At 37.4% G+C, this 47424-nt stretch carries 49 protein-coding genes (1 of these 49 running past the window's edge); 27 read left to right on the top strand and 22 right to left on the bottom strand.

Going from position 1 to position 47424, the window contains the following annotated elements:
• Positions 1-63: 63 nt before the first annotated feature.
• Genes C406_RS0103880 through C406_RS0103870 form a run of 3 tightly spaced genes read right to left on the bottom strand, consistent with a single transcriptional unit; the run spans position 64 to position 1860 of the window.
• Positions 64-909, bottom strand: a complete 846-nt coding sequence (locus C406_RS0103880; protein WP_017379280.1) for an RluA family pseudouridine synthase — start codon at positions 907-909, stop codon at positions 64-66.
• A 53-nt stretch (positions 910-962) separates the two neighbouring features.
• Complete coding sequence (locus C406_RS0103875; RefSeq protein ID WP_017379279.1) at positions 963-1433, bottom strand: thioredoxin family protein; 471 nt, start codon at positions 1431-1433, stop codon at positions 963-965.
• Position 1434: 1 nt separating this feature from the next.
• Positions 1435-1860 carry a disulfide oxidoreductase gene (locus C406_RS0103870; protein ID WP_017379278.1) on the bottom strand — a complete coding sequence of 142 codons (426 nt, stop codon included), beginning with the start codon at positions 1858-1860 and terminating at the stop codon, positions 1435-1437.
• Between the two features lie 133 nt (positions 1861-1993).
• On the opposite strand from C406_RS0103870, the gene C406_RS0103865 reads away from it, so the two are divergent.
• The 8 genes from C406_RS0103865 (at position 1994) to C406_RS0103830 (ending at position 11938) form a co-directional block, all read left to right on the top strand.
• Positions 1994-3538 (top strand): carbon-nitrogen hydrolase family protein, encoded by a 1545-nt coding sequence (locus tag C406_RS0103865; RefSeq protein ID WP_017379277.1) that lies wholly within the window; start codon positions 1994-1996, stop codon positions 3536-3538.
• Positions 3539-3642: 104 nt separating this feature from the next.
• A complete protein-coding gene (locus tag C406_RS0103860) occupies positions 3643-5376 on the top strand; it encodes a phospho-sugar mutase (protein ID WP_017379276.1) in 1734 nt (577 codons plus the stop codon).
• 298 nt (positions 5377-5674) lie between these two features.
• Entirely contained in the window at positions 5675-7738 is a 2064-nt protein-coding gene (locus C406_RS0103855) for a BglG family transcription antiterminator (protein ID WP_017379275.1), read from the top strand.
• The gene (locus C406_RS0103850) at positions 7735-8001 is read left to right on the top strand and encodes a PTS sugar transporter subunit IIB (protein ID WP_017379274.1); all 267 of its coding nucleotides are present in this window, start codon (positions 7735-7737) and stop codon (positions 7999-8001) included. The genes C406_RS0103855 and C406_RS0103850 overlap by 4 nt, the downstream gene beginning before the upstream one ends.
• A gap of 25 nt (positions 8002-8026) precedes the next feature.
• Positions 8027-9295, top strand: coding sequence for a PTS ascorbate transporter subunit IIC (locus C406_RS0103845; RefSeq protein ID WP_017379273.1), 1269 nt, complete (start codon positions 8027-8029; stop codon positions 9293-9295).
• A 307-nt stretch (positions 9296-9602) separates the two neighbouring features.
• Positions 9603-10718 (top strand): GAF domain-containing sensor histidine kinase, encoded by a 1116-nt coding sequence (locus tag C406_RS0103840; protein ID WP_017379272.1) that lies wholly within the window; start codon positions 9603-9605, stop codon positions 10716-10718.
• 12 nt (positions 10719-10730) lie between these two features.
• Positions 10731-11378 (top strand): response regulator, encoded by a 648-nt coding sequence (locus C406_RS0103835; protein ID WP_017379271.1) that lies wholly within the window; start codon positions 10731-10733, stop codon positions 11376-11378.
• 14 nt (positions 11379-11392) lie between these two features.
• On the top strand, positions 11393-11938 hold the full coding sequence (locus C406_RS0103830; RefSeq protein WP_017379270.1) for an NADPH-dependent FMN reductase: 546 nt from the start codon (positions 11393-11395) through the stop codon (positions 11936-11938).
• Positions 11939-12213: 275 nt separating this feature from the next.
• Here the strand turns inward: C406_RS0103830 and rsgA are convergent, their stop codons facing one another.
• From rsgA to C406_RS0103815, 3 genes are all read right to left on the bottom strand, one after another.
• Positions 12214-13296 carry a ribosome small subunit-dependent GTPase A gene (gene rsgA / locus C406_RS0103825; RefSeq protein WP_017379269.1) on the bottom strand — a complete coding sequence of 361 codons (1083 nt, stop codon included), beginning with the start codon at positions 13294-13296 and terminating at the stop codon, positions 12214-12216.
• Between the two features lie 291 nt (positions 13297-13587).
• Positions 13588-14472: a cation diffusion facilitator family transporter gene (locus C406_RS0103820; protein ID WP_017379268.1), complete on the bottom strand. Its 885-nt coding sequence runs from the start codon at positions 14470-14472 to the stop codon at positions 13588-13590.
• A 66-nt stretch (positions 14473-14538) separates the two neighbouring features.
• Positions 14539-15864, bottom strand: coding sequence for a hemolysin family protein (locus tag C406_RS0103815; protein WP_026045596.1), 1326 nt, complete (start codon positions 15862-15864; stop codon positions 14539-14541).
• 220 nt (positions 15865-16084) lie between these two features.
• Between C406_RS0103815 and chrA the strand changes: the two genes are divergently transcribed.
• The 3 genes from chrA to kynB are packed head-to-tail and all read left to right on the top strand — an operon-like array spanning position 16085 to position 19189.
• Positions 16085-17272 carry a chromate efflux transporter gene (gene chrA, locus C406_RS0103810; protein WP_017379266.1) on the top strand — a complete coding sequence of 396 codons (1188 nt, stop codon included), beginning with the start codon at positions 16085-16087 and terminating at the stop codon, positions 17270-17272.
• A 15-nt stretch (positions 17273-17287) separates the two neighbouring features.
• Complete coding sequence (gene kynU / locus C406_RS0103805) at positions 17288-18559, top strand: kynureninase (protein ID WP_017379265.1); 1272 nt, start codon at positions 17288-17290, stop codon at positions 18557-18559.
• Positions 18560-19189, top strand: coding sequence for an arylformamidase (gene kynB / locus C406_RS0103800; RefSeq protein ID WP_017379264.1), 630 nt, complete (start codon positions 18560-18562; stop codon positions 19187-19189). It begins immediately after the preceding gene.
• Positions 19190-19291: 102 nt separating this feature from the next.
• Here the strand turns inward: kynB and C406_RS0103795 are convergent, their stop codons facing one another.
• The 4 genes from C406_RS0103795 to C406_RS20645 form a co-directional block, all read right to left on the bottom strand.
• Entirely contained in the window at positions 19292-20698 is a 1407-nt protein-coding gene (locus C406_RS0103795) for a cryptochrome/photolyase family protein (protein ID WP_017379263.1), read from the bottom strand.
• Between the two features lie 2 nt (positions 20699-20700).
• Complete coding sequence (locus C406_RS0103790; protein WP_017379262.1) at positions 20701-21282, bottom strand: TetR/AcrR family transcriptional regulator; 582 nt, start codon at positions 21280-21282, stop codon at positions 20701-20703.
• A gap of 110 nt (positions 21283-21392) precedes the next feature.
• Positions 21393-21884 (bottom strand): universal stress protein, encoded by a 492-nt coding sequence (locus C406_RS0103785; RefSeq protein ID WP_017379261.1) that lies wholly within the window; start codon positions 21882-21884, stop codon positions 21393-21395.
• A gap of 17 nt (positions 21885-21901) precedes the next feature.
• The gene (locus C406_RS20645) at positions 21902-22054 is read right to left on the bottom strand and encodes a hypothetical protein (protein ID WP_017379260.1); all 153 of its coding nucleotides are present in this window, start codon (positions 22052-22054) and stop codon (positions 21902-21904) included.
• Positions 22055-22551: 497 nt separating this feature from the next.
• Here C406_RS20645 and C406_RS0103775 point away from each other — a divergent pair, with 497 nt between their 5' ends.
• From C406_RS0103775 to C406_RS0103765, 3 genes are all read left to right on the top strand, one after another.
• Entirely contained in the window at positions 22552-24294 is a 1743-nt protein-coding gene (locus C406_RS0103775) for an ABC transporter ATP-binding protein (protein WP_017379259.1), read from the top strand.
• Complete coding sequence (locus C406_RS0103770; protein ID WP_017379258.1) at positions 24291-26051, top strand: ABC transporter ATP-binding protein; 1761 nt, start codon at positions 24291-24293, stop codon at positions 26049-26051. Before C406_RS0103775 ends, C406_RS0103770 begins: the two co-directional genes overlap by 4 nt.
• Positions 26052-26231: 180 nt before the next feature.
• Positions 26232-26471: a metal-sensitive transcriptional regulator gene (locus C406_RS0103765; RefSeq protein ID WP_407670294.1), complete on the top strand. Its 240-nt coding sequence runs from the start codon at positions 26232-26234 to the stop codon at positions 26469-26471.
• Between the two features lie 118 nt (positions 26472-26589).
• On the opposite strand, the gene C406_RS0103760 is transcribed toward C406_RS0103765, so the two are convergent.
• Positions 26590-26796, bottom strand: coding sequence for a YheE family protein (locus tag C406_RS0103760; protein ID WP_017379256.1), 207 nt, complete (start codon positions 26794-26796; stop codon positions 26590-26592).
• On the opposite strand from C406_RS0103760, the gene C406_RS0103755 reads away from it, so the two are divergent.
• The 3 genes from C406_RS0103755 (at position 26795) to C406_RS0103745 (ending at position 28840) form a co-directional block, all read left to right on the top strand.
• The gene (locus tag C406_RS0103755) at positions 26795-27256 is read left to right on the top strand and encodes a ferritin-like domain-containing protein (protein ID WP_237740501.1); all 462 of its coding nucleotides are present in this window, start codon (positions 26795-26797) and stop codon (positions 27254-27256) included. The genes C406_RS0103760 and C406_RS0103755 overlap by 2 nt on opposite strands.
• A gap of 76 nt (positions 27257-27332) precedes the next feature.
• Positions 27333-28481: a DUF445 domain-containing protein gene (locus C406_RS0103750; protein WP_026045595.1), complete on the top strand. Its 1149-nt coding sequence runs from the start codon at positions 27333-27335 to the stop codon at positions 28479-28481.
• Positions 28482-28492: 11 nt separating this feature from the next.
• Positions 28493-28840: a YlbF family regulator gene (locus C406_RS0103745; protein ID WP_017379253.1), complete on the top strand. Its 348-nt coding sequence runs from the start codon at positions 28493-28495 to the stop codon at positions 28838-28840.
• A gap of 251 nt (positions 28841-29091) precedes the next feature.
• On the opposite strand, the gene cspC is transcribed toward C406_RS0103745, so the two are convergent.
• Positions 29092-29292 (bottom strand): cold shock protein CspC, encoded by a 201-nt coding sequence (gene cspC / locus C406_RS0103740; RefSeq protein WP_016429181.1) that lies wholly within the window; start codon positions 29290-29292, stop codon positions 29092-29094.
• 301 nt (positions 29293-29593) lie between these two features.
• Entirely contained in the window at positions 29594-30256 is a 663-nt protein-coding gene (locus C406_RS0103735; protein WP_017379252.1) for a CPBP family intramembrane glutamic endopeptidase, read from the bottom strand.
• Positions 30257-30540: 284 nt separating this feature from the next.
• Between C406_RS0103735 and C406_RS0103730 the strand changes: the two genes are divergently transcribed.
• The gene (locus C406_RS0103730) at positions 30541-31323 is read left to right on the top strand and encodes an enoyl-CoA hydratase (RefSeq protein ID WP_017379251.1); all 783 of its coding nucleotides are present in this window, start codon (positions 30541-30543) and stop codon (positions 31321-31323) included.
• A 41-nt stretch (positions 31324-31364) separates the two neighbouring features.
• On the opposite strand, the gene C406_RS0103725 is transcribed toward C406_RS0103730, so the two are convergent.
• Entirely contained in the window at positions 31365-31550 is a 186-nt protein-coding gene (locus C406_RS0103725) for a YhzD family protein (RefSeq protein ID WP_017379250.1), read from the bottom strand.
• Between the two features lie 147 nt (positions 31551-31697).
• On the opposite strand from C406_RS0103725, the gene C406_RS0103720 reads away from it, so the two are divergent.
• The 6 genes from C406_RS0103720 (at position 31698) to yhaM (ending at position 39748) form a co-directional block, all read left to right on the top strand.
• On the top strand, positions 31698-31913 hold the full coding sequence (locus C406_RS0103720) for a helix-turn-helix transcriptional regulator (RefSeq protein ID WP_017379249.1): 216 nt from the start codon (positions 31698-31700) through the stop codon (positions 31911-31913).
• A 159-nt stretch (positions 31914-32072) separates the two neighbouring features.
• Positions 32073-32972, top strand: coding sequence for an ABC transporter ATP-binding protein (locus C406_RS0103715; RefSeq protein WP_017379248.1), 900 nt, complete (start codon positions 32073-32075; stop codon positions 32970-32972).
• Complete coding sequence (locus tag C406_RS0103710; RefSeq protein WP_017379247.1) at positions 32965-34233, top strand: ABC transporter permease; 1269 nt, start codon at positions 32965-32967, stop codon at positions 34231-34233. The genes C406_RS0103715 and C406_RS0103710 overlap by 8 nt, the downstream gene beginning before the upstream one ends.
• A 454-nt stretch (positions 34234-34687) precedes the next feature.
• The gene (locus tag C406_RS0103705) at positions 34688-35908 is read left to right on the top strand and encodes a metallophosphoesterase family protein (protein ID WP_017379246.1); all 1221 of its coding nucleotides are present in this window, start codon (positions 34688-34690) and stop codon (positions 35906-35908) included.
• Between the two features lie 10 nt (positions 35909-35918).
• The gene (locus C406_RS0103700; RefSeq protein ID WP_017379245.1) at positions 35919-38813 is read left to right on the top strand and encodes an ATP-binding protein; all 2895 of its coding nucleotides are present in this window, start codon (positions 35919-35921) and stop codon (positions 38811-38813) included.
• Entirely contained in the window at positions 38810-39748 is a 939-nt protein-coding gene (yhaM, locus tag C406_RS0103695; RefSeq protein ID WP_017379244.1) for a 3'-5' exoribonuclease YhaM, read from the top strand. Before C406_RS0103700 ends, yhaM begins: the two co-directional genes overlap by 4 nt.
• 99 nt (positions 39749-39847) lie before the next feature.
• On the opposite strand, the gene C406_RS0103690 is transcribed toward yhaM, so the two are convergent.
• Positions 39848-40741: a peptidylprolyl isomerase gene (locus C406_RS0103690; protein WP_017379243.1), complete on the bottom strand. Its 894-nt coding sequence runs from the start codon at positions 40739-40741 to the stop codon at positions 39848-39850.
• Positions 40742-40880: 139 nt separating this feature from the next.
• Here C406_RS0103690 and C406_RS20090 point away from each other — a divergent pair, with 139 nt between their 5' ends.
• Complete coding sequence (locus tag C406_RS20090) at positions 40881-40973, top strand: YjcZ family sporulation protein (RefSeq protein ID WP_017379242.1); 93 nt, start codon at positions 40881-40883, stop codon at positions 40971-40973.
• Between the two features lie 297 nt (positions 40974-41270).
• Here the strand turns inward: C406_RS20090 and C406_RS0103680 are convergent, their stop codons facing one another.
• From C406_RS0103680 to C406_RS0103655, 6 genes are all read right to left on the bottom strand, one after another.
• On the bottom strand, positions 41271-41456 hold the full coding sequence (locus tag C406_RS0103680) for a hypothetical protein (protein ID WP_017379241.1): 186 nt from the start codon (positions 41454-41456) through the stop codon (positions 41271-41273).
• 69 nt (positions 41457-41525) lie between these two features.
• Positions 41526-42071: a DUF3267 domain-containing protein gene (locus C406_RS0103675; RefSeq protein WP_017379240.1), complete on the bottom strand. Its 546-nt coding sequence runs from the start codon at positions 42069-42071 to the stop codon at positions 41526-41528.
• 115 nt (positions 42072-42186) lie between these two features.
• Positions 42187-42756, bottom strand: a complete 570-nt coding sequence (locus tag C406_RS0103670; protein WP_017379239.1) for an HTH-type transcriptional regulator Hpr — start codon at positions 42754-42756, stop codon at positions 42187-42189.
• A gap of 715 nt (positions 42757-43471) precedes the next feature.
• Positions 43472-43852 (bottom strand): YtxH domain-containing protein, encoded by a 381-nt coding sequence (locus tag C406_RS0103665; RefSeq protein WP_017379238.1) that lies wholly within the window; start codon positions 43850-43852, stop codon positions 43472-43474.
• A gap of 116 nt (positions 43853-43968) precedes the next feature.
• On the bottom strand, positions 43969-44499 hold the full coding sequence (locus C406_RS0103660) for a tryptophan transporter (RefSeq protein ID WP_017379237.1): 531 nt from the start codon (positions 44497-44499) through the stop codon (positions 43969-43971).
• Positions 44500-44612: 113 nt separating this feature from the next.
• On the bottom strand, positions 44613-45038 hold the full coding sequence (locus tag C406_RS0103655) for an HIT family protein (protein ID WP_017379236.1): 426 nt from the start codon (positions 45036-45038) through the stop codon (positions 44613-44615).
• Between the two features lie 114 nt (positions 45039-45152).
• Between C406_RS0103655 and C406_RS0103650 the strand changes: the two genes are divergently transcribed.
• Positions 45153-45902, top strand: coding sequence for an ABC transporter ATP-binding protein (locus C406_RS0103650; protein WP_017379235.1), 750 nt, complete (start codon positions 45153-45155; stop codon positions 45900-45902).
• A complete protein-coding gene (locus C406_RS0103645) occupies positions 45886-47079 on the top strand; it encodes an ABC transporter permease (protein ID WP_017379234.1) in 1194 nt (397 codons plus the stop codon). Before C406_RS0103650 ends, C406_RS0103645 begins: the two co-directional genes overlap by 17 nt.
• 88 nt (positions 47080-47167) lie before the next feature.
• On the opposite strand, the gene C406_RS0103640 is transcribed toward C406_RS0103645, so the two are convergent.
• A protein-coding gene (locus C406_RS0103640) for a DUF3298 and DUF4163 domain-containing protein (protein WP_017379233.1) crosses the window boundary here: on the bottom strand, positions 47168-47424 show its 3' end. Its footprint extends 352 nt past the window's final position; 257 of the gene's 609 nt are visible here — the last part of the coding sequence; its start codon lies beyond the right edge, outside the window; the stop codon is at positions 47168-47170.

The raw sequence follows: 47424 nt of genomic DNA, 5'->3' as shown, positions 1-47424 counted from the left end.
CACTATTCGGGGTTCAGTTCAAAATTGACTCAGGAATCTCTTTTTTATTTAAGTAATAAATCTTTATTTGTAATCTTCTACCACAATCATTTCTTTCGTAATCGGATGAACAAATTGCAATTTCTTGGCTTGAAGGGAATAGTTGTCTGCTCTCGTTCTCGATCCGTACATTCTGTCACCAGTAATTGGATGACCTATTGAGCTAAAGTGAACCCGAATTTGATGTGTACGTCCAGTTTCTAAAATTACATTTACTTTAGTGAAGTTGGAATCTTGTCCCACCACTTCAAAATGGGTAATCGCTGTTTGCCCAGATGGAGATACAGCGCGACGTGCAGAATCATGACGGTCTGTACCAATAGACGTTCGAATAGATCCGCTTTTTTGTGTCATATAGCCGTCTACAATCGCTTCATACGTGCGAATGATTTTTTTCTCTTCAAGCATACGATCTAACATGGATTTGATTAGTGGATGTTTCGCAATTAATACTAATCCTTTCGTTCCTTGATCGAGACGGTGGACGTGTTCTGCATATACGCCACCTTGTTTATTTACATAGGCCATGACATGATTCATACATGTACCAGTTTGTCCGGGTTCGTTTGGATGTGTTAACATATCTGCAGGTTTTGAAACTACGAGTACATGAGCATCTTCAAACAAGATAGGAACTTCGCAAATGTCAGTAGCCACATAAGAAGAAGGCTCGACGTTTATATTGAATGTAAGTTTAGTACCTATTGGAAAATGATGTTGCCAAACTACAGGTTCTCCGCTTTCATTCAAAATACTTTTAGCCATGCGCATTTCGTGCATGATTTTCTTGCCGATGTGGAAATTGTCACGGAGAAGTTCTTCGATTGTAATATTATCTTGTTGCAATGCATAATGAAAAGTTGTAATCATTTATATTCCTCCTAAAAATAGACCATGTACGATGACATGGTCTACGTTATCTTCTATTTTAATACAACATCGTTGAAAAATGTTTTAATATTTTCTTCAGGCTGATTTCCAACCATGCGTGAAACTTCTTTACCATCTTCAAAATGAATCATAGTCGGCGTTGCTTTAATCGCATAATCTTCCCAACCCTGATCAAATTCTAAGACATTGTATTGGAAGATATCAACGTCCATATCTGCTACTACTGGCATTAACACAGGAGTCATAGCTTTACAATGTACACAAGTAGGGCTAAAGAAGTAAGCTGTTACAGGCTCTCCACTTTCTACTTTTGCTTGCAAGTCATCAGGTAGAATGATGTTTTGATAGTTTTCATCGTCTAATTGGTCAATTGTTTCTTGTTCCAAATCGTTCGTGCCGTATGGATTGTCCGCTAATTTATTGTTATTGGACATATTATTCAGGACAATAATCAATGCGAAAACTGCTACAATGATACCACCGATAATTAATAATTTTTTCATTTTACTTTTCCTCCTTTGAAGCTTTTAATAACATGAAGCTTGTAACAGTAATTAGAACAAATGCAGTTAGTGCTAAAAACGGGATGGTAATGAAGCCGAAGATGTTAATGTATTCACCTGTGCATGACACGCGCTCACAGGCTGGTGCATTTTCAGACAAAAAGCTTACTTTTTGTAAACCATAATGATACATAGAAATTGCAGCACCAATAATGGAAAAAATTGCGGTTGTTACGGCAATTTTAGCATTTTTCTGGACAAAGGCAATTCCTATAATAAGAACCAACGGATACATAAAGATTCGTTGTATCCAGCATAGCTGGCATGGTTCGTAGCCCCTAACTTCTGAAAAGAATAGGGAACCAATTGTGGCTGTTAATGAAACGACCCACATAATCAATAATATGTTTTCTGATTTTTTAGACATGTTCCAATCTCCTCTTGTGAGGGTAAACTCATAGTAAAGTATAATTCTTAGCATCCTACAAGTAAAATATTTTCAACGGAGTCGAAAGTCTTATATAATGAAATAGATAGCTTTTAGAAGGAGACGATACCATATGTCAGAGGAATTCGATTTATCACAATTTGAAGTAAGCATGGTAATTAGACAAACGACGATAGAAGATATAGAGCCTATGTTAGCCATGCAAAGACTTTGTTTCCCAGGAATGGATCCATGGAAAGTAGAACAATTGCGCAGTCACTTAAGTATTTTCCCAGAAGGTCAGCTTGTAGCAGAACTGGATGGCATTATTATAGGTTCTTGTTCAAGTTTAATCATAAATTTTGATGAATATGATGATCGTCATTCTTGGTCAGATGTAACGGATGATGGCTATATAACGAATCATAATCCAGAAGGATACAATATGTACGGCATCGAAGTAATGGTGCATCCAGAATACCGACGCATGAAAGTCGGTCAACGTTTGTATGAGGCACGCAAAGAAATAGCACGTCAGTTTAATTTGAAATCTATCATTATTGGTGGACGTATTCCAAATTATCACAAACACTCGAAAGAGATGTTACCACGTGAGTATGTAGACGCAGTATCAAGACATAAAATTTATGATCCCGTGTTAACGTTCCAAATTATGAATGGCTTTACGCTGATGCGTATTAACCCTAACTATTTACCTGATGATACTGCCTCAGGCAAATACGCTACCTTGATGGAATGGAATAACGTCGACTATAAACCGATGTCCAAACGTCACTTTAAAACGAGTTATCCCGTACGAATTTGTGTTGTTCAATACATGATGCGTGCAATTGAATCGTTTGATGATTTAGCAAACCAATGTGAGTATTTCGTTGACGTAGCTTCCGATGCCCATTCTGACTTTGTGGTGTTCCCGGAAATTTTCACTACTCAACTGATGTCATTCTTGAATGAGCCATCTCCGAGTCGCGCCATTCGACGTTTGACTGAATACACACCTCAATACATTGAGCTCTTTACCGATTTAGCTGTTCGCTATAACGTTAATATTATTGGCGGATCCCATTTTGTAAAAGAAGAAAATGATGAGATTTACAACATTGCCTACTTATTCCGCCGTGATGGTTCGATAGAGAAACAATATAAAATGCACATCACTCCAAATGAACGCAAGTGGTGGGGCATTAGTGCAGGGGATTCAGTACGTGTCTTTGATACAGATTGCGGAAAAATTGCCATCCAAATTTGTTACGATATAGAGTTCCCTGAAGTTGCACGTATTGCTACTGATATGGGCGCAAATATTATTTTCGTTCCTTTCTGTACAGAAGATCGACAAGGATTCTTGCGAGTGAAATATTGTGCACAAGCTCGTGCTGTTGAAAATCAAATTTATACGGTTATTTCAGGAACAGTTGGAAACTTGCCACAAACTGAAAATATGGACATTCAATATGCACAGTCTGGTATTTATGCACCTTCTGACTTTGAATTTGCGCGTGATGGCATTGTTGGTGAAACGAGCCTTAACTTAGAAATGGTGTTAATTGGAGATGTAGATTTAGAAATCTTACGTCGTCAACGACAAGACGGTACAGTAAAACAGTTGAAAGACCGTCGTCATGATATATATCGAATCGAATATAAAAAAGGATGAGAAGTGTGCTGCGTTTCTATAATGTCTAGCTACAAGCGCGAATTGGTGCATTAAGCTTTTCTAAGTAGGAGTGCGATTCCATCTTTTCAATTGGAGGAACAGATATGAGCTATCAACAAACTGTCGAAAAATGGTTAGTGTTCGATAATCTTGAACCTGAATTGAAAGAGCAACTTTCTGAGATCTCCCAAGATGAAAAAAGGTTGGAAGATGCATTTTATAAAGAATTAGAATTTGGTACAGGTGGAATGCGCGGAGAAATTGGTGCCGGAACGAACCGTATGAATACATATACGGTTCGCAAAGCTTCGCAAGGCGTGGCGGATTACGTAAAAGCGGCTGGACTTGAAGCGATGAAAAAAGGAATTGTTATCGCATTTGATAGTCGCAGGAAATCACTAGAGTTTACACAAGAAGCAGCGAGTACATTTGCGAGAAATGGTATTCAGGCATATGTATATGAAGTACCTCGCACCACACCACAACTATCATATAGCGTGCGAGAACTTGGCGCATATATGGGGATTGTAGTTACGGCGAGTCATAACCCGCCTGAATATAACGGATATAAAGTATACGGGCAAGATGGTTCACAGCTTAATTTAGAAGATGCTGAATCCGTTATTTCGTATGTTCAACGAGTAGGCAATGAATTAGCTATAGAAGCAGGAAATTATGAAGAATTAGTGCAATCTGGAATGATTCAAGTAATTGGGAGTAGATTAGATAAAGCTTATCTTGAACTCGTTGAATCCATTCAATTTCATGGTGAAACGTCGGGAAAAGAAAACGTAACTGCCGTTTTCTCTCCACTCCATGGAGCATCAGGTTCTACTATTCGTGAGTTAATGACTAGAACAGGCTACACTAATTTCACCTATGTTGAAGAACAAATGGAGCCAAACGGTGAATTTCCAACGCTGAAATCACCTAATCCAGAAGAAGCAGGTGCCTTTGAGTTAGCGAAGAAACAAGGAAAAGAAACAGCAGCAGATATATTAATTACAGCAGATCCAGATGGAGACCGCGTAGGTGTGGCTGTTCAAAAAGGTGCCGACTATGTACTTTTAACCGGAAACCAAACTGGTGCCATATTAATTGAATATTTACTGACGCAATTAAAAGAAAAACAGCAATTGCCAAAAAATGGTCGAGTATTCAAAACAATCGTAACGTCTGATTTAGGACGAGTGATTGCAGAGTTTCACGGGGTATCAAGCGAAGATGTGTTAACTGGTTTCAAATTTATCGGTGAAAAAATTCAACAATATGAACAATCGAAAGAATACGAGTTTCTATTTGGTTACGAAGAAAGCTACGGTTATTTAATTAAACCGTTTGTACGCGATAAAGATGCTATCCAAGCTATTTTAGCCATCACAGAAGCTGCTTCTTTTTATAAGGCGCAAGGGAAGACATTACTAAATGTCTTGCATGACTTATATGAACGCCATGGTTACTATTTTGAAGGGTTAGTTTCGGTTACGAAAAAAGGGGCAGACGGAGCACGTGATATTCAAAGTCTTCTTACCAATTTACGTAGTCAACCCTTAACAGAAATTGCCGGCATAGCGATTTCATCGCAAGAAGATTATTTAACGCAAACACGTAGTTTTGTGGATAATCGCAATGATGAAAAAATGATTTTGCCTCAAGCTAATGTAATGAAATATTTCTTAGTAGATGGTTCTTGGGTTTGTGTCCGTCCAAGTGGTACTGAACCAAAGATTAAATATTATATTGGTGTGACAAGTGCTACTGAAGCTGATAGCAAAGAAAAACTCAATATGATTAAATTGCAATTCACAGCTGAAATGGAAAAACGTTTCAGTTTGTAAAAATGGACCCTATTAGTGAACGTGCTAATGGGGTTTTATTTTATGTGGTGATTAGAAATGTGGAAACAAAAGGGCAATGAGTTTAGAAGAGAGATACAAGAGGTCAATAGGCACGATATGTTGGCTTATTTAGGACGTAATTAAAAAGAAGTGTCGGATGTATCTGACATTTCTTTTTATTTCGACTATTTTACATGTACAGTATAGTGTTGTGCAGACTTGACAACAATAATGGGGCTGAGAAACAATGTATTTCTTTAAATAGATAAGGTATCGTAAATACAAGGAGGATAACAGGATGTTCATAGATGAAAGAAGCGCTGCTTTGCTGAAACTATTACAACATTCGTCCATTCCAACAATGGCTGAAATTGAAGAACAAACCGGGCTAACACGCAGACAGATTCAATACAGTCTGGGAAAAGCGAACGACTGGCTTGAATTTCACCATTATCAACCCGTTCAATATAAAAGGGACGCAGGCTATTTTCTAATCGACGAGATTAAAGAAGAAATGAATGTCAAGCTGACAAAGCGGACATATGTCTTTTCTGAGAAAGACAGGGAAAAAGTATTTTTTCTCATGGTTCTGCTTAGTAAAGAAGAACTGTCTGTCTATCATTTTCAGTCAATGACCGGATTGTCGCGCAGTACCGTATTGATTGATTTGCAGCGCCTTAAAGCAAAAGCGAAGCAACAAGAGCTGAAAATCCATTATTCAAAACAAGAAGGTTATTTGGTAGAAGGCAATTCGCGTATTAAAAGGTATGTTGTCGAGCAGCTTGTTCGTGATGTTTTGAATAGCCAGAACTGTGAAGTTATTGTGCAATGTATATGGGGAGAGCATGAACAGCAGATTGAAGCGATCCAATCTGAACTAGAGAAAATCGAGAAGAATCTCGGAATTGCCTTCACTGACGAAAGATTAAATGAATTGGCGTATCTGTTCTTTTCTACTGATCAATTAATTGGAAAAGGGGAAGTCTTGCAGGATGATCCGAGCTGGAAACCATTCGTCAATGTGAAAGAATATAAGCTGATTGATCAAATGATTGCCACTGATGCGTTTCAATCTCGCTGGAGCGAAACAGAAAAGCTCTATGCGACTTTGCATATTGTCAGCATGAACCGTATTAAAGATCTCTCACCTTTAAGCGAGAATCAGGTATTTCACAGTTTGATGCAGCAAGTAGCTGAGGAGTTCGAGCGTCTCACATTCGTGCATTTGCATAATAAAGTACAATTGTGCACGCAATTAAACGTACATTTTAAACCAGCGTATTATCGTATCAAATACGGTCTGCCTCAAGTTAACCCTTTAAAGGAGCGCATTCAGAAAATCTATACTGAACTTCACCATCTGACTAAAAAGTCCCTTAGGGTCCTAGAGCAAGAGATTGGATACGATATTCCGGAAGATGAGGCAGCATACTTCACCATTTATTTTGGGGGATGGCTACAAAAGCAGGGAACAACTTTGAATGAGCGGAAACGGGCGATTGTGGTCTGTCCTCACGGAGTAGGGGTTAGCAATATTTTGAACTTTACGCTGCGGGAATTATTCCCGAACATCCTGTTTTTGGATGTGTTGTCGGTCCGTGACGCTGCGGAATATCCGCTTTCCTACGATCTGGTTTTCTCCTCAGTCAATATGAGGACGGATGCGACGTTGTTCGTAGTGCCACCTATTTTAGAAGGACGTGACAAGCATAAATTGAACCAGCAAGTCATGCAGGAATTATACGGCTATACCATGCAAAGTGCAGACGTCAACGCATTGGTGAAAGTGATTTCAAAATATGCGACGATCCATGAACAAGATCAATTGGAGCAAGCGCTTCAGACCGCCTTGTACAATAAACCATCCAAAACCAGCACGTATACATTAAAGGAGGTAGAAAAACCGGTGTTAGAAGAATTACTCAATCAACAAACGATTCAAATCAAACCTAAAGCTGCTACATGGCATGAAGCCATCCAATTGGCTGCCCAGCCGCTTGTTGAACTGGGAACTATCGAAGAGGGCTATGTTAACGCAATGATCGAATCAATCGAAGCAAACGGACCGTATGTGGTCATCACGCCGGGAGTGGCGATTCCACACGCGCGTCCTGAACAAGGAGTCCGGTCGCTTTCTATGAGTTTGCTGAAGTTGGACGAAGCGGTGGATTTTGCAGCCGATAAACCAGTCCGATTAATCATTGTTCTGGCTGCTGTTGACAGTGAATCCCATTTGCGCGCTCTGATTCAGCTGACGAATTTGTTAAACGAACCGGCTAATATCGAACATATGATACAGACAACTGACAAAACAAAACTTATGGAGTTAATCCATAACTATTCTAAGGAGGAAACAGAATGAAAATCATGGTGGTATGTGGAAATGGTTTAGGAAGTAGCTTTATTATGGAATTGAATGTAAAAAAAGCATTGAAAGAACTAGGCAAGACGGCAGTCGTGGATCATACAGACCTTACTTCTGCAAAATCGGAACAAGCAGATGTATTTATTGGAGCGGCAGATATTATGGGGCAACTGGATAACGGCAGCCGAACGATTGTTACGCTGGAGAATATGATGAGCATTCCAGAAATCAAATCAAAGTTAGAACCGCATCTGACTTAAGCCACTCGAAAAGGGGGAAATTACTGTGTTAGAACTAATTATGAATGACATATTAGGAACGCCGGCCATTTTGATTGGACTGTTCGCTCTTGTCGGTTTATTATTACAGCGCAAATCTAGCGCCGAAGTGGTATCCGGTACAATGAAAACAGTGATGGGCTTCTTGATCATCGGGGCAGGAGCAACGGTCCTGATTGGCTCATTGGATGTTTTCGGAAAAATGTTCGACCATGCATTTAATGTTCAAGGCGTAATTCCTAATAATGAAGCGATTGTCGCTGCCGCCCAAAGCGAGTTCGGCACATCAACAGCTTTGATCATGGTGTTCGGGATGATTACTAACATCATCTTGGCGCGCATTACACCGTTCAAGTACATTTTCTTGACAGGGCACCATACCTTATTCATGGCTTGTCTTTTAGCTGTAACATTATCTGTTGGCGGTCTTGAAGGTCCTATGCTAATCCTAGTTGGATCATTCCTGCTTGGCTCATTCATGGTTTTGTTTCCAGCGCTTCTTCAGCCATATGTTCGCGAAATTACCGGCAGCGATGATTTCGCGATTGGGCATTTCGGTTCAATCGGCTATTTTGTTTCAGCTAAAGTCGGTAAATGGTTCGGCAATAAAGAACACACGACCGAACAAATTAAAGTACCGAAATCATTAGGCTTTTTAAGAGATACCTCTGTAGCGGTTTCTCTTACGATGACATTGTTCTTTTTAGTAGTTGCTTTATTCGCAGGTCAAGGGTTTATTGAAGAGAATCTATCCGGCGGTTCAAACTTCCTGGTATTTTCATTCATCCAAGCTATCACATTTGCCGCGGGAGTATACATAATTCTTGCAGGTGTACGTATGTTAATTGCGGAAATTGTTCCCGCTTTCCAAGGGGTGGCGGATAAATTGGTGCCGAATACAAAACCGGCACTCGACTGCCCGACAATTTTTCCTTTTGCACCAAATGCAGTAATCATAGGTTTTCTTTTTAGCTTTTTGGCTGGACTATTGTCGATGTTCTTCCTTCCAGTGCTAGGATTAAGCGTCATCGTCCCTGGTTTGGTTCCTCACTTCTTCACAGGAGCGGCTGCAGGGGTCTTTGGAAATATTACCGGCGGGCGAAGAGGCGCGATGTTCGGGGCTTTTGCAAATGGGTTGATCATCAGTTTCATTCCAGCAATCCTGCTCGTCTTGCTTGGTGATATTGGATTCCAAGGAACTACATTCGGTGATTCCGACTTCGGAATTGTTGGAACGCTGATATTGAGTATTATGAAATTATTGGGATATTCTTGATATTAGAACTTTAATTAAACCGTCTGCACTAGCCTATATGGTTAGCGCGGACGGTTTTTTGTTTTTAACAAAGGGAAAATCGCTGATCTATAACAAGTGTAATCAATACTGATTAAAGAAAATTTAGAAAATACTGGTTGAATTTAAAAAACACATAAAATTTAGCGGGCTTACACGACATTTAATTTATGGAGAACCCTTTAGAAATTAGCATGTCATTCAAAAGTATGAACTATCTCTCATGCGAATGCATGAAAACGAGTGGTATGATAGAAGATATAATGATAGGTAAGATGGAGGAACTGTTATGCATTCAAAAGAGTTTTCAAACATCGGGTTATTGAAAGAAATCGCCGAGTTGTTGAATGAAGAAACTGAAATGATACCTATGCTGCAGGGCGCATTACGAAAATTCTTAGCAGGTACTCAGTTTGAAACAGGCTGGATTTTCTTTATTGATATAAAAGGAAAGCATCAATTACTTGCCTACGAAAATCTCCCTACTGCACTTGAAGATGGTAGTTGTCATCAACTTCAAAAAGGCGGATGTTGGTGTGTATCTAAGTACCGCAGTGGGGAACTTAAAAAAGCAACGAATATAATTGAATGTCAGCGGATTGAAAGTGCAATCGATTCAAAGGTTGGTGACTATGGAGGCATTACACATCACGCAACTGTAGCGCTACAATCTGGTCAAGAAAGATTTGGCCTGTTAAATGTGGCGTCCCCATATACAGTTGGGTTTACAGACGATGAACTAGCATTGTTAGAGTCAGTGGCATTTCAAATGGGCTCAGCAATAAAGCGCATCTTGTTAACAAAACAAGAACAAGAAATGGCGCTAGTGCAAGAACGCAATCGATTAGCACGTGATTTACATGATTCGGTGAACCAACTCTTATTCTCCGTTACGCTTACTGCTCGAGGCGGTAGTGAAATGGCTGAACACCCACAAGTAAAAGCAACGTTTCGTGAAATTCAACATTTAACGCAGGAAGCATTAACTGAAATGCGCGCACTTATTTGGCAGCTGCGTCCAAAAGGGTTGGAAAGTGGACTTATTGAAGGGCTTAAAGGCTATGCTGAAATGCTTGGATTGTCGTTAAACGCAAATGTATCAGGAGTTATTAACTTGCCTTCTCGAACAGAAGAAACTTTATTCCGTATCGCGCAAGAAGGATTAAATAATGTTCGAAAACATGCAGGTGTACAGGAAGCTGAATTGTTTATAACCGTTACACCTTCGGACGTGCTGCTTGTTTTAAAGGATGAAGGAGGTGGATTCCAAATGGATTCAAATGTACGACTACCATCCATTGGTATTCAGAGTATGCAAGACCGTGCTAGAGCTGCTCGCGGGTCAGTAGATTGGGTAAGTGAGATGGGAAAAGGAACGGAAATATTAATAAGGTTGCCTTATTAAGGAGGAATCTGCATGATTAGAGTGCTGATTGCGGATGATCATCATGTAGTAAGACGAGGGTTACTTTTTTTTCTTAAGACTCAAAAGGATATTAATGTTGTGGGGGAAGCTACGAACGGTCGAGAAGCCGTTGAGTTGACAGCTAGCCTTAGACCAGATATTGTATTAATGGATTTGGTCATGCCAGTAATGGACGGGATTCAAGCGACAAAAAAAATCAAACAACAATACCCGAAAACAGAGGTTTTAATGCTTACGAGTTTTTCAGATCGTGATCACGTCATACCTGCAATTGAAGCGGGAGCAGCAGGTTATCAATTAAAAGATATTGAACCTGATGATTTAGTAGAATCCATTCGAAAATTAATGCGTGGGGAAAATACCTTGCACCCGATTGCCACATCACAACTAATGAAAGTACGTGAACCGCAAATTGATCCAGCGCATAAGCTATATCCACTTACGCCTAGAGAGCAGGATGTCTTATCTGAGCTCACAAAAGGAAAGAGCAATAAAGAGATTGCTTCATCCCTGTTTGTCACAGAGAAAACAGTTAAGACACATATATCCAACATTTTTTCGAAATTACACGTACAAGACCGTACGCAAGCTGCTCTTTATGCAGTGAAGCACGGGTTAACCGATCCGAGTGGATTGTAAAAGGAGACAATGAGATGAAAATATTAGTAATCAGTGGAGGGCCACGCAAACACGGCAGAACTGCAATTGCAGCTAGATTTATCGAACGTACCTACGGATTCCATACATTGGATTTAAGTGTGATGGAAATGCCAATGTATACAGGAGAAGAGGATCAAACAACTAATCCGGTTGTAAAATCTTTACGTCAGTCTGTTCTAGAAGCAGACGGGGTAGTATTATTATCACCTGAATACCATAGTGCAATGAGTGGGGCACTAAAAAATACATTAGATTTCTTAAGCGGCACACAATTTCTACACAAACCAGTTGGCTTAATTGCTGTTGCTGTTGCTGGTGGCGGTAAAGGCGGTATTAATTGTTTAAACAACATGCGTACGGTGATGCGAGGGGTTTATGCTAATGCAATTCCTTGTCAATTAGTGCTAGATCCAAGTACATTTGATTATGATCGCGACGGACTATTAAATGAAGCAGCTGAACAAGTGGACAAATTAATTGAAGAATTAAAAATGTATACGCGCATAGGGAAAGAAGTAAACGTACAACAATTAATATAAATGAAATGTAAGAACTGCATACCTGCATAGGATGTGGTTTTTCTAATAAATGGAGATGTGACATTGTCACATCTCCATTTTACAATTTCAGATAATCCTATGAATGTAATGCTTTCGTCGTTGCCGAAAACTACCTGGAAATCTTTCAGTGTCATAAACAGACATTTTTTGTTAGTTGTCTAACCCTACAGCCACACTTTCATAAACGAACCTCGCGGGATTGTCACCCACAGAAAAGCCAGCCCATTTTTTTAGGGCTGGCAATTATTTAGTGCTTACCTCTTTTTCGCTGAGCGTTTACGCATGTCTTTCGTAATTTGTTTCCATTTTCCACGCTCTGCTTTTTGAGCTGCAGCATCTGCTTTTCTTTCAACGTAAGCAAGTTCACGTTTTAGCTTTTCATAGCTTGCATAGCGTTCGAAGGTTAGAGAACCATTTTCAAGAGCTTCTTGCACGGCACAACCTGGTTGATTAGTGTGTTGGCAATCAGTGAAACGACATGAATTTGCAAATTGCTCGACATCTTTGAATCCTGTATTTAAGCTTTCACTGTTGTCCCACATTTGAAACTCGCGCATACCAGGTGTATCAATTAACAATCCTCCACCAGGCATGCGGAACAATTCGCGATGACTAGTAGTATGGCGTCCTTTGTCGTCATCTTCTCGAATGTTTTGAACCACCATAACCTCTTCACCACATAGGGCGTTTGTTAAAGATGATTTTCCAACACCAGATGAGCCAAGAAGAGCTGCTGTTTTTCCGTCTTTTAATAATTCTTGAAGTTCAGCGACTCCTTCGCAGGTTACACTGCTGACGACGTGAATGGGCACTCCAAATGCTACATCATTTGCTTGATCAACAAAGAATTGTGGATCATCACATAGATCCTTTTTGGTTAGAACGATAACGGGGTTTGCCCCAGAATCCCAAGCAGCAATTATATATCGTTCGAGTCGCCGAACATTAAAGTCTAAGTTTAGAGACATGATAAGAAAGACGATATCGACGTTTACGGCGACAATTTGTTCTGCAGTTGTTAGACCTGCAACTTTTCGAGAAAAAAGCGATGTTCGTGGAAGGATACTGCGAATAATCCCTTTTTCTTCACCAGGCATTTTTTCTACAGCAACCCAGTCACCGACAGCAGGGTAGTCTCTACGATCTTGTGCTGCATGCTTAAAACTCCCGGAAAGAGAGGCTAACCATTCACCTTCATCGGTTACAACGCGGTACATATGTTTATGCTCTAGCAAGATACGACCAGCGATGCTTGCTTGTAATTTTTCATTGTTGGATTGGTTTTCCCATTTTGTTTTCCATGATTCGTTCCATCCGTAATTTTCAACTGTTTTCAAAGTATATTCCTCCTGTTTTGTGTATATAAAAAACCGTGGCTGCGAAAAGGCAGTCACGGTTAAATACACACCACAAGAAACGGTCTACTTTTAGAAAGCACAATTGTGATGAGATACCTGGAACATGCCAATTCGCTTGTTTACATTCTCTAATAAAATTGTCATAATACCTCACCTGCTTTCTTTTGATGAAACAACTATATCAAAAATATATATATTTAGTCAATGTATTTAACGGAATTTTGTTTATATTCCGAAAAACTAACGTGATGCTCAAAGCAAGAAATTGCGTTATTCTTCTGACAGATGAAGCTGATAAGGTTCGATATGGACAAACACCTCGGAAAATGGTTTTACATTATGAATTTTCTTCTCTATTTCCTCCGTAATTCGATGGCTTTCTACGACATTAAGACTTGGGTCTACCGCTATGGTTAAATCAACAAACATGAGATTTCCATGCATTCTTCCTTTGAAATCATTCAAATGGAGTACACCTTGAACGTTCTCTACAAGAACTGATAAGGTTTCTACTTCTTCTTCGTTGAATCCATCTGTAAGTGTATGAACTGCTTCATAGAAAATAGTAAATGCAGTTTTCATAATAAGTACGCCAACCAATATAGCGGTAATTGAATCAAGAATAGGGAGTCCGAAAATTGCAGTTAGTATCCCGATAGTTGCGCCAATACTTACGAGAGCATCTGATCGATTATCATAAGCAACTGCTTTGACGGCTGTACTGTTAATGCGGTTCGCTAACTTCAAATTGTAACGGTACACCATATACATAACGACGGCACTGCCACCTGCAACAACTGCGGTCCAAATAGAAGGAGTTTCATAAACTGGGTGAAGTAAATTCTTACCGGCATTAATAAGCACTTGTAAGCCTATGGTAGCCATTATAAAAGATGCTACAAGAGAGGCAACAGTTTCTGCACGAAGATGTCCATAATGATGATTATGATCAGGGGGCTTTTGAGAAATACGTAGACCAATCAGCACGGCGAAAGAGGCGATGATATCCGTCATATTATTAAGACCATCTGCTTTTAATGCTTCCGAGTTTCCAATATATCCAATCGTCAGCTTTAATGCACTTAGTATGATATATGTTCCTATACTTAACCATGCGCCTTTTTCGCCTTCGCGCAAATTTGTATATAGCTCCATTTTGTTTCCCCCCTGCAAAACTTTCAGACATAAGAAAACGACCCTCTTTGGGAGAGTCGTTTAGCTCTAAGATTCCACTGATTGATCTATGCGAAAATCAGCAACTTCTTCTTCAGTTAACTTCATGACCTCTAAATATAGTATGTGATGACCTTCCATATCTTTAATCGTAAATTCGTACCCTTGTTCAATTATTTTTTCACCTTTAATGGCTTCGAAATGTTTTGTTAAGAACCAACCACCAATTGTATCGATATCTTCTTCATCAATATCTATGCCTAAAAGATCATTCACATTTTGAATTAATATTTTTGCATCAAGAATATAATGATTATCACCCAACTTTTGAACGTCTGGCAGTTCATCATTATCAAACTCGTCTCGAATATCACCGACAATTTCTTCAAGAATATCTTCAATAGTAACCAGTCCAGACGTACCACCGTACTCATCCATTAGAACCACCATATGAATACGTTCACGCTGAATTTTTAGTAACAACTCACCAATAGGTATTGTTTCAATAACACGAATAATGGGTTGCACATAGTCAATTACAGGTCGATTGATATTGTTTGCATCTTTAATATAAGCAGTTAGTAGATTTTTCATGTTTACTAGTCCAATTACATGGTCTTTATTACCATCAGTAACAGGATAGCGTGTATATTGCTCGACATTTATTTGATCAAACACTTCACGAAGAGTTGTATGTTTATCAATGGTGCTCATCTCTGTTCTAGGAGCCATAATCTCCTTAGCAATCCGATCGTCGAATTCAAAAATTTTATTTACAAACTTATATTCTGATTGGTTAATTTCACCGCTCTTCAAGCTATCTGATAAAATCATGCGAAGTTCTTCTTCTGTATGAGCAAGTTCAGATTCGGATGCTGGCTGTAATCCAAATAAGCCTGTAAGACCACGAGCAGAACCATTTAAGAATTTAATGACTGGATACATGATGCGGTAGAACCAAATTAATGGTGTTGCAGTAGCTAAAGCAACTTCCTCCGCTTTTTGAATAGCTAACGTTTTCGGTGCCAATTCACCGACAACTACGTGCAAGAATGTAACGAATGAGAACGCAATTCCGTAAGAAAAGATGTTCGACATGCTTTCGCTAAGCTCGAAACGTTCAAAAAGTGGATGTAATATAAGCTCAACTGTAGGTTCTCCGAGTAAACCAAGACCAAGAGCGGTCATTGTGATACCTAACTGACACGCTGATAAATATTCATCTAAATTTGAAACGACTCGTCTTGCATTTACCGCACGTTTATTTCCTTCCGCAATTAATTGATCAATGCGGGTTGCTCTCACTTTTACAATAGCAAACTCACTTGCAACGAAGAATGCCGTTAAAGCGATTAAGACAGCAAATGCTGTCAATCGTATGGCTATGTCCAAAGAATTCCTTTGTTCCAAACCCGAATGAGGGGGAGAACAAAGTGTACACCTCCTGTTTTCTGAAAAATAGTTAATACCTATAATAATAAAATACTTACGTATAAAAAACAAATATTACTTTCTAATGAAGTTTATACTGTTAACGAGTTTCTTCCTCTTGTATTATATAAGAGTAAACTTATATGTTAGGAAGTGATGAAATATGTCAACAAAAAAATCAGGTCGTTATATTGAAATCTTAGCAGCATCTACAAAACTTGGTTTAACGTCATTTGGAGGACCTGCAGCACATATCGGATTTTTTAGAGACGAATATGTTAAAAAGAGAAAATGGCTAGACGATAAACTGTATGCTGATTTGGTAGCCTTATGCCAATTCCTACCAGGTCCGGCGAGTTCACAAGTAGGGATATCAATTGGTATGCTCCGTGGGGGATTACTAGGCGGTATATTGTCGTGGATTGGTTTTACCCTTCCATCTGTTTTAATATTAATGGCATTGGGGTGGGTTATTACCCAGACAGGTTCATTTGAAAGCGGATGGATTCAAGGTCTAAAAATTGTGGCAGTTGCAGTTGTAGCACATGCTCTAATGGGTATGGGGAAATCATTAACACCTGATAGGACCAGAATCACGGTAGCAATGATTGCTGCTGCCGCGACATTGTTAATTCCAACAGCATGGGGACAAATTTCGATTATTGTCCTGGCAGGAATTTTTGGTGTTATGTATTACAAAAATGAAAAAGCACCAGAAGTTGTTGAAATGCCATTGTCGTTTGGAAAGAAAACCGGCATAATCGCTTGGATTCTATTCTTTGCTTTACTTATTTTATTACCAGTATTTAGACCGTTTGTTCAAGCTACTTGGTATGCGATTTTTGATATCTTTTACCGAGTAGGTTCCATAGTATTTGGTGGAGGACACGTCGTACTGCCTATGTTAGAAAGGGAAGTAGTGCCAGCTGGTTGGATGTCTGCAGATACATTTATTGCAGGTTACGGCGCCGCACAAGCTGTTCCTGGCCCATTATTTACATTGGCAGGATACCTTGGTCAAATTATGGGGAGCTTTTCAGGAGCTGCTATTGCCGTAATTGCCATGTTTTTACCGTCATTCTTACTTGTAGTTGGAACTTTGCCATTTTGGGCAATGATTCGAACTAAGCCAAGAATACAAGCTGCTTTAAAGGGAGTTAATGCAGCGGTAGTAGGAATTTTACTAGCAGCTCTTTATGACCCTGTCTTTACAAGTGCAGTGCATGACCCGATAGATTTTGTCATTGTGTTAATTTCCTTTACTCTGTTAGTATTCTATAAACTTTCACCTTGGGTTGTTGTAATTATCACTGCCATTTTAGGTGCACTAAGCTTTGCTATTTTTGGCTAAGAAGGAGGTAAGACTTTGGATACGACGGTAATTTTTGCAAAAGAAATGGATAAGCAAGACAACATGCGTACATTTAAAGAAGAGTTTTACTTGCCAGAAAATCAATTATATATGGACGGGAACTCCTTAGGTCTTATGTCGAAACGATCAGAGGCAACCCTTGAAAACCTACTATCAAGTTGGCGTGAAAAGGGTATTGATGGATGGACTGAGGGGAAGGACCCTTGGTTTACTTATTCAGAAAAGTTAAGTGAACGAGTGGCAACCGTCGTTGGAGCTAATAGTAATGAAGTTATGGTAACTGGATCTATTACTGTTAATATTCACCAAATGCTCTCTACTTTGTTTCATCCAACTGCTGAAAGATCAGTCATTGTCGTTGACGAACTAAATTTCCCTTCGGACATTTATGCTGTAGAAAGTCATTTAAAACTACGTGGACTAGATCCTGCAGTTTCAATGCGAAAAGTAAAAAGTGATGATGGCTATACATTGACGCTTGCAGCGATTGAAGAAATGCTGACTGAGGACGTAGCCATTTTAATGTTGCCATCTGTGTTGTATCGAAGTGGGCAATTATTAGATATAGAGAAAATTACCGAAATGGCACATTCAAAAGGGATTTTAGTCGGATTTGATTTAGCTCATTCAATTGGTGCAGTTCCTCACCAACTACATAACCAAAAAGTAGATTTCGCTATTTGGTGTCATTATAAATATATGAATAGTGGCCCAGGAGGATCAGGTGGACTTTATATTCATGAACGTCATCACGATGAGTTGCCAGGTCTAGCTGGTTGGTTTGGTTCAGACAAAACGAAGCAATTTGATATGTCACATGATTTTTCAAAAGCAAGTGGAGCAGGTGCTTATCAAATCGGTACACCAAACTTGTTTAGTGTAGCTCCACTAACTGGAAGTGTGGAATTATTTGAAGAAGCGGGTATGGGAAATATTCGAGCTAAATCGCTTGCGTTGACGCAGTATTTACGTGACTTAATTCAAGCAGAAGTGGGAACGTTTAGTTTTGTCGATGTCACCCCTGTTGTTGATGAAGCGCGAGGCGGTCATATTGCGTTAGCCCATCCAGAAGCAGCTCGTATTTGTAAAGCGTTGAAACAAGTTAATGTAGTTCCTGATTTCCGTTCACCGGATATCATTCGATTAGCACCTATTAGTTTTTATTCTAGTTTTGAAGACGTCTGGGAAATGGTTCAACGATTAAAACTTATTATGGTAGAAGAAACGTATAAAACATTCTCCAATGAACGAAACGTGGTGGCGTAATTGAAAATACATGACATATCTATGATGTTGAACAGTGATGTAGCCGAGTGGCCAGGTGATACGCCATTCCAGTTTCAATTAAACTGGACAAAGCAACAAAGTGGTTCAGTGAATGTAGGACAAATAATGACAAGTACACATATTGGTACTCATATCGATGCCCCATTTCATTTTGATGAGCAAGGAAAGAAAGTGCATGAACTACCTTTAGAAAACTATATTGTCGATGCGATTGTCATTGATGTAAGTGAGCAAGATGTGATTTCTAGAGAATCACTACAAGAAGTCCGAACAGGTAAGGCAAAAGCCGTTCTTTTCCGCACAAGTGCCTGGAATAAAAGAGCTGTTTTCCCTGACAGAATTCCAGTCTTTGAAGTTGGAGTGGTAGGGTGGATGGTTGAAAATGGCATTGTTTTATTTGGAGTAGATTTGCCGTCAGTAGATGCGATTACAAGCAAAAATCTACCCATGCATCATGCTTTAGGAACGGCAGGTCGCTATATTTTAGAAGGACTCGTGTTAGACGAAATAAAGGAAGGTACATATCAATTAATTGCACTTCCTTTAAAAATAGAGGGAGCGGACGGAAGCCCTGTGCGTGCAGTGTTGGTTGAACAAGTACATTTCTAGAGAACACTCGAGTTTACTTCCAGACTAAAAGAAACGACTAATAAATGAGCATAGTAAAATCTCTCCAAAAAAATAAAGGATGGACTCACTTGAATCACGAGTTCATCCTTTATTTTTCACTTCTTTGTAAGCTAGCAAGGCACGTTCTCGTCCTGCTTTGTGAATGACTACTGGGTAGGGGTAAGTTTCACCTAATAAAACTCCAGCTTCTTCAAGGGCATCCTCAGATGCTTGATCAGGTTCCATAATGTCTTTATTTGATAGTAAACGAAGCTCTGGAACCCATTTTCTAATATAAAGTGCTTCACCATCAAATTTTTTGCTTTGCAAATACGGATTAAAGATTCGGAAATAAGGTGCTGCATCCGCTCCACATCCTGAGGCCCATTGCCAACCGAAAGTGTTATTGGCAATATCGGAGTCAATTAGTGTATCTGAAAACCAAGACATGCCTTTTGTGAAGTCTACCAATAAATGTTTCGTTAAATAACTAGCTACATTCATACGCACACGGTTATGCATATAGCCAGTCGACCATAGTTCGCGCATGCCTGCATCTATTAATGGAATACCAGTTTGTCCAACACACCATTTTTGATAATGAACTTCATTATTCAACCAAGGGAACTTCGAAAAATTCTCATTAAGTGGCTTACTCGTTGTGTGAGGATAGTGTACAATCGTTTGATATGCAAATTCGCGCCACACTAATTGGCGAATAAACGCTTCACTTACATTGGGTTGCATTTTTAAAGCGTAATGATAAACACTGCGAACTGATAATGCGCCGATAGCTAAATAAGGTGAAATACGGGAAGTTCCTGAAATTGCAGGAAAATCGCGCTTTGTTTTATATGCAGCTAAGTCTTCGTCTATAAATGTTTTGACGAGATCAATTGCAGCTTCTTCTCCCGCTGGCCATGCTTCATCAATACCATCTGTCCACTTTATTGAAGGGACGAGCTGCAACGTATTAATATCTGCAGATATACATTTCACATTTGAATTAACGTTCGCAAATTTCACTTCTCTTATACGAGGTACGACTTGAGGAATATTTTTAGTTCGAAAGTGGTTATAGAAAGGAGTGAAAACTTTATAGGGCTCACCATTTTCCTTCACTGAATCCCAAGGGGGAAGAAGCATGGTGCCTTCAAATGTTTTAACAGCTAGACCGTCATCAAACCATTGTTTTGACAATTCTTCATCTCTTACCCGCTGGTGTGGATGATACGAACGGTTGAAATACACTGCATCAATTGCACTATCTTCCTTTAGCGCTTTTACTGTTTCAGCTAACGGAGTACTTGAAACATAAAGTTCACCACCAATATCGCGAATAGAAGCTTGAAAGGATTCCAAATTGCGATGTGTCCAGTACTTAAATGCTGCACCTAAATCAGCTTCTAAAATATAAATAGGTAAGACTTCACCATCAAGCTTTGCTTGAGAAAGAGCAGGATGGTCATGTAGTCGTAAATCATTTCGTAATAGCACTGCAATTTTCATATTCACGACTCCTTATGTGGTCTAACTCCATTTTCGATAATATCATTTAGTTTATCTGCCCAGCCTTCAATGTTTTCATCATTCGCAGGTCTAGACAATATTGAATGAAAAAAGAATGAGGCAACCAATGCATTAGGTAAGTCATCACGAACTTCTCCTAGTTCTTTTGCTTTTTTTACTTGATTAGACAACATAAAAAACATTTTCCCATGAAGTCCGTCCATTTGTTTTAAACGATTACGAGCGATCTCAGACTCCGATTGATCGAGCTGGGAACGCATGCTGATCATATAGTGAACTTGATCATATCTCATAAACAATTTCAGCCATTCTTTCATCGTATCAAGTCCAGTGGTTTCAGACTTGATTTTTTCCATTTCAGCCATTACTTTTTTGACTAAAATAAACATATAATCAGTGATTAGATCATCTTTATGGCTGTAATATTCATAGATTGTGCTGCGCGCAATATCTAAATTAGCGGACAATGCTTTAAAAGAAAAGCCCTCATACCCACGTTCGAGCAGTAACTTTTCGGTTTCTTTTAGCATTTCTGCTTCGTCCATTTTCTTTTGACGCGCCATTTCTACTCACACCTAACTTCTCTACTTCTTCTTCTTCCTAGTATACGTGAAAAAAACGTAAAATCGAAATAAAAATGCGCTCCTATTGAGATAGGAGCGCAACTAGGTGTTTATTTTACAACGATAACGGTACAAGGTGATTCTTTTACTATTTTTTCACTAACAGAACCGACGAAAAACTTTTGGAAGCCAGACTTCCCACTATTTCCAACGACAATGGCATCTACTTTTTCTTTTTCAGCCAGAGCGGATAATGCTGTCGCTGGGTGTCCATCAATAACGACGATTTGTGCTTCAACATGATGTCTATTTAATTCCAGCTGTATAGATTCAGTCATTTTATTAGCATAATCTCTTGCGAAATGATGCGGTGAATCTGGATCAAGTTGACCTGTAGTACCCTGATTATTTATATCTGTTAAAATTGGAGCCATACCTAAAGCCTCGCTTGAATAAGATGTATCTCCATTTTCATCATAGTCGTTTACATAAGCTATTATTAGTTCGCTATTTGGTCGGTTACGCAACACGTCAACAGCGCGGCTCAGTGCTACATTACTACCCTCGGACCCATCATAACCAACAATCATTTTGTTAAACATAAATAAAAACTCCTCTCTTATCCGAACATAGGGAATACATAATTAATAAGAAACCATAAAACAGCAAAGAATATAATTAAGTATGTAGCATATTTAATAAAGGTCGCTCCAACCAAACCGCTATCTGTTTTTTCTTCTCGTCTAACTTCAACATTCTTTTTTTCTTCCATGTGAATCGCTCCTTCATTCCAGAATGATTATGTCACCTTATAAATACCCTTCCTGAAATCGTATAAACACAAGCGATAAAATAATTATTTTTTCGAAATCTATTGACAATACAAAAAAATCCATGATAATCTAAGTAAGTAAAAAACTGTAGGAAGAGGAGGTACGTATAATGACTTTTACAATTGAAATTGTATTAAATTACATAGTTCCTCCGTACCTTCCAGTTAATTCTCTTTGATTTAACAATAAACAAGGAACAGGTATGGATACCAGTTCCTACTTTCATGTGTACACGCATCTGTAAACAGGGCGTGTGCTTTTTTGTGTTTATTTATTACCATATTTTGGTGTTATCAGCCATGTGCTGTCACATAAATATAAAATGAAATGGAGTGCTGACGATGAACTATCAACAACAGAAACAAATAATGATAAAGGAATCTCTAGAAAGCGGCTAGTGAGAGCCAAATCTTAAACGAAGGAAGAAGGAAACTATATGTTTACAGTTTTATTTAAATTAAGATGGTTTTTTGCGGAAAACTGGAAGCGATACACAATTGCTATATCGTTACTTCTGGTTACAAACGTTCTCGAAATTGTTCCCCCCTGGTTACTTGGAGAATCGATTGATGCCATTTATCAACAAACATTAACGATGAAGTTACTCATGACATTTATACTAGGGTTAATAGTTGTTACCATTGTTACTTATTTTAGTAACTTTATTTGGATATACCAATTATTTGGTGGAGCATATGTCATTGAAAAGCAACTGCGTAGCCGTTTAATGAAACATTTCTTACGCATGACACCTTCTTTTTATGAGGAAAATCGAACGGGTGACTTGATGGCACGTGCGACAAATGATCTAAAAGCAGTTTCTACAACAGCGGGATTTGGTATTTTAACATTAATAGACTCATCCCTTTATATGCTTACAATTATAGTAGCAATGGGAGTTCTCGTTAGTTGGAAATTAACATTTTTTGCTCTTTTACCATTACCTATTCTAGCAATCATTATGCAAATTCTTGGCAAGCGCATTCACGAGAAGTACATGAAAGCACAAGATGCCTTTGGTGACATGAATGATAGTGTACTAGAAGCTGTTGCAGGAGTTCGTGTTATTCGAGCATATGTACAAGAACGACAATCTGAGAAGCAATTCGATGATATGACGGAAGATGTATATTCTAAAAACATGGAAGTTGAAAAAATCGATGCATTGTTTAACCCGATTACAAAAATACTAACAGGTGTTAGTTACATAATCGGTCTAGGGTATGGTGCACTCTTAGTTTCAAATGGGGAAATGTCCCTTGGTGACTTAGTCTCATTTAACATCTATCTCGGTATGATTATTTGGCCTATGTTTGCGATTGGTGAACTAGTCAATATTATGCAACGTGGCAATGCATCTCTCGATCGTGTACAAGAAACCCTTGATCATGGAGAAGACGTAAAAGATCCGGGACTTCCAGTATCTTTAGAACGTCCAGGTCGTATAGGATTCTCGGGAGTAGAATTCCAATATCCAAAATCTACAACAATCAATTTATCAAATATAAATGTTCATATTGAACAGGGTCATACACTTGGGGTTGTAGGAAAAACGGGTAGTGGAAAGACGACCTTTATTAAACAATTACTACGTGAATATCCGGTAGGAAGTGGATCTTTATCACTTGGAGGAGTGGCGATTGAAGAACAAACGAAAAATCAGATTCGAAATTGGATTGGCTATGTACCACAAGACCATGTGCTATTCTCACGAACAGTCAGAGAAAATATTTTGTTTGGTTTTCCGGAAGGAACTGACGAAGATATTGAAACTGCTATTCGATTATCCCATTTTCAAAAAGATTTAGAAATGTTGCCCCAAGGATTGAATACCCTTGTTGGTGAAAAAGGAGTTGCTTTATCTGGTGGACAAAAGCAACGTATTTCCATTGCACGTGCTCTCATTAAAAATCCGGAGATTTTAATATTAGATGATTCGTTGTCTGCAGTCGATGCTAAAACTGAAGCACATATTATTGAAAATATTCAGCAAGAACGAATAGGAAAAACAACCATTATAACAACCCATCGCTTATCTGCCATTCAACACGCAGATTGGATTATTGTGTTAGATGATGGGGGCATGATTGAAGAAGGAACTCATGAAGATTTGCTTGCGAATAAGGGCTGGTATAAAGAACAGTTTGACCGCCAGCAAATTGAGGAGGTGTCATCATGAGTACAGGCAAAAGATTATGGGTGTACGCCCTTCATTATAAAAAACTTTTAATCATCGGAATAGCCCTTATGACTGTTGCAGTGGCTGCAGATTTAGCGGGTCCGTTAATTGCAAAAAAAATTATTGACGAACATATTGTCGGAGTAGTAGATGGTGCTCCACTTGATTTTGAAACAATAGCGATTTTACTTGGAGTATTCTTTGCCTTAGCGATTGTATCGGCTGTCTTTCGTTATGGTGAATATTTATTATTACAAAAAGCTGCGAATCGTGTTATTCAAAAAATGCGTAATGATGTCTATAAGCATATTCAAACTTTACCTATTCGTTACTTTGACAACTTGCCTGCAGGCAAAGTTGTTGCACGCATTACGAATGACACAGAAGCAATTCGAGAATTATATGTGACTGTGTTATCTCAATTTGCCTCAAGTGCTATGTACATTACAGGCATTTATGTGGCGTTGTTCTTCCTTAATTGGAAAATGGCCGCGATTACCTTGTTCGTGTTGCCGCTTTTGTATATTTGGATGATCTTGTATCGAAAATATGCAGCGAAGTATAATCACATTGTTCGAGAAAAAGTAAGTGATATGAATGCAATGATTAATGAATCTATTCAAGGGATGACAATTATTCAAGCGTTTCGTCGTGAAGAACAAATGCATGAAGAATTCGATGTGGTAAATCGTGAACATTATAAATATCAAAATAAATTGTTGTATTTAGATGCTGGCACATCTCACAACTTAGTAAGTGTTATTCGATCGATGACATTTGTATTTTTCATTTGGTATTTCGGTGGTGCTTCATTAACTGCTACAAGCGTAATTTCTGTAGGTGTGTTGTATGCGTTTGTTGATTACATCACTAGGTTATTTAATCCTGTAACGGGAGTCGTAAATCAGTTGGCTAAACTCGAGCAAGCATTAGTCGCAGCTGAACGCGTATTTCGATTACTAGACAGATCAGGCGAGGTTGTAAGTGATAAAAAAATTGAGCGTTATATGGGAGATGTACGATTTGACGATGTATGGTTTGCTTATAAAGAGCAAGAATATGTATTAAAAAGTATTTCTTTTGAAGCGAAAAAAGGCGAGACTGTTGCACTAGTTGGTCATACGGGGTCGGGGAAGAGTTCAATTATGAATTTATTGTTCCGCTTCTATGATGTGTCAAAAGGTACCATTTCAATTGACGGAATAAACATTCAAGACTTACCCCGTCAAACCGTGCGTGATCATATGGGAATAGTATTACAAGATCCATATTTATTTACAGGGACCATTGAATCCAATGTTAGTCTAGGCGATCCCAGGATTTCTCGTAAAAAAGTGCAAGCTTCCTTAGATGCTGTTGGAGGAGATCGCGTTCTGAAGCATTTACCAAAAGGCATTAATGAACCTGTGATTGAAAAAGGGAGTACACTTTCTTCTGGACAGCGTCAATTAATTTCATTTGCACGAGCACTTGCATTTGATCCAGCGATTTTAATTTTAGATGAAGCAACATCAAATATTGACACGGAAACGGAAGAAATTATTCAACATGCTATGGCTGTGTTGAAAAAAGGTCGTACTACATTTATTATTGCACATCGACTTTCTACTATTAAAAGTGCAGACCGCATTTTAGTACTGGATAATGGTGAAATTGCGGAGCAAGGTACACATGAGGAGTTAGTATCTTTAGGCGGACGTTATGAACAAATGTACCGTTTACAATCTGGTGTAACTCTGGATTCAAAAGTAGAGTAAGGGTTACTCCCTTTTTGAAGAATTAAAATTTTAAAAAACGATCTAAGAAGCTTTTGTGCTTTTCAACATTATTTTCTTGATGCAAGTAATGTTGTGGATTTTTCTTGTTAATTCCGCTATCGTATAAGAAAGAAGATGTGCTAGTGAGGAGTGACGATCTTGAATTATGATAAAGATGTGATGAATCGATTGAAACGTCTTGAAGGACAAGTGAGAGGCGTCATCAAGATGATGGAAGAAGACAAAGATTGCCGTGATGTTGTAACTCAACTTTCTGCCGTTCGTTCTGCAACAGACCGTACAATTGGGTTAATTGTCGCGAAAAATTTAGAACGTTGTATTGTTGCAGCTAATGAAGAAGGTACTTCTGCTGAAGAAGCTATTCAAGAAGCAGTTAGTATGTTGGTGAAAAGTAGGTAAAAAAGAAAAGCTAGAAACGCAAATTATTTTGCGTTTCTAGCTTTTTGATTTAAGAATAGTTAAAAGCATTATATATGAGAAAAATGATTTGTATCTTTTTTATGAATTCCCATAATTTTTAATCGTAAACGTGAAATAACATTAATTCGTGAATCATTTTCTTTACAGTTTCTTCGTTAGGTGGCGTGGATCCGCCTGTCCAAGTGATTGATCCATCCGGAAAGTATTCACCGCTATAGCGAGAATGTTGGTAAAAAAAAGAAAATGTCCAGCCTGGTAATTGCTTATTTTCAAACATCGGTTTGAAGCTAAAATGTTGAAGCATGAAAATATCCCCTTTCATAGGTGAAGTCACACTCGCATACGCTAGAAAAAAGGCGAAAAGGAGTGGCCTGTTGTTTAATGAACAGCTAAAAAAAGCTATTGAAGAAGAGTATCGAGCTTTTTATTTCTATAAATACATGCTAAAGCTCACAGACGATCCCTATTGGCAATCGTTTATCAAGCATGCAATGGAAGATGAAAAAAGTCATTATGAAATGTTTCAACAACTCCATTATATGCTGACTGGGCAATTTGTACAAAATCCCGATAAACCTAAACCAGCGACCAACTTAAAGCAAGCTGCGAAAGATTCGCTTGTAGATGAGCTAGAAGCAACCGAATTTTATAAAGAAATGCTACTCACTATCCCTATACCCGAAGCATACAATCCCTTGTTTATTGCCATGCATGATGAGATGGAACATGCAATTAGATTTTCAACGATCTATAACGCGTTATAAATGAGAGGTTCACATTTTTAACATACTACCTTTGCTGTTATAATTGAAGGTAGCTTGATAGAAAAAGGTGAACAAATTGAATTTTATATGGATATTACTATTCATGGCATTTATTGGTGCCTTGATCGGGGGATATACGAATCACCTCGCGATTAAAATGCTGTTTCGTCCTCATGAAGCGAAATATATAGGTAAATGGCGTGTGCCCTTTACGCCTGGACTGATTCCAAAGCGTAGGGATGAGCTAGCTAAACAACTTGGTCGAACGGTCGTTGAACATTTATTAACACCTGAAACGTTTAAACGACGATTCTTCTCTAATGACATGCGGAAAAAAGCTGAGTTATGGATTCAGTCACAACTTTCCAAACACGTGTTTGAATCACATATGACACTTCAACAATGGCTGTCAAAAGCTGGAATTGAACATGTGCCTTCTCGAGTGGAAGGGAAATTCGATTCAATACTTGATGAGCAAATGGCATTAATTGAATCCCGATTTGCCACAAAAACAGTGAAAGAAATAGCTCCTGAACAATGGCAGAAACAAGCTGAAGAGCGCATTCCTGAAATTGTTACTTACATGATTGAAAAAGGGGAAACGTATTTCGACTCGGAAGAAGGACGTCAAACAGTGAAACGATTAATTGATGATTTCCTTTCTTCTAAAGGAACGTTTGGCAACATGATCCAAATGTTCATGGGTGAATCTTCTACCATCGTCGATCGTGTGCAACCAGAAATACAAAAATTCTTGCGTGCGCCAGGAACCTTTGAAATACTTTCGAATGTCATTCGAGGGGAATGGGAGAAGTTGAAAAGTCGTCCATTAAACGAATTGATTGGCGGGTTTGATTTACAACCAGTTTTAACGAAAGTGAAATCCTATGCGAAACAAGAGCTAGCGGTTGAAAAACGACTAGATAGTACGTTACAATTATATTGGCCTGAAGGTGCTAACTGGACTGCTATTAACTTAACGCCGAAAATGACAGAGTTTGCGTTTATTCAAGGCGAACTAAAGCTAGAAGAAATGATTCAGCGATTAAGGCTAGAAGAGATGGTACAAGAGCAAGTTGATTCATTCCCAGTTGAACGACTGGAAGATTTAGTTTTAGGTATATCAAGAAAAGAATTTAAAATGATTACAGTTCTTGGAGCTGTACTGGGTGCGCTAATTGGTTTAATTCAAGGCGGAATCGTCTACTTAATGAATATGATATAGGAGTGAATTACATGACAGTTAACATTTATGATGATATTAATCGATTAGACAACACATTTAGGAAAACTGCAGAGTATGCAGCTGTTCAAAAAGCAGTAGAAGAAGTAAAAGCGGACGAACAAGCACTAGCATTGTTTAAAAGCTTTCGTGAATTGCAAATGACCTTACAACAAAAACAAATGCAAGGCGAAGAAATTGCTGGTGACGAACTAGAATATGCACAAAAAACAGCCCAACTCGTCCAATCGAACGCAAAAATTGAAAATATGCTTCAAGCTGAAATGGCGCTTAGCGGTTTAATTGAAGAAGTAAACCGTGTGTTAATGAAGTCAGTGGAATCATTATATGAAGGAATATAAACCGGCCTTGTGCTGGTTTTTTCTTTTTGAAAATTAAGCTTTAAATTAGATTGATTTCATGAGAAAAATAAAATATCCATGTAAAAAAGGCTATTTAATCTGTTATATACATCTTTGTTCTATATAAGAAGGCTGGATATTACTTGGTTGAGGGAAGTATGAATTAATATGTACAATAGAAGTGGAGTTTTTTGTGGTTTTTGGACAAATAAAAACAGACTCTACAATGTAGAGTCTGTTGAAAGGTTATATTATGCTTTTTGAACGTTTGAAGCTTGAGCTCCACGAGCGCCTTGCTCAACGTCGAAAGTAACTTTTTGACCTTCGTCTAATGATTTGAAGCCTTCACTTTGGATTGCTGAGAAATGTACGAATACATCGTCCCCATTTTCACGTTCGATAAAACCAAAACCTTTTTCTGCATTAAACCATTTTACTGTACCTTGTTCCATATTTGTTGCCTCCTAGTGTGAAATTCACACAATGTAATACTATCCCTGCCCAAAGTGATCATTAAGACGTAAAGTTTTAACGTATACAAATCTTTTACACTGACAAAAATAATTCTTCTTCATCATAGCACCAAACTAAATGATAAGCAAGTGATTTGAATAACTTTAATAAATTTTATTCTGAAAAATAATAAAGCGAGTTTGCTGCTAAATTGTAAGAACACTTTCATCTCCACTGAGATTTACTTACTAGAGGGTTTTTTTGTTCAATTTGATTTTAACTTCTTATTTAATAAGTCTTTTATAGGATGAAATAAAATAAATACACTAATATAATGCCTATATCAGCTAGTGTATGGCTAATTATTGGTGCGACCATAGATCTGAACTTGATTCGGAAATAACCCCAAAGTAATCCGGCTAGAAATATAGGCATTGTGGCAACTAAACTAAAAGGCATTGCAAACATTGGAACTAGTGATAATAAATGATATAAAGAATAAAAGAATGATGTCACGAAAACAGTTTGAATGCCACTTAAAGAAATAAGCAATCGCTTGTGCATAAATTCACGCCAGTACCATTCTTCTAAAAAGGGATTGATTACAATTAAAACGAATATAAATATCCATATATGTGAACCACTGAAATGCCATTTTACAAGTAATTCATTTAATTGATTTAAATTAAATAAGTAGTCTTGTGAAAAGTACACATAACTAAAAATTGTAATTAAACAAATGACTCCACTGACTAGACCAAATAAAAAAGACTTTATTGTAAATCCATTTTTGACTGATTGAATAAAGTCTAGTCTGTCTTGAGTTTTTCGCAAGTAAGTTGCAAAAGGAATGGCAAATAGCCAGCTATAAAACAGTACAAATGTAATTGGAACTGACTCGAAATAAGTTAAACCAATAAAAATCATGAATGTAGGACCTAAAGCATAAAGTAAATTCTTCATTCTTCCTCCTGGAATCCATTATCGAACCTTAGTCAATTTTAGTATAGGAACTTTTTTGGGTGGATATACAATTTTAATAATTGTCATTAGAAGTATTTATTATAATATCTAAGCGAACTACTCAACTGAAATTTACTTTACTATATTTTTTAGGACACTAAGTAAGTGGAATGTAAAACAATAGAAGGTTTCTTTTCGGATTATAAATAAATTTAAAGGATTTACAAAATGAATCTCGAATACTATTTATATGAATGACTATTCACTCAGAGAGAGGTGCCACTATGACATACGAAACACTAACAATTGAAAAGAATGGCCGTTTAGCAACTTTGACGTTAAATCGACCACAAAGTATGAATGCAATGAATGCAATCATGATGAAAGAAATTGCTGAAGCTTTAGAATGGTTACATGAAGAGGAAAATGTGCAGGTGTTACTTATTAAAGGAGAAGGTCGTGCTTTTTCAGCAGGTGGCGATATAAAAGCAATGTTAGATCCAAATAGTCCAATGGATATTGATACGGTTATGGTAGATGTTACTCGATTAGCAAAAGCACTCTATACACTTCCAATGATTACAATTGCTTCAGTTCATGGAGCTGCAGCAGGATTAGGTTTTAGCTTAGTGCTTGGCTGTGATGTTGTGATTGCAGAAGAAAACAGTAAACTTGCCATGAACTTCATTGGAATCGGTTTAGTCCCAGACGGAGCGGGACATTTTTTCTTGAAAGAGCGTATTGGAATACCTAAAGCTAAACAACTGATTTGGTCAGGTAAAGTGTTAAACGGCCACGATGCACTAGCATTAGGATTAATTGATGAAGTGACAGCTGAAGGAAGAGCTTTCGAGCGAGCTGAAGAGACAGCTGCAAAGTTCTTAGCATCTCCAGTAAAGGCTATGATTGCTTCAAAGAACATTTTACATACTCATAATGTTCATGAATTGGAAAGTATCTTGGCTCTTGAAAGTTCATCACAATCCGCAATGCGCAGGTCAGAGGATCACTTAGAAGGAATTCAGGCATTCGTAGAAAAACGAAAACCGCACTATAAAGGCGAATAAGGAAAAAATCTGCTAAAGCGAATGCGCTTTAGCAGATTTTTTTAAACATGAAATAAAATGAGTTTTCCAGAAGTGTTCACTAAACGATGAGTCGTATTTAAAAATTCTTTTTCCTCAATCTTATCTTGTCCTTTAGATTTTGCTTCTTCCTCTGAAGCAAATTCCCAAGTTTCTTCTACAATTAATTTCCCTGTCTTTTCGAATGCGGTGAATTTATAAGGCTTCATAAATATCCAACCTTTCTTAAGTGAATGTTAATTCATTATACAAGTTATCTAGACAAAAAAATAGTTTGTAAAGTGTACTTGACAGATTTATTTTAAGTAAAGTAAGCTTTACTTAAAATAAACTTTACAAATAAGGAGAGAAGATAGATGAAGAACTTTGTGAAAGAAAAACGCGTGAAGTTCAATATGACGCAAGATTATCTGTCTGATCAACTAAATGTCTCAAGACAAACTATTATTTCATTGGAAAAAGGAAGGTATAATCCATCCATCAATTTGGCGTTTAAATTATCACACTTATTTAGCTGTACGATCGAAGACCTATTTGTTTACGAAGAGGATGAAGAATTAACGAATGATTGATTTTGTGTCATGGTATTTTATAAGTTATATTACCATTTAATTTATTTTTATTGAATGAATTACAATAAGAGATGTCTTTGATGAACTATACAATAAAACAAATTCGTTTGCATAGTGTATCTAGACGAGCTTATTTAACAGATTGTAAGGAGGTAAAACATGACATTGAAAATTGATCATGTTACAAAGAAATTTGGGGATTTTAGGGCAGTTAATGATCTATCCATGACAGTTGAACAGGGTAGTATGTATGGTTTTTTAGGTGCTAACGGTGCTGGGAAGACAACTATATTTCGCATGATTCTAGGATTATTGGATGCTACTGAAGGAGCTATTACGTGGAATGGAAAACCAATTACCTACGCAAGTAGTAAACACATTGGTTATTTACCTGAAGAACGAGGCTTGTATCCAAAAATGAAAGTGGCAGACCAGTTAGTGTATTTAGGACAGCTTCGTGGTATGAAGAAGAACGAAGCTAAATTCGCAGCGAGTAAATGGCTTGAACGTTTTGAAGTTCCTCACTATGCACACAAAAAAGTAGAGGAATTATCAAAAGGGAATCAGCAAAAAATTCAAGTAATTGCTTCTATAATTCACAAACCTTCGCTTATTATTTTAGATGAACCGTTTAGTGGTTTAGATCCAATAAACGTTGAAATGTTAAAACAAGCTATATTAGACATTCAAAAAGAGGGGGCAACAATCGTTTTCTCCAGTCACCGCATGGACCATGTAGAAGAATTGTGCGAGCAACTTTGCATTTTACATCACGGGGAATCGATTGTCAGCGGAACTCTCAGCGAAGTGAAGCGAGGATTTGGGCTTCAAAACGTGAGGTTGAAAGCTGATTTTGACTTGACTTATTTAGGACAAATGGAAGGTGTGAGTTCGTTTAAACCTTCAAAAGAAGGTGGCATATTCCAAATTTCAGAAGAACGTACAGCACATGAATTATTACGTGCGGCATTAGTGAAAGGGAACATTCGTTATTTTGCAATAGAAGAACCATCTTTACATGATATCTTCATCCAAAAGGTAGGGGAAAATAATGCGTGATTTCTGGACAATATTTAAACAATCTTTTTGGACAAAAGCAAAGACAAAGTCCTTTGTCATTACAACGTTAATTGTAGTGGCGGGTATTTTCTTAATGGCGAATCTTTCTAGCATCATTTCAAAAGTTCAAGATGTAGGAGTCTTTGGTGGAGGAGTAGATGATCATACAATATTAGTAGTCGATAAGAGTGGCAGTATAGTCACTCAACTTCAACGACAATTAGATATGTCGGATAGCGGTATTACATTAAAAGTTACAACGAATTCGAATGATGAGCTTGAGAAGCAAATTACAGACAAAGAAATTGCTAGCTTTTTAGTTTTAGTATTATCTGATAAAGATACCATTCAAGCATCATACATATCAGAAAATGCCAATACTTTTGAAATACCAATGTCGATTCGAGAAGCTCTGCAAAGCGTTCAAACAAATATTAAAGCAAATTCTTTAGAATTAACAGAAGAAGAAGTTACTCAATTATTTTCTCCAATTCAATTTGAACAAACGGCAGTAAGTGCTTCTTCGAAAACAGAAGAAGAATTAAGCGAAGCACGCGGATTGGTTTACGTCTTAATATTTGTCATCTACTTCGCTGTTTTCTACTATTCAAATATGATAGCGATGGAAGTCGCAACTGAAAAATCATCACGCGTAATGGAAATAATTATCTCAAGTGTGTCGCCAGTTAAACATATGTTTGCAAAAATTGCTGGTGTAGGAACTCTGGGATTGTTGCAAATTTCTTTATTCGGTTTGGTTGGATTTGCGGCATTACAAACAACTTCATCCGATTTATCATCTGGAGTTTTTTCATTTTTCGGTTTCGCAAATGTCAGTATAAGTACAATGATATATTCAATTGTGTTCTTCATACTCGGCTATTTCTTATACGCTACTCTAGCAGCGTTGCTAGGATCTCTTGTGAGTCGTACTGAAGATGTACAGCAAATATTGTTGCCTATGACATTTTTAATTATCATAGCATCTTTCGTGGCATTTTCAGGACTTGGGAATCCACAAGCAACTTATGTGCAAATTGCTTCATACTTCCCATTTTTCACACCCCTTGTGATGTTCTTACGAGTGGGTATGCTTGATTTACCTGTTTGGGAGCCGGTACTCGGAATCGGAATATTGTTAGTAACCATATTTATTTTAGGTTGGTTCGGTTCACGAGTTTATCGTGGAGGAGTGTTAATGTATGGTGCATCTCAATCATTAAAAGATATTAAGGCAGCTATTCAATTAGGAAAAAAATAATGAGCTAAAAGCTAAGAAAGAATAACCCTTACTTTACTTTATAGAGAAAAAGCTGTCGAAGATGAAATTTCGGCAGCTTTTTGAATTAATTAAGTGTTTGCCACACTGTACCGTTAAAAAAAGACAGTTCTAGTGTCGAGCGATAGCTCAGTTGAAATTATTGACTGTATCGTTGTAATTATGGAAGATGACGTTGTAAAAATAGACTTCTGCGTTGTAAAAAACTGATCCATTTTGTAATAGTGAAATTAAGGAAGTTAATTAGTCTCTTAATGTGAAATACAACAACATATTACGATAGACATTTACCGAAGAAAACAGGATATGCTATGTGACTTGTGTGAAATTTGAAATAGTAAAAATGATTTATTCCACCACTACCATTTGATAGTAATTTACCAATTCAAATGTTAAAATAAGAACAAACATTCGATTATTGAAGGAGGGTTCCCACATGACTGCTATTCGATTTTTTCACGTAGCTGACTTGCATCTTGATAGTCCATTCAAAGGTGTTACCTCAATGCCTGAGCATCAATTAAAAATGCTACGAAATAGTACATTTGAAGCTTTTCAAACTCTTATTCAAACGGCGGTTCTAGAAAAGCCGGATTTCGTTCTTATCGTCGGTGATATTTATGATGGAGAAGATCGAAGCTTGCGTGCGCAACATAAGTTCCAACATGGGATGGAAACGCTAAATAAACATCAAATTCCAGTGTTTCTTTGTCATGGGAATCATGATCATCTTGGTGGGAAATGGACACGCTTTCAACTTCCTTCAAATGTACATGTGTTTCAAAAGAAAACCGAAAAAGTCCATATTCGTATAAGACAACATGATGTATACATAAGTGGTTTTAGCTATATAGAACGACATGTGAAAGAGTCGATGATGCCTTCATATGAAGAAGCTGCACAAACCGATGCGCTACACATTGGCATGTTGCATGGAAGTTTGGCAGGGGACGCAACGCATGACGTGTATGCGCCTTTCACAAAAGCAGAACTCATTAGCAAAAATTACGATTACTGGGCGCTTGGGCATATCCATAAACGACAAGTCTTACATATGGAACCACCAATTGTTTATTCAGGAAATATTCAAAGTCGTCACCGTAATGAAAAAGGGCCAAAAGGGTATTATGATGTGACTCTTGAGAAGGGAGATGCACGGCTTACATTCATGCCTACTTCTGCAATTATTTATGATGTGGTTAATTGCTCATGTAAAGACATTGTGCACGCGAATGAGTGGTTTGAGGAAATTGAAAAAGCCATTGATCAATTTCGGAATAAATATGGAGCGGGCGTAATAGAACTCAATTTAACTGAAGTAGATGCTAATACGCTAGCGTTGCTTGAGGGTACTCCAATGGATGAATGGCTATCTATGATTCGAGAAACCCAAGAAATGAAAGAACCGAATGTTTGGATACAATCCATCTCAATTGAAACTTCAGAAACCATTGAATTAGAGTCGAGTGGACTAACGGAGAATGTGATATCAGTAATGGGTAAGTGGGACTCACAACAATGGAAAGAAATCGTTAGTGATGTGTATCAACATTCACGGTCGATTCGATTTATGGATAAATTAGCAGACGAAGACTATAAAACCATAGAAAAAGAAGTACGAGATTTTTTACAAAAAGAACTCTCAGTAAAGAAGTGAGGAAAAATCGATGCGCATTCAAAAACTAGTTATTTATGGATTTGGGCAGCACGAAGATATTACAATTGAACTAAAAGATAGAATCAATGTATTTTTCGGATGCAATGAAGCAGGCAAAACAACGATACAACAGTTCATGTTGTCTGTGCTTTTTGGGTTCCCGCTTCGAAACCAAGGCCAGCTTAGATATGAACCAAAAGGTGGAGGGCGTCACGGTGGACAAATTCATATAAGCCACCCCGAGTTCGGATATGTAGTGATTGAACGCGTTAAGGGGAAATCTGCTGGTGACGTAATAGTTTTCTTTGAAGATGGAACTAGAGGTGAAGAAGAAGCATTGAAAAAGGTGCTTTATCGATATGATCGTGCCTCCTTTGAGTCTATTTTCTCGTTTTCCATTCATCAATTACAAAACTTCGAAAAGATGACTGAAGAAGAGCTGAGCCGAACATTACTCGCTTCAGGTACAACCGGAGTAGATGCTATTACCAAGCTAGAACAACGTGCGACAAAAGAAATGAATGCCTTATTTAAAAAATCTGGAAAGAATCCTCTAATGAACGTGAAAATTGAAGAGCTTCGAACACTCGAGCAAACATTAAAAGAAGAAAGAGTAAAAATTAACCAATATGAACCTTCAATTTTACGCATGTCAGATATTGACCAACAACTGGACATGTTGAAAAATAAAGAACAACAACTTAAACTTCAAAATGAGCAACTTTCTAAATATCGTCAAGCAAAACCATTGTTAGAGCAACAACTTGAGCTCAATACAAAACTTGCCGCTATCAATCAACTTACATTTCCAACTGAAGGAATTCGACGATACGAAGCGATAAAAGATCGTTTACAAGAGCATCAAGTTCAAATAGAGCAACTTCAACAAAGTATTTTACAGCTACAACAACAATCTAATGAACCATTTGAATTTAAACGAATAACAGAAATGGAGGAATTATTGTCAAAAGAAACGGAGTGGCATAACTGGCAGCTTCGAAAGCAACAACTTACAAATGAACTTGAACAAACGAAACTAGAAATGGAACAGCATAGCCGATTACTAGGAATTAAAGACGAAGCTCATTTTAACCAAGTGAAAGATATGGATGTATCACTTCAAAAAGAAGAGCATTTCCAACAAGTAATGCAACAGTTACTACAAGCTGAAGAAGAGACACGTTTTGAAATTAAAAGCCGTGATCGAGCGCAAAGTGAAAGTGAAGAATTTGAGCGGAAATTAGTTCAACTCAAAACGTCAGCTCCATCTGAAGAGGAACAGCAACAATCTGAAAAACTGCATAATTTAATAAGACAACTTGCAGAACTAAAAGCACAGCAACAAGTTGAGACTGAACCTACAACTAAGAAGACAAATACACACGTCATTGTGAGTGTGCTGATTTTACTTGCCTCTATAATTGGCGCAATTTCTTTAGGGAATGGGGGAATCGCAGTTGGTGGTATTCTTTTGGCAGGAGTAATCTTTGTTTTATTGAAGAGCACGAATCAACCAAAGTCTGAAAAACAAACGAAAGATTATCATGCAGAAATAGTGTCTCTTCAAGGACAACTGTCAAAATCAGAACAGCTAGCTGGACAAGTAAGCTTATATAATGATCGACTTTTGCAACTTACTGAGCAACGTCAAGATAGACAACAATTATTATTGAAAATTGAACAAAATGTAATAGCCGTTATTCAAAAACGTGATGAAGCACAAGAAACCCTGAACCAATTTCTAAAGCTTCACGGATTTGATGGGCTGTTGCAATCACAATTGTTTCCAGAACTCTTCAAACGTATTCGACAAATTCAAGAACTACATCAATTAAATATACGCAAATCAACTGAACATCAAGCTGTTGTGGAGCAAATTCATACGCGACTTACTAAGTTGGAGAAAGCTACAAGTGAATCATTTTCTGAAAATCAGGCTTATAGTCGTTTGCGAAACATTTCCAATGCACTTAAAGAGTGCAAAAAAGAGCAAGAACATGATCAGGAACAAGTAAAAAAATGGGCATTTCAGTTAACTGAAAAACAAAGATTGTTTGAAGTGCAGTCAAATGATATTCAAATGCTATGGAGAGAAGCGCAAGTTGACACTGAACCTGCTTTCTACGAAGCGGACTCAGCATTTCGCCAAAAAGAATCCTTTCAACATAATTTAAAAACAATAAATATACAGTTAGATTCTATTGGGAAAATCACTTTACCAACAGAAGATGAAGATCAACAGGAATTCCAACTCGAACAAGTAGAAGAACACTCGAATCATATAGTAAAGACTCACAATGACTTGCTAGAAGAAAGAGCGTTATTAAAACAGCAAACTAGCTCGATGTTAAGTGATGAACACTATGGTAATACACTTCAACAGTTTGAACAAAAGAAAGCAGAGCTTGCTGAACTTGCATACAAATGGTCCGTTAATAAGGTGATTACTGAGGCAGTCAGACAAACGATGTATAATTTAAAAGAGAAACGTCTACCATTTGTTCTTGAAAAAGCACAACAATTCTTTACTCAGTTAACGAATGGTCGTTATGAATCACTTGTAGTAAATGAAGAAGGAATTTTTGAAGCCATTAATCCTCATGGCATGCGTTTTCGTATTGCTGAATTAAGTCAAGCAACTAAAGAACAAGCGTATATTTCTTTACGCTTTGCTTTGTCAGAATCACTTGTTGATTCTGTTCCACTTCCAATAATAATGGATGATCCTTTTGTCCATTTTGATAGTTTCCGAGTGAAACAAATGGTACAATTAATGACAGATTTAGAAAACAATCATCAATTCTTATACTTTACATGTCATGAAGATATGACATCAATTTGGCCTTATGCACACGTCATTGATGTCTCAGCTTTACAAAAAGAAAGGAGTGTGCCATTGATATGAAGGGTATTACACAATTAGCAGTAGGAGAAGCTGTAGACCATTTTCTACTAATTAAACAATCTACTAAGGCTTTTACAACTACGGGAAATAAATTTATGACACTGATACTACAAGATAAGAGTGGAGATATTGAAGCAAAACTTTGGGACACAACTGAAGAACATGAGACCTTGTACCATTCTGAGGCGATTGTCCGTGTAGGTGGAGAAATCCAACACTATCGTGGAAAAAACCAACTGCGAATTAAAAGTATCCGTGCTGCAAAAGACGATGAAGGCGTTTCGTTAACTGATCTTGTACCGTCAGCAGAAAAAGCTAAAGAAGTATTGTTCGAGGAATTGATGCAATTTTTCTTTGAAATGAAAAACCCCCACATTCAACGTATTACTCGGCATTTATTAAAGAAACATCAAGCTGCCATCATGACATACCCAGCAGCAACTAGAAATCATCATGATTATGTCTCAGGATTAATTGATCACGTTGTATCGATGTTGAAACTTGGAAAGTCATTGTGTGACTTATATCCATCGTTAAATAAAGATTTACTATATGCAGGTATCATTTTGCATGATGTAGGTAAAGTTACAGAGTTATCTGGACCAATCGCAACTTCTTATACAATTGAAGGGAATTTAATAGGCCATATCACCATCATGGTTAATGAAATTTCAAAAGCAGCAGAAGAATTGCAGATTAATGGAGAAGAGGTAATGCTTCTTCAACATATGGTGCTATCACATCACGGTAAAGAAGAGTGGGGTAGTCCAAAAAAACCGATGCTACGTGAAGCCGAAATGCTTCACTATATCGATAATATTGATGCGAAGATGAACATGCTAGACCGGGCATTAAATAAAACGAACCCTGGTGAATTTTCTGAGCGTTTATTCCCGCTCGATAATCGCTCTTTCTACAAACCTACATTCGAGTAAGGAAGGTAGGGCAGGTCAAGCTAGATCCATTACACAAAGAAGTTTTTAACCATCATAAAAGGCGCTCCCCATTTGCGGAAGCGCCTTTTTATGTATCTCTTATTCAGCGGCAGCTGGTTCAGCTGGCTCAGGGTTTAAAATTTGATCAATTGCATCTTTTAAGTCTTCGTCTTTAATTTTGATGTCAGCATCGTTCATTAACTTCGAAACTTTAGGCAATAAAGTAGTTGTATCTGCTTTTTTCAATTTAAGAGTATTGATAATTTCATCTTTATTTTCATCTAATGTACCAATGTCTGTTTCTCTTTTTTTAGTAACTTCAATTATGTGAAAACCGAAATCTGATTGAACTGGCTCACTAATTGTATTAAGTTCTAAAGCGAAAGCTGCTTCAGAAAATTCTGGTACCATTTTGTCTGAAGTAAACCAGCCAAGTTCGCCACCTGATTCTTGTGCCGCTTCTTCTGTTGAGTATTCTTTCGCAACTTCCGCAAAGTCAGCTCCGGAATCAAGTTTAGCTTTTACTTCTTTAGCAGTTTCTTCATCAGCTACTAATACATGACGAGCATTTAATTCAGTTTTCATGGTATCGTATTGAGCCTTAACTTCTTCGTCTGATACTTTAACGCCTTCAGTCAACGCTTTTTCTTGCAATAAATTTAGACGAATGTATTTTTTGTAGCTTTCTTCTGTTTGCCCCTGTTCAACAAGGTACTGTTCAAAGGTTTCACCCATTTGTTCTTTTTCTTTTTTAAATTGAGCTTCTATTTCTTTGTCTGTAACTTCATATTCTGAAGCCAATACTTTTTCGATAATTAAGACTTGAAGTGCTTGCTTACCGACAGACTCTTTCATTTCTTCATAAAGTTCGTTTTTAGTAATATCTCCAGCTTTAGATGTTACAACTTTTGCATCATCTGATGCTCCGCCGTTACAAGCTGATAAAGCTAGAACTGATGCCGCTAAGGTAAATGTTAAAACTGATTTTTTCATGAGAGTCCACTCCTAATTGTCATCTTTATGCAGTAGTTACTATACCATAAACGATATAAAAACCAAAATGGTTCCTTAGTTTGCCTACAAAAGAATCAAAAAAGTGCATACGATAACAAAGAGGAGGGGGGTGTGCGAAGTGAGTGGTGGATATCCGCAACAATCCAACTTTGCGTTAATTGTTGTATTATTTATTTTATTGATTATCGTAGGGGCAGCGTTCTTGTACTAAAAAAGAAAAGCGAAGCAGGCGCATTATAGACCGACAACGGTACTGGAAAGGCCTAATAAGTTAAAGAAGGTTAAATACGCGACATTGTGCTCCTGCGGTTACTCGTCGCAAAATGCGGTGCTAATCAATCTTGTCGCAATGCCTTCATGAACCATATCTTATGGATTCAAGCTTAGTGACGGTCTAGTCTGTGAAGCTAAAAAAAGACTTTAAATAAAGGGATTTCTTAAATGGGTAAACCTTTTATAAGAAGTAAAGAAAAAGTCCATTTGCCTGGTTTCAGGCGAATGGACTTTTTTATGCGGTTAAAGTAATTTTCACATAAAAGGAAATGAGTAAAATCGTAATCAAAACATTAATGGTTCGGAAAATCTTATTATGTTTTTCTTCAGGAATTTCCCGTACCATACATAACGCGTAAGTCATTCGATTAATCTGAAATAAGTACACAACTGAGAATAGCACTATTACCGTAATAATCATGTCTATTCCTCCCCTCTGCCCAATCCTCACAATCATAACAAATTAGCGAGAAAAAGAACAGTAATCAGACTAAATAGCAGCAGGAGGGACTAAAATTTCATATCCTGTGTCTGTTTCTTCAATAAACGCTTTTTTAGGTGAGCGGGCTAGATTTTTAATATATAATAAATCAATTAGACATAGACCACTATGAAACGCGAGTAAAATTGTAAAGTAGTGACCAAATGCTGGTAACATGAACGCGCCAGCTACAAGAATACTGTTAATAATAAAAAATGGAGCAAGTAAAGCGAATAAGAAAAGAGCTTTAGGTACAGGCTCTTTTATGCGTATGGATAAAATTGGTATAAAGCTAAATTGTTTTTTTACTGAGAACTGAATGTTATTGCTATAACGAATTAACGGTATACAATGAAGTGCTTTATGAATTGGATAGATCAAAACAAAGCTGAGTATAAAAATGGGAAATCGTTCGTCAGAAAGTCGACTATCATTTAAAATTCCAATCATCACATAAAAGAGTGAAAAAACAGCAATGACGAGTATTGTCGATAACATGAAAATACGGTCAAATCCGTATTGTTTTTTTACGTTTATAGTTTTCCAGCAGTGCACGGTATGCATCTCCTAATATAAAATAATATGGTGGCAGATACATACATTACGATGTTTTGTTGGAAAAAGCAAGTCTACAAATATTACATTTTTGGTAACGGTCTCAATCGTTGCTTTATTTTGCTTTATCTTTAACGGTTGGTTTGATGTTTCCGATTTTTTCATCAAAGATTTGATCAATATTTTTAAATGAGTGTTCGAAAATTTCCATAAAGTCATCTCCATAAATATTGCGAATGACAGCCATCACTTCCATGAACTCAGGAAATCTTCCGTATAAATCTTTAAGAGGAAGTGAACTTTCAATTACAGAGTGCTGGGAATCGTGGTAATGTTCGATCATATCAATTAGTAATTCTTCACCTTTTTCAGTAAGTTCAATATATGTATTCCTTTTGTCATCTTCTCGTTTTGAAAAAGACAGTAATCCTCGTACTTCTAGTTTTTTCGAAAAGTTGAATGCAGTAGACACATGCATTACTCCAAACTTCGCAACATCTGAGATGGAGGCACCTTGTGAATGGTATGAAATCCATAAAATATGATGTTCATTAATATTCAAGTCATAAGGTTTTATCCATTGTTGCCAGTCTTTTTCCACAGCTTTCCAAAGTGCTTTCGATAGCTGGGCAATCCTTTGGCTATATAGCATGGCTTCTTTCATTGTATACATTTGTTCAGACATGTCGTCACCTTTTTCCTTTAATAGTCAGTTTCTATCATTATAGCAAAAAAGTAAAGATGCGCATAGTTAGAATGTTGAAAAGATTTTGAAAAAACAGCAATTATCTGTTTTTCAGGAAAGAACATGTTCGTTTTGATCTATTCATAGTTAAATGAGTTTAGTAATTTTACGCAATTCTATAAAAAAATGGGGCTGTCCCAAAAGTCTTTAAAATTACTTTTAAGGGCAGCCCTCTTTTCGTATAAAAATGATGCTGTCGATTTCCGTTACAGGAGGACGCTTTCCGCGGGCAGTCCGTTAGTCTCCTCGTCGCTTGAAACGCGCGATCGATGAAATGATTAAGTTTATTAAAGAGAAATCTTTCTTTTCTCATTATAAAGATGGTGGAAGAAGCTCATTCCACCCAAAGATGATGACGAAAGTGATTCTCTAAGGGTATTCTAAAAAATTCTATTCCTCACGAGGGATTGAAAAATTACTCAGCGAAAATCGCAAAATGGCTCGCAGCTGTACAAGAAGCAAGCCGATTATCGTACAATTAATCAGAGTTTGGGATTGTGGCATTGGCGAACAATCTCTTGAAAGTAGTAGGCATCCGCCATCTACTTTCAAGAGAAAAAAGTGGAAACATAAAAGCAGGTGAAGAAAAACGAGTCGTTTTTCTTCACCTGCTTTATTTTAGAGACTTTTTAGACAGTTCCAGAGTGATAAATCTTTAGATAGCGGGTGAAGTATCTTTTTGGTTTCTGGCTAACGATTTTTCTAGTTCTTCCAATGCCTTTTGAATTGAGGTAATCTCAGTTTGTAAATTTTCTTGAATCGGACCTGTTTTAGTTTGCCATTCTTGAACGGACTGTTTTAAGTCATCAATTGTTTGCGGAACTTTCGTTTTTGCTTCTTTAGATAAACCAGCGATTGATTCTTTTAAATCACTAATTTGAAATTTCACTTCAGAAAGTTTCTCTTTCCAATCAGATGATGCTGTTTTGAAATTCGAACGCAAGTCGCTACCAGATTGAGGTGTAGAGAATAAGACCGTAGCTGTACCTGCTACAACACCTGTTACTAGACCAATAAAAAATGTAGATGCTTTCATTTTAGGTGCACTCCTTTCATATACATGTACTATTCCTCATTTAAATTAATTAAAACATGTAGGACAAGCAAAGACAACAAAAAAGGGTCTGCCATAATGGCAGACCATATAGTTTATTAGTTTGAAAGTGCTGTGTCGAATTTCGATCTCTTCACCAATTGAGTAACAATCGGGAAAATAAAGAAAAATGCGATGGCATTTAATGCTACAGTTGGCAGTACGACACCGATAACTAGTCCGCTAAATGGTATCGGTAAATCTACCCCGAGCACAAAAATTGCAACGGATAAGAAAATAACTCCTGAAAATAATGTGCCAATTGCTGTAAGTGCCACTGCAACAGGAAGTTTAGTTGACAAATGCTTCAAAGCGACAACCACTGCAAAAAATACAAATGCAGTAATGAATTTATCAACAACATTTGGAATAAATCCTGCTGGGAAAGTTGAAAACAGTCCAGATATTACGCCTGTAGTGATAGCTAATAGAAATACATGTGATATTTTTGGAAATAGTAGAATTCCAATAAACATCATTGTTAACATAAAGTCTGGTTTCATCCCACCACTAAATCCTGGGATAATTAAGTACAATGCTGCACCTACACTAACTAATAGGGACATTAACACTAAATTTTTTGTATTCATTTTCTCATCTCTCCTCAGCTCTTCTATCCTATTTGGGTTCCCCTGACGTATCATTTGATCGGCAGCGAGAAACTTATTTATCATTTTACAGTGTGAATAGGGAAAATACAAGATTACATGTTTAGATTTAATCGAATTTGTTCTGCATATTGGGCAAACATTTCACTTGTGTATTGTTTTTCTTTAGTTTGCCATACAGCTTTAAAACCATCCGTCTGATCATATCTTGGAATGAAATGAAGATGGAAATGGAATACACTTTGTCCAGCAGAAGCACCATTGTTATTCATTAAATTTAAGCCAGCTGGTTGGAAAGAAGCTTTAAGTGATGCTGCAATTTTTGGCGCAACAGAAAATAATTGTCCTGCTTCTTCAGAAGACATTTCATAAACATTTTCGTGATGTTTTTTTGGTATTAATAATGTATGTCCTTTTGTAAGTGGCATAATATCCATAAAGGCTAATACATGCTCATCTTCGTACACTTTTGTGCTTGGTATTGAACCTTCTACAATTTTGCAAAACAAACAATCACTCATTGTGGCCACTTCCTTTCAATAGATGGTATTAAGTTTATCATAGTTAAGGAATGCAAGTAAAAAGCAATGAAGCGAATATTTTGATAAGATAAAGAATAAAAGGGGTGCAACTTTATGAACGTATTAGAAGTAAGTGCAGTAACTGGTGGATATACTCGCAAACCAATTATTCATGATTTGTCTTTTTCTATTGCACCTGGTGAATTAGTCGGTCTCATCGGACTAAATGGAGCAGGGAAAAGTACAACAATTAAACATATTATTGGTTTAATGAATCCAAAAGATGGAGAAATCCGTATAAACGAAGTGACGATGGAAGAAGACATGGATACTTATCGATCTTCATTTTCCTATATTCCAGAAACACCTGTTTTGTATGATGAATTAACGCTAAAGGAACATTTAGAACTAACAGCTATGGCCTATGGATTAGATAATGCAATGCTTGCTGCACGATCAGAAGTGTTACTAAAAGAGTTTCGCATGGAGAAACGATTAAATTGGTTTCCATCCCACTTTTCAAAAGGGATGCGTCAAAAAGTCATGATTATGTGTGCATTTCTAGTAAATCCTTCTTTATATATTATTGACGAGCCGTTCGTAGGACTTGATCCACTGGGTATTCAATCTTTGCTTGATCAGATGAACGAAAAGAAAAAATCCGGTGCATCGGTGCTAATGTCAACGCATATTTTATCTACAGCTGAACGCTATTGCGACCGAATTTTGTTATTGCATAACGGTCGAATACGGGCACAAGGGACAATGAACGATTTACGAGTAGCATTTAACATGCCACTAGCTACTCTTGATGACTTGTACATTGCGATGACTAAGGAGCGAGACAATGAAGAACCTGCATGACGTGTGGCGTATACGTTTTCTTCATTATGTAAATGAACTTCAAAAATACTTGAAATATGTATTCACCGGTCATCTTGCAATTGTCATTGTGTTCGTCCTTGGAGCAGGGGGTTATCAATATAGTGAATGGTTGAAAACAGTATCAAGTGATTTTCCAGGTACATGGTTAGTATCGGTCGTTATCGGCGTGTTACTTGCGTTTAGTATTCCAACAACATTGATTCGTGAACCAGACCAAGTGTACCTACTTCCCCTTGAAACTAAATTAAAGACATATATGAAAAAGGCATTATCCTGGACGTTTTGGTCGCAACTTTTTGTTGTGGTCGTGCCATTTATTGTGGCACTCCCTTTATTGAGTCAAGTAAGTAAAGTTCAGCCAAAGACACTAGGTCTTGTATTTATCCTTATATTGTTAATGAAATGGTGGAACGTGCAAGTGGAATTTGCATTTAGGTGGGCCAATCGAGGACAAGGGATATGGGGCGATCGCGTTATTCGTGCTTTAGTATCTATCGCTATACTTGCTGGTGCGTTTACGATGAATCCTCTTTATATTGCGTTACTGATTATTCCTATTATATTTTATTACATTTCATGGACTCGTCAATTAAACGGACAACCTTTTCCATATGAACACTTTGTGGAAGTGGAACAAAATCGGATGTTACGTTTTTATCGATTTGCAAATTATTTTACTGATGTTCCTCATATTCAAGGGAGCATTCACCGTCGTGCTTGGCTTAATGTCCTATACCGATTAGTGCCAAGTCATCAGAAAAATGCTCAAGACTATTTGGTGTTCAGAACTTTCGTGCGAACGGATGACACGTTTTACTTATGGATGCGTTTAACTTTACTGTCAGCTTTAGGTGCAGTATTTATTGGTATTCCAATAGTTGTGATGATTTTTGTTGGTGCATTGTCATTTGCTTCTGCGATTCAAATCAAACAAGCCTTGTTAGCCTCCAGTGAATTCCGGATGGATATGCTTTTCCCGATTGATGAAAATTCCAGGAGTAAAGGTATTCTAAAACTGGTACGTGTCGTGCAAGGGTTGCAAGCTTTGATTGTACTAGTGACTGTAGTGATAGCTGGAGTGGAACAAGTGAGTTTATATGCATTGCCGATTGTCATTTTAATTGTGAGTGAGGTTACCTTAAAGATGAGTAAATAAGTAAATGGTCTCATAACCCGTTAGATTTAGTTAGGGTTATGAGACCATTTTTAATTGATGGTATTCAATATGATTTGAAGTCTTCAATTCAAAAAGACAATAATTTATCGAGCGGTCCATTTGGCTGGATGATTTCTTGAATGTCGAGGATTGGGATAGGGAAGTATGGGAATCCCCAAACATAGGGTGTAATTTCATACAGTTGGAAATAGATAACCAGTGAATGGTCGGCAAGGTAGAAATCTTGATCAGGCCTTATTGTAGTAAACTCTTCAAGAAGTTGGATTTCCCAGTCTTTAATTTTCTGTTCTATGATGGGCGATAAAACGTTGACATAATTACTAT

Origin of the sequence: Paenisporosarcina sp. TG-14 (genome assembly GCF_000297555.1) — a bacterium.
Lineage (GTDB): Bacteria > Bacillota > Bacilli > Bacillales_A > Planococcaceae > Paenisporosarcina > Paenisporosarcina antarctica.
Note: the sequence above shows the minus strand (reverse complement) of the source record. Positions and strands in the feature narration are given on the sequence as shown.

What these genes read in the sequence shown, in the direction of transcription:
- C406_RS0103880 (WP_017379280.1), bottom strand. Translation starts at nt 909, where the DNA reads ATGATTACAACTTTTCATTATGCATTGCAACAAGATAATATTACAATC.
- C406_RS0103790 (WP_017379262.1), bottom strand. Translation starts at nt 21,282, where the DNA reads ATGGCGCGTCAAAAGAAAATGGACGAAGCAGAAATGCTAAAAGAAACC.
- C406_RS0103735 (WP_017379252.1), bottom strand. Translation starts at nt 30,256, where the DNA reads ATGAAGAATTTACTTTATGCTTTAGGTCCTACATTCATGATTTTTATT.
- cspC (WP_016429181.1), bottom strand. Translation starts at nt 29,292, where the DNA reads ATGGAACAAGGTACAGTAAAATGGTTTAATGCAGAAAAAGGTTTTGGT.
- C406_RS0103855 (WP_017379275.1), top strand. Translation starts at nt 5,675, where the DNA reads ATGTTCATAGATGAAAGAAGCGCTGCTTTGCTGAAACTATTACAACAT.
- yhaM (WP_017379244.1), top strand. Translation starts at nt 38,810, where the DNA reads ATGAAGGGTATTACACAATTAGCAGTAGGAGAAGCTGTAGACCATTTT.
- C406_RS0103745 (WP_017379253.1), top strand. Translation starts at nt 28,493, where the DNA reads ATGACAGTTAACATTTATGATGATATTAATCGATTAGACAACACATTT.
- C406_RS0103705 (WP_017379246.1), top strand. Translation starts at nt 34,688, where the DNA reads ATGACTGCTATTCGATTTTTTCACGTAGCTGACTTGCATCTTGATAGT.
- C406_RS0103730 (WP_017379251.1), top strand. Translation starts at nt 30,541, where the DNA reads ATGACATACGAAACACTAACAATTGAAAAGAATGGCCGTTTAGCAACT.
- C406_RS0103785 (WP_017379261.1), bottom strand. Translation starts at nt 21,884, where the DNA reads ATGTTTAACAAAATGATTGTTGGTTATGATGGGTCCGAGGGTAGTAAT.
- C406_RS0103775 (WP_017379259.1), top strand. Translation starts at nt 22,552, where the DNA reads ATGTTTACAGTTTTATTTAAATTAAGATGGTTTTTTGCGGAAAACTGG.
- C406_RS0103700 (WP_017379245.1), top strand. Translation starts at nt 35,919, where the DNA reads ATGCGCATTCAAAAACTAGTTATTTATGGATTTGGGCAGCACGAAGAT.
- C406_RS0103820 (WP_017379268.1), bottom strand. Translation starts at nt 14,472, where the DNA reads ATGGAGCTATATACAAATTTGCGCGAAGGCGAAAAAGGCGCATGGTTA.
- C406_RS0103860 (WP_017379276.1), top strand. Translation starts at nt 3,643, where the DNA reads ATGAGCTATCAACAAACTGTCGAAAAATGGTTAGTGTTCGATAATCTT.
- C406_RS0103755 (WP_237740501.1), top strand. Translation starts at nt 26,795, where the DNA reads ATGAAAATATCCCCTTTCATAGGTGAAGTCACACTCGCATACGCTAGA.
- C406_RS0103725 (WP_017379250.1), bottom strand. Translation starts at nt 31,550, where the DNA reads ATGAAGCCTTATAAATTCACCGCATTCGAAAAGACAGGGAAATTAATT.
- C406_RS0103655 (WP_017379236.1), bottom strand. Translation starts at nt 45,038, where the DNA reads ATGAGTGATTGTTTGTTTTGCAAAATTGTAGAAGGTTCAATACCAAGC.
- C406_RS20645 (WP_017379260.1), bottom strand. Translation starts at nt 22,054, where the DNA reads ATGGAAGAAAAAAAGAATGTTGAAGTTAGACGAGAAGAAAAAACAGAT.
- C406_RS0103840 (WP_017379272.1), top strand. Translation starts at nt 9,603, where the DNA reads ATGCATTCAAAAGAGTTTTCAAACATCGGGTTATTGAAAGAAATCGCC.
- C406_RS0103830 (WP_017379270.1), top strand. Translation starts at nt 11,393, where the DNA reads ATGAAAATATTAGTAATCAGTGGAGGGCCACGCAAACACGGCAGAACT.
- C406_RS0103645 (WP_017379234.1), top strand. Translation starts at nt 45,886, where the DNA reads ATGAAGAACCTGCATGACGTGTGGCGTATACGTTTTCTTCATTATGTA.
- C406_RS0103850 (WP_017379274.1), top strand. Translation starts at nt 7,735, where the DNA reads ATGAAAATCATGGTGGTATGTGGAAATGGTTTAGGAAGTAGCTTTATT.
- C406_RS0103835 (WP_017379271.1), top strand. Translation starts at nt 10,731, where the DNA reads ATGATTAGAGTGCTGATTGCGGATGATCATCATGTAGTAAGACGAGGG.
- C406_RS0103765 (WP_407670294.1), top strand. Translation starts at nt 26,232, where the DNA reads ATGAATCGATTGAAACGTCTTGAAGGACAAGTGAGAGGCGTCATCAAG.
- C406_RS0103870 (WP_017379278.1), bottom strand. Translation starts at nt 1,860, where the DNA reads ATGTCTAAAAAATCAGAAAACATATTATTGATTATGTGGGTCGTTTCA.
- C406_RS0103770 (WP_017379258.1), top strand. Translation starts at nt 24,291, where the DNA reads ATGAGTACAGGCAAAAGATTATGGGTGTACGCCCTTCATTATAAAAAA.
- C406_RS0103795 (WP_017379263.1), bottom strand. Translation starts at nt 20,698, where the DNA reads ATGAAAATTGCAGTGCTATTACGAAATGATTTACGACTACATGACCAT.
- C406_RS0103760 (WP_017379256.1), bottom strand. Translation starts at nt 26,796, where the DNA reads ATGCTTCAACATTTTAGCTTCAAACCGATGTTTGAAAATAAGCAATTA.
- C406_RS0103660 (WP_017379237.1), bottom strand. Translation starts at nt 44,499, where the DNA reads ATGAATACAAAAAATTTAGTGTTAATGTCCCTATTAGTTAGTGTAGGT.
- C406_RS0103670 (WP_017379239.1), bottom strand. Translation starts at nt 42,756, where the DNA reads ATGTCTGAACAAATGTATACAATGAAAGAAGCCATGCTATATAGCCAA.
- C406_RS0103650 (WP_017379235.1), top strand. Translation starts at nt 45,153, where the DNA reads ATGAACGTATTAGAAGTAAGTGCAGTAACTGGTGGATATACTCGCAAA.
- C406_RS0103720 (WP_017379249.1), top strand. Translation starts at nt 31,698, where the DNA reads ATGAAGAACTTTGTGAAAGAAAAACGCGTGAAGTTCAATATGACGCAA.
- C406_RS0103710 (WP_017379247.1), top strand. Translation starts at nt 32,965, where the DNA reads ATGCGTGATTTCTGGACAATATTTAAACAATCTTTTTGGACAAAAGCA.
- C406_RS0103865 (WP_017379277.1), top strand. Translation starts at nt 1,994, where the DNA reads ATGTCAGAGGAATTCGATTTATCACAATTTGAAGTAAGCATGGTAATT.
- C406_RS0103715 (WP_017379248.1), top strand. Translation starts at nt 32,073, where the DNA reads ATGACATTGAAAATTGATCATGTTACAAAGAAATTTGGGGATTTTAGG.
- C406_RS0103690 (WP_017379243.1), bottom strand. Translation starts at nt 40,741, where the DNA reads ATGAAAAAATCAGTTTTAACATTTACCTTAGCGGCATCAGTTCTAGCT.
- C406_RS0103680 (WP_017379241.1), bottom strand. Translation starts at nt 41,456, where the DNA reads ATGATTATTACGGTAATAGTGCTATTCTCAGTTGTGTACTTATTTCAG.
- chrA (WP_017379266.1), top strand. Translation starts at nt 16,085, where the DNA reads ATGTCAACAAAAAAATCAGGTCGTTATATTGAAATCTTAGCAGCATCT.
- C406_RS0103665 (WP_017379238.1), bottom strand. Translation starts at nt 43,852, where the DNA reads ATGAAAGCATCTACATTTTTTATTGGTCTAGTAACAGGTGTTGTAGCA.
- C406_RS0103875 (WP_017379279.1), bottom strand. Translation starts at nt 1,433, where the DNA reads ATGAAAAAATTATTAATTATCGGTGGTATCATTGTAGCAGTTTTCGCA.